This window comes from Halogeometricum sp. S3BR5-2 (assembly GCF_031624635.1).
GTDB classification, from domain to species: Archaea; Halobacteriota; Halobacteria; order Halobacteriales; family Haloferacaceae; genus Halogeometricum; species Halogeometricum luteum.
Genome location: NZ_JAMQOQ010000011.1, coordinates 1 through 49,426 on the forward strand (window position 1 = coordinate 1; position 49,426 = coordinate 49,426).

54 protein-coding genes are annotated in these 49,426 nt (G+C 56.3%); 28 read left to right on the forward strand and 26 right to left on the reverse strand.

Features of this window, described 5'->3' with window-relative positions; genetic code table 11:
- On the reverse strand, positions 1 to 659 hold a 659-nt coding region (locus NDI79_RS22980), incomplete at its 3' end, for a ParA family protein (protein WP_310930953.1).
- 195 nt (positions 660 to 854) lie between these two features.
- Here NDI79_RS22980 and NDI79_RS23735 point away from each other — a divergent pair.
- The 3 genes from NDI79_RS23735 (at position 855) to NDI79_RS22990 (ending at position 2,693) form a co-directional block, all read left to right on the forward strand.
- Complete coding sequence (locus tag NDI79_RS23735) at positions 855 to 1,079, forward strand: ribbon-helix-helix domain-containing protein (RefSeq protein WP_425499664.1); 225 nt, start codon at positions 855 to 857, stop codon at positions 1,077 to 1,079.
- Complete coding sequence (locus NDI79_RS22985; RefSeq protein WP_425499665.1) at positions 1,069 to 1,455, forward strand: PIN domain-containing protein; 387 nt, start codon at positions 1,069 to 1,071, stop codon at positions 1,453 to 1,455. Before NDI79_RS23735 ends, NDI79_RS22985 begins: the two co-directional genes overlap by 11 nt.
- 176 nt (positions 1,456 to 1,631) lie before the next feature.
- Positions 1,632 to 2,693 carry a hypothetical protein gene (locus NDI79_RS22990; RefSeq protein WP_310930955.1) on the forward strand — a complete coding sequence of 354 codons (1,062 nt, stop codon included), beginning with the start codon at positions 1,632 to 1,634 and terminating at the stop codon, positions 2,691 to 2,693.
- Between the two features lie 99 nt (positions 2,694 to 2,792).
- Here the strand turns inward: NDI79_RS22990 and NDI79_RS22995 are convergent, their stop codons facing one another.
- Entirely contained in the window at positions 2,793 to 3,905 is a 1,113-nt protein-coding gene (locus NDI79_RS22995) for a hypothetical protein (RefSeq protein WP_310930956.1), read from the reverse strand.
- A gap of 264 nt (positions 3,906 to 4,169) precedes the next feature.
- Between NDI79_RS22995 and NDI79_RS23000 the strand changes: the two genes are divergently transcribed.
- Positions 4,170 to 4,748 carry a DUF8170 family protein gene (locus NDI79_RS23000; protein ID WP_310930957.1) on the forward strand — a complete coding sequence of 193 codons (579 nt, stop codon included), beginning with the start codon at positions 4,170 to 4,172 and terminating at the stop codon, positions 4,746 to 4,748.
- 18 nt (positions 4,749 to 4,766) lie between these two features.
- Here NDI79_RS23000 and NDI79_RS23005 read toward each other — a convergent pair whose 3' ends face one another.
- The 3 genes from NDI79_RS23005 to NDI79_RS23015 all read right to left on the reverse strand — a co-directional run bounded on the left by NDI79_RS23005 (position 4,767) and on the right by NDI79_RS23015 (position 8,483).
- Positions 4,767 to 5,105 (reverse strand): DUF6788 family protein, encoded by a 339-nt coding sequence (locus NDI79_RS23005; protein ID WP_310930958.1) that lies wholly within the window; start codon positions 5,103 to 5,105, stop codon positions 4,767 to 4,769.
- A gap of 292 nt (positions 5,106 to 5,397) precedes the next feature.
- Positions 5,398 to 6,723: a Cdc6/Cdc18 family protein gene (locus tag NDI79_RS23010; RefSeq protein WP_310930959.1), complete on the reverse strand. Its 1,326-nt coding sequence runs from the start codon at positions 6,721 to 6,723 to the stop codon at positions 5,398 to 5,400.
- A gap of 929 nt (positions 6,724 to 7,652) precedes the next feature.
- A complete protein-coding gene (locus tag NDI79_RS23015; RefSeq protein WP_310930960.1) occupies positions 7,653 to 8,483 on the reverse strand; it encodes a type IV toxin-antitoxin system AbiEi family antitoxin domain-containing protein in 831 nt (276 codons plus the stop codon).
- 349 nt (positions 8,484 to 8,832) lie between these two features.
- On the opposite strand from NDI79_RS23015, the gene NDI79_RS23020 reads away from it, so the two are divergent.
- The 7 genes from NDI79_RS23020 to NDI79_RS23050 all read left to right on the forward strand — a co-directional run bounded on the left by NDI79_RS23020 (position 8,833) and on the right by NDI79_RS23050 (position 17,551).
- The gene (locus NDI79_RS23020; RefSeq protein ID WP_222609052.1) at positions 8,833 to 9,192 is read left to right on the forward strand and encodes a hypothetical protein; all 360 of its coding nucleotides are present in this window, start codon (positions 8,833 to 8,835) and stop codon (positions 9,190 to 9,192) included.
- Positions 9,193 to 9,324: 132 nt separating this feature from the next.
- Positions 9,325 to 11,064: a hypothetical protein gene (locus tag NDI79_RS23025; protein ID WP_310930962.1), complete on the forward strand. Its 1,740-nt coding sequence runs from the start codon at positions 9,325 to 9,327 to the stop codon at positions 11,062 to 11,064.
- A 208-nt stretch (positions 11,065 to 11,272) separates the two neighbouring features.
- The gene (locus NDI79_RS23030; RefSeq protein ID WP_310930963.1) at positions 11,273 to 12,460 is read left to right on the forward strand and encodes a hypothetical protein; all 1,188 of its coding nucleotides are present in this window, start codon (positions 11,273 to 11,275) and stop codon (positions 12,458 to 12,460) included.
- Positions 12,461 to 12,470: 10 nt separating this feature from the next.
- The gene (locus NDI79_RS23035; RefSeq protein WP_310930964.1) at positions 12,471 to 13,358 is read left to right on the forward strand and encodes a hypothetical protein; all 888 of its coding nucleotides are present in this window, start codon (positions 12,471 to 12,473) and stop codon (positions 13,356 to 13,358) included.
- A complete protein-coding gene (locus NDI79_RS23040; protein WP_310930965.1) occupies positions 13,355 to 14,248 on the forward strand; it encodes a hypothetical protein in 894 nt (297 codons plus the stop codon). Before NDI79_RS23035 ends, NDI79_RS23040 begins: the two co-directional genes overlap by 4 nt.
- A gap of 86 nt (positions 14,249 to 14,334) precedes the next feature.
- On the forward strand, positions 14,335 to 17,178 hold the full coding sequence (locus NDI79_RS23045) for a DEAD/DEAH box helicase (protein ID WP_310930966.1): 2,844 nt from the start codon (positions 14,335 to 14,337) through the stop codon (positions 17,176 to 17,178).
- Between the two features lie 109 nt (positions 17,179 to 17,287).
- The gene (locus NDI79_RS23050; protein WP_310930967.1) at positions 17,288 to 17,551 is read left to right on the forward strand and encodes a hypothetical protein; all 264 of its coding nucleotides are present in this window, start codon (positions 17,288 to 17,290) and stop codon (positions 17,549 to 17,551) included.
- Here NDI79_RS23050 and NDI79_RS23055 read toward each other — a convergent pair.
- The 8 genes from NDI79_RS23055 to NDI79_RS23090 form a co-directional block, all read right to left on the reverse strand.
- Positions 17,534 to 17,806 (reverse strand): hypothetical protein, encoded by a 273-nt coding sequence (locus NDI79_RS23055; protein ID WP_310930968.1) that lies wholly within the window; start codon positions 17,804 to 17,806, stop codon positions 17,534 to 17,536. The two genes, NDI79_RS23050 and NDI79_RS23055, sit on opposite strands and share 18 nt — an antisense overlap.
- A gap of 159 nt (positions 17,807 to 17,965) precedes the next feature.
- Positions 17,966 to 18,514, reverse strand: a complete 549-nt coding sequence (locus tag NDI79_RS23060) for a TATA-box-binding protein (RefSeq protein ID WP_310930969.1) — start codon at positions 18,512 to 18,514, stop codon at positions 17,966 to 17,968.
- Positions 18,511 to 21,480 carry a DEAD/DEAH box helicase gene (locus tag NDI79_RS23065; RefSeq protein WP_425499666.1) on the reverse strand — a complete coding sequence of 990 codons (2,970 nt, stop codon included), beginning with the start codon at positions 21,478 to 21,480 and terminating at the stop codon, positions 18,511 to 18,513. Before NDI79_RS23065 ends, NDI79_RS23060 begins: the two co-directional genes overlap by 4 nt.
- Entirely contained in the window at positions 21,477 to 22,010 is a 534-nt protein-coding gene (locus tag NDI79_RS23070; protein ID WP_310930971.1) for a TATA-box-binding protein C, read from the reverse strand. The genes NDI79_RS23065 and NDI79_RS23070 overlap by 4 nt, the downstream gene beginning before the upstream one ends.
- An 80-nt stretch (positions 22,011 to 22,090) precedes the next feature.
- Complete coding sequence (locus tag NDI79_RS23075; RefSeq protein ID WP_310930972.1) at positions 22,091 to 26,203, reverse strand: Eco57I restriction-modification methylase domain-containing protein; 4,113 nt, start codon at positions 26,201 to 26,203, stop codon at positions 22,091 to 22,093.
- 3 nt (positions 26,204 to 26,206) lie between these two features.
- Positions 26,207 to 26,398, reverse strand: a complete 192-nt coding sequence (locus tag NDI79_RS23080) for a hypothetical protein (RefSeq protein WP_310930973.1) — start codon at positions 26,396 to 26,398, stop codon at positions 26,207 to 26,209.
- Positions 26,399 to 26,495: 97 nt separating this feature from the next.
- Positions 26,496 to 26,909 (reverse strand): type II toxin-antitoxin system antitoxin SocA domain-containing protein, encoded by a 414-nt coding sequence (locus NDI79_RS23085; protein ID WP_310930974.1) that lies wholly within the window; start codon positions 26,907 to 26,909, stop codon positions 26,496 to 26,498.
- Positions 26,910 to 26,931: 22 nt separating this feature from the next.
- On the reverse strand, positions 26,932 to 27,693 hold the full coding sequence (locus NDI79_RS23090) for a TrmB family transcriptional regulator (RefSeq protein ID WP_310930975.1): 762 nt from the start codon (positions 27,691 to 27,693) through the stop codon (positions 26,932 to 26,934).
- 124 nt (positions 27,694 to 27,817) lie between these two features.
- On the opposite strand from NDI79_RS23090, the gene NDI79_RS23095 reads away from it, so the two are divergent.
- The 3 genes from NDI79_RS23095 to NDI79_RS23105 all read left to right on the forward strand — a co-directional run bounded on the left by NDI79_RS23095 (position 27,818) and on the right by NDI79_RS23105 (position 29,552).
- Positions 27,818 to 28,303, forward strand: coding sequence for a hypothetical protein (locus NDI79_RS23095; protein ID WP_310930976.1), 486 nt, complete (start codon positions 27,818 to 27,820; stop codon positions 28,301 to 28,303).
- A gap of 227 nt (positions 28,304 to 28,530) precedes the next feature.
- Complete coding sequence (locus tag NDI79_RS23100) at positions 28,531 to 29,136, forward strand: site-specific integrase (RefSeq protein ID WP_310930977.1); 606 nt, start codon at positions 28,531 to 28,533, stop codon at positions 29,134 to 29,136.
- Complete coding sequence (locus NDI79_RS23105; protein ID WP_310930978.1) at positions 29,133 to 29,552, forward strand: DUF8161 domain-containing protein; 420 nt, start codon at positions 29,133 to 29,135, stop codon at positions 29,550 to 29,552. Before NDI79_RS23100 ends, NDI79_RS23105 begins: the two co-directional genes overlap by 4 nt.
- 98 nt (positions 29,553 to 29,650) lie before the next feature.
- Here NDI79_RS23105 and NDI79_RS23110 read toward each other — a convergent pair whose 3' ends face one another.
- Both NDI79_RS23110 and NDI79_RS23115 read right to left on the reverse strand, forming a co-directional pair.
- A complete protein-coding gene (locus NDI79_RS23110; RefSeq protein WP_257301185.1) occupies positions 29,651 to 30,094 on the reverse strand; it encodes a hypothetical protein in 444 nt (147 codons plus the stop codon).
- Positions 30,095 to 30,115: 21 nt separating this feature from the next.
- Complete coding sequence (locus NDI79_RS23115) at positions 30,116 to 30,268, reverse strand: hypothetical protein (RefSeq protein WP_157573400.1); 153 nt, start codon at positions 30,266 to 30,268, stop codon at positions 30,116 to 30,118.
- 328 nt (positions 30,269 to 30,596) lie between these two features.
- Here NDI79_RS23115 and NDI79_RS23120 point away from each other — a divergent pair, with 328 nt between their 5' ends.
- On the forward strand, positions 30,597 to 31,472 hold the full coding sequence (locus tag NDI79_RS23120; protein WP_310930979.1) for a metallophosphoesterase family protein: 876 nt from the start codon (positions 30,597 to 30,599) through the stop codon (positions 31,470 to 31,472).
- Between the two features lie 27 nt (positions 31,473 to 31,499).
- Here the strand turns inward: NDI79_RS23120 and NDI79_RS23125 are convergent, their stop codons facing one another.
- Together NDI79_RS23125 and NDI79_RS23130 are read right to left on the reverse strand one after the other, a co-directional pair.
- Positions 31,500 to 31,928 carry a PIN domain-containing protein gene (locus NDI79_RS23125; RefSeq protein ID WP_310930980.1) on the reverse strand — a complete coding sequence of 143 codons (429 nt, stop codon included), beginning with the start codon at positions 31,926 to 31,928 and terminating at the stop codon, positions 31,500 to 31,502.
- Positions 31,925 to 32,233, reverse strand: a complete 309-nt coding sequence (locus NDI79_RS23130) for an AbrB/MazE/SpoVT family DNA-binding domain-containing protein (RefSeq protein ID WP_084509863.1) — start codon at positions 32,231 to 32,233, stop codon at positions 31,925 to 31,927. The genes NDI79_RS23125 and NDI79_RS23130 overlap by 4 nt, the downstream gene beginning before the upstream one ends.
- Positions 32,234 to 32,660: 427 nt before the next feature.
- Between NDI79_RS23130 and NDI79_RS23135 the strand changes: the two genes are divergently transcribed.
- The 3 genes from NDI79_RS23135 to NDI79_RS23145 are packed head-to-tail and all read left to right on the forward strand — an operon-like array spanning position 32,661 to position 35,544.
- Positions 32,661 to 33,260, forward strand: coding sequence for a hypothetical protein (locus NDI79_RS23135; protein ID WP_310930983.1), 600 nt, complete (start codon positions 32,661 to 32,663; stop codon positions 33,258 to 33,260).
- On the forward strand, positions 33,257 to 33,823 hold the full coding sequence (locus NDI79_RS23140) for a hypothetical protein (RefSeq protein ID WP_310930984.1): 567 nt from the start codon (positions 33,257 to 33,259) through the stop codon (positions 33,821 to 33,823). The genes NDI79_RS23135 and NDI79_RS23140 overlap by 4 nt, the downstream gene beginning before the upstream one ends.
- On the forward strand, positions 33,820 to 35,544 hold the full coding sequence (locus NDI79_RS23145) for a type IV secretory system conjugative DNA transfer family protein (RefSeq protein WP_310930985.1): 1,725 nt from the start codon (positions 33,820 to 33,822) through the stop codon (positions 35,542 to 35,544). Before NDI79_RS23140 ends, NDI79_RS23145 begins: the two co-directional genes overlap by 4 nt.
- A 27-nt stretch (positions 35,545 to 35,571) precedes the next feature.
- Here the strand turns inward: NDI79_RS23145 and NDI79_RS23150 are convergent, their stop codons facing one another.
- Complete coding sequence (locus tag NDI79_RS23150) at positions 35,572 to 35,814, reverse strand: hypothetical protein (RefSeq protein ID WP_257301190.1); 243 nt, start codon at positions 35,812 to 35,814, stop codon at positions 35,572 to 35,574.
- Between the two features lie 106 nt (positions 35,815 to 35,920).
- Between NDI79_RS23150 and NDI79_RS23155 the strand changes: the two genes are divergently transcribed.
- Positions 35,921 to 36,571, forward strand: coding sequence for a hypothetical protein (locus NDI79_RS23155; RefSeq protein WP_310930986.1), 651 nt, complete (start codon positions 35,921 to 35,923; stop codon positions 36,569 to 36,571).
- Between the two features lie 1,013 nt (positions 36,572 to 37,584).
- Here the strand turns inward: NDI79_RS23155 and NDI79_RS23160 are convergent.
- Positions 37,585 to 38,667, reverse strand: coding sequence for a transcription initiation factor IIB (locus NDI79_RS23160; protein ID WP_310930988.1), 1,083 nt, complete (start codon positions 38,665 to 38,667; stop codon positions 37,585 to 37,587).
- A 680-nt stretch (positions 38,668 to 39,347) separates the two neighbouring features.
- On the opposite strand from NDI79_RS23160, the gene NDI79_RS23165 reads away from it, so the two are divergent.
- Entirely contained in the window at positions 39,348 to 40,172 is an 825-nt protein-coding gene (locus tag NDI79_RS23165) for a CPBP family intramembrane glutamic endopeptidase (protein ID WP_310930990.1), read from the forward strand.
- Positions 40,173 to 40,329: 157 nt separating this feature from the next.
- Here the strand turns inward: NDI79_RS23165 and NDI79_RS23170 are convergent, their stop codons facing one another.
- Positions 40,330 to 40,887 carry a hypothetical protein gene (locus NDI79_RS23170; protein ID WP_310930991.1) on the reverse strand — a complete coding sequence of 186 codons (558 nt, stop codon included), beginning with the start codon at positions 40,885 to 40,887 and terminating at the stop codon, positions 40,330 to 40,332.
- A 405-nt stretch (positions 40,888 to 41,292) separates the two neighbouring features.
- On the opposite strand from NDI79_RS23170, the gene NDI79_RS23175 reads away from it, so the two are divergent.
- Positions 41,293 to 42,249: a hypothetical protein gene (locus NDI79_RS23175; protein ID WP_310930993.1), complete on the forward strand. Its 957-nt coding sequence runs from the start codon at positions 41,293 to 41,295 to the stop codon at positions 42,247 to 42,249.
- Positions 42,250 to 42,386: 137 nt separating this feature from the next.
- On the opposite strand, the gene NDI79_RS23180 is transcribed toward NDI79_RS23175, so the two are convergent.
- A complete protein-coding gene (locus NDI79_RS23180) occupies positions 42,387 to 43,073 on the reverse strand; it encodes a hypothetical protein (protein WP_310930994.1) in 687 nt (228 codons plus the stop codon).
- A 146-nt stretch (positions 43,074 to 43,219) separates the two neighbouring features.
- Between NDI79_RS23180 and NDI79_RS23185 the strand changes: the two genes are divergently transcribed.
- The 4 genes from NDI79_RS23185 (at position 43,220) to NDI79_RS23200 (ending at position 45,527) form a co-directional block, all read left to right on the forward strand.
- Positions 43,220 to 43,882, forward strand: a complete 663-nt coding sequence (locus tag NDI79_RS23185; protein ID WP_310930996.1) for a hypothetical protein — start codon at positions 43,220 to 43,222, stop codon at positions 43,880 to 43,882.
- Between the two features lie 197 nt (positions 43,883 to 44,079).
- On the forward strand, positions 44,080 to 44,742 hold the full coding sequence (locus NDI79_RS23190) for a tyrosine-type recombinase/integrase (protein WP_310930997.1): 663 nt from the start codon (positions 44,080 to 44,082) through the stop codon (positions 44,740 to 44,742).
- A gap of 90 nt (positions 44,743 to 44,832) precedes the next feature.
- A complete protein-coding gene (locus tag NDI79_RS23195; RefSeq protein ID WP_310930999.1) occupies positions 44,833 to 45,279 on the forward strand; it encodes a DeoR family transcriptional regulator in 447 nt (148 codons plus the stop codon).
- 2 nt (positions 45,280 to 45,281) lie between these two features.
- Positions 45,282 to 45,527 (forward strand): hypothetical protein, encoded by a 246-nt coding sequence (locus NDI79_RS23200; protein WP_310931000.1) that lies wholly within the window; start codon positions 45,282 to 45,284, stop codon positions 45,525 to 45,527.
- A 49-nt stretch (positions 45,528 to 45,576) separates the two neighbouring features.
- Here NDI79_RS23200 and NDI79_RS23205 read toward each other — a convergent pair whose 3' ends face one another.
- The 3 genes from NDI79_RS23205 to NDI79_RS23215 form a co-directional block, all read right to left on the reverse strand.
- The gene (locus NDI79_RS23205) at positions 45,577 to 46,077 is read right to left on the reverse strand and encodes a hypothetical protein (RefSeq protein ID WP_310931002.1); all 501 of its coding nucleotides are present in this window, start codon (positions 46,075 to 46,077) and stop codon (positions 45,577 to 45,579) included.
- A 355-nt stretch (positions 46,078 to 46,432) separates the two neighbouring features.
- Positions 46,433 to 46,747: a hypothetical protein gene (locus NDI79_RS23210; protein WP_310931003.1), complete on the reverse strand. Its 315-nt coding sequence runs from the start codon at positions 46,745 to 46,747 to the stop codon at positions 46,433 to 46,435.
- Entirely contained in the window at positions 46,744 to 47,091 is a 348-nt protein-coding gene (locus NDI79_RS23215; RefSeq protein WP_310931005.1) for a winged helix-turn-helix domain-containing protein, read from the reverse strand. The genes NDI79_RS23210 and NDI79_RS23215 overlap by 4 nt, the downstream gene beginning before the upstream one ends.
- 105 nt (positions 47,092 to 47,196) lie before the next feature.
- Here NDI79_RS23215 and NDI79_RS23220 point away from each other — a divergent pair, with 105 nt between their 5' ends.
- From NDI79_RS23220 to NDI79_RS23230, 3 genes are all read left to right on the forward strand, one after another.
- A complete protein-coding gene (locus tag NDI79_RS23220; protein WP_310931006.1) occupies positions 47,197 to 47,508 on the forward strand; it encodes a hypothetical protein in 312 nt (103 codons plus the stop codon).
- Positions 47,492 to 48,094, forward strand: a complete 603-nt coding sequence (locus NDI79_RS23225; protein WP_310931007.1) for a hypothetical protein — start codon at positions 47,492 to 47,494, stop codon at positions 48,092 to 48,094. The genes NDI79_RS23220 and NDI79_RS23225 overlap by 17 nt, the downstream gene beginning before the upstream one ends.
- Before the next feature lie 150 nt (positions 48,095 to 48,244).
- Positions 48,245 to 48,514, forward strand: a complete 270-nt coding sequence (locus NDI79_RS23230) for a hypothetical protein (protein WP_310931008.1) — start codon at positions 48,245 to 48,247, stop codon at positions 48,512 to 48,514.
- A gap of 195 nt (positions 48,515 to 48,709) precedes the next feature.
- On the opposite strand, the gene NDI79_RS23235 is transcribed toward NDI79_RS23230, so the two are convergent.
- Both NDI79_RS23235 and NDI79_RS23240 read right to left on the reverse strand, forming a co-directional pair.
- Positions 48,710 to 49,099, reverse strand: coding sequence for a DUF8115 family protein (locus tag NDI79_RS23235; RefSeq protein WP_310931009.1), 390 nt, complete (start codon positions 49,097 to 49,099; stop codon positions 48,710 to 48,712).
- Positions 49,092 to 49,426: ParA family protein (locus tag NDI79_RS23240; RefSeq protein ID WP_425499667.1), on the reverse strand; the 335-nt coding region annotated here is incomplete at its 5' end. The genes NDI79_RS23240 and NDI79_RS23235, both read right to left, overlap by 8 nt.

The window sequence follows — 49,426 nt, forward strand, 5'->3', positions numbered from 1 at the left end:
TCCTCGGCGAGATTCGTTCGGGTATCGACCTTGTTCGGGAGCACGAGCGCGAGCTCGATGTCGACGGCGAAATTGTCGGCAATCTTCCCGAGGTCGCGGCGTAGCGCATCAGCCTGCTCAGCCTCGAACGGCCCCATCTCGACGGGCGTGATGACGTGACGGGCGGCCCACAGTCCGTTGTAGGCGACGTTATTCGTCATTCCCGGGAGGTCAACCAAGACGACGTCATAGCCGAGCGGGTCGACGTACTCGTCGAGGAACTGTTCGAGACGACTGTAGCGCTCGCGGGCATCGTCGATATTCCCGAGTTCGGCGTCGAGGGTGTCGAGGCCGGGATGGGCCGGGATGAGGTCCGGTCCCTCAGCAGTCGGAACGACGAGATCAGCAAGAGTGTCATCGCCCAGCTTCTCGGCGATCGTGCCCCAGGCGTCGTCGAAGACCGTGCTGATATTCGGCCATGCCTCGTCGGCCTCGATCCGCGCCTGGTAGTCCCCCCAGACGCCGAAGTGCTTCGCGAGATCGCCCTGCTTCCCGGCGAGATCAACGAGCAGGACCTCGTGGCCCAGCTCCTCGAGGGCGACGCCGAGGTGGGCGACGGTCGTCGTCTTCCCGGTACCGCCTTTGTCGAGAAACGCGGCGGCGCGCAGTGTATCGCTCATCGTGGTGTCCTATAGTATCTCCTATAGTGAAGCCTGTAGGCTTAAAACTACGTCAGACACTGGTGCTCTATCCACTATAGCTAATCCTATAGAATATTGGAGTCCTCCTTTTAGTACCGTTCAAGACGTGAGGTGGGAGCAAGGCGTTTCGATCGCCGAGAAAAATTTATACAATCGTATAGACTACGTGGAGGTATGAGCAGTGACCGACAGTCTGTTCCGGTCTCCCTCCCACCGGAACTCGTCGAACGTCTCGACAGACTCGTTGAGGACGGCGTCTTCGGGTCACGATCGGAGGCGCTCCGATACGGCGCTCGGCTCGTCGTTCGTGAAGAGCACCTGGAACGCCTCCACGAACAGGCGGACAGCGAAGCGCGGAAAGACGTCGAAGAGCGGCTGGATCGAAAGCGTGTATCTTGACCTCGACGTCATTCTCGCGGAGCTGAAGGCCGATGACTGGCTGGCGAGTGACGTCGATATCGACTCGATCGAGGAACCGAAGACGTCGGTCGCGACGGGAATCGAACTACAGTACGTGATGGAAGGCGAGTGGGAGCGTGACCGCGTCGTCCGAGCACACCAAGAGATCGCTAGTCAAAATATCGAGCTGGTTCCGCTGACGAGTGACGCCCTGGACGCCGCTGCCGACCTCCGAGCACAGCACGACGCACTGAATGTCTTCGATGGAGTGCATCTTGGCAGTGCGGCTATCCTCGACGAGCCAATCGTCTCGACGGATACGCTGTTCCCCGAGATCCCAGAAATCGAGCATATCGACCCGCGCGATCTCGAATAGGGGACCAGACCGGGACGAAACCGGTCACACTCGTAGGCAGCGCGAAACGAGTGCGAACGCTAGTTTGTGGTGTTATAATTTCCTATAGGAATTGCTATAGCCGGTCAGAGAAACGAGATAGTCGCAGACGAGATTCGGAGCCCAGTTATTTTGTGCCGGTCAGGAGGATTGGGGATATGGATTACCTCGATGCAGTCGTTGAAGCGACAGGTGAACACGATAGCGCACTACGGGAGGTTCTCCAAGAGGACCACGACGAAGAAGAAGTTCGAGAATTTCTCTCTGATGCGATCCGCTCGAAAATCCGTCGCGATTTCGTCGCCTCCCGACTCAAGCAAACCGTGGAGGACACTGCTACAGTCCCGGATTTAGACGATCCACCGGAGCTGCCCGAGAGATCCGATGAGGAGCCTATTCTGGTTCGTAAATACCTCGATCTCTCGAAGTTCGTTTCGTTGCTACAGGACGGGATTTGGTTCAGCCGACTCGACAATTTCGACGATGATTATGAAGGAAGGGTCTCCGATAAGACGGTCCGACATCGATTTGATAAGTGGGAGTACCTCGAATTCGAAGACGACCCACCGCCGTACGATCTGCGACAGATGTACGCGGCAGAAGACGAAATCCTCCGAAAGCAATCCTTTGTGTCCTGTTGGCGGTACGGCGGGGAGGAATCAGCTGTCTTCTGGAACGCCTACATTAATGATGGAAATGGGGTCGCCGTCGAGACAACTCTGAATACCCTTTCCTCAGCAATGGAACGGGCCGACCGGGAGGTCCTGATCGGGAAAGTCAACTACAGAGAATACAAGGGGAGTGACGAGCGGTTCGCAGCAAATGGCGTCGACCGAGTATTCCACAAGCGTATCGCCTTCGGGGATGAGAAAGAGTTGCGCCTCTTAGCGAGACAGGAGCTCAACGATCTGGATCTGGAGGTGAGTGAAACCGGGGATATCGATATGGAACTCGAGGCGGATCCGGGTTTCAATCTAAAAGTCGATCCAGAAGACCTGATCGAGCGCATCATCCTCCCGCCCGATATCAACGATCGTCAGCTGACGCAGGTCGTCCAACTGATGGAGTATCACGACATCACGGCAGAAATCTGGCGGTCGATGTTAGATGTGAGCCCCGGTACGACAGCTCCAATACAGGTGACGGGCGACGATGCTGGGAAGATTGCTCGAGATGATATGAGACACGCTCGACTCGTGGACAAATCCGAGTACTGGTAAATCGAGGAAACCACATACCTGACTGGCAGATAGTGGTCCAGTCTCGACCTCAGAGGCCACTATTGGAAACGCTATAGGAAATTCTATAGGTGGAGATTACTATCCTTCCACACTCAGACCGTCTTCAGCTAAAGACACTCCAAACTCGGAGAGCCGATAGCGGTGGGCAGGGCTTCGGAAGATAACTCGTCCATAGTCATCGCCCTTGTCGATGTCTTCACTCTCTTCAATCGCGTCAACAGCCTGGTTCAGTTTCGCCAGTCGATCCCCCTCACGGAGATGAGGCTCGACATCTTCCGGTGGGATTTCAAATTCTTCTGCCAAGATTGACCGGATCGTTCGACCGGCGCCATCCGCGATAACGACCCTGTCCCCGGGCTGTCCATCATCCATCGGCACAATCCGATCGTCCATGTGGGCCACCATATGGTCGATGAGACGCTCGATTTCCTCGTCAACCGTCTCCTCAACCTCGCCGTTGATGATCTGATCCCGTCGTTCGCTGATGACGTACGTCGACGGACCAGGCGGCTGGAACTCCTCGAGGATATCGAGGTCCACAAGATGGTTCAGCACCGTTCGCGACGAATACTCGAATGCCAGCTGTTCCGCGATTTCGTTTCGAGTCAGCCCCTCGTGATCAGGCCCGATCCCGTCCTCATACAGAGCGGTAGCTACGGAAACCTGGTCACCAACGCTGTGAGTGTTCGCCTTCTGGTCTCGAATGTAGGCAGCAAGCGCATCGCTGCCGGTCAGTTCCTCATCCTCACTCTCATCCCCTGGGCGTGGAGCTTGCGCGTATTTGTCAATTTCATCCGTCGTTTCCAGCCTCTCGTACATATCCTGCAACGTGCCCTCAGCCCCAAGCAACCCCATCTCATCCAATAGGTTGCGACCGACGTCGGTGAGCCCGTAGAAGCGCCATGGCAGATCACGCTTGCGCTGATCCTTCGGAAGCGTTCGCTCCGCCACGATCCCGTGCTCGATCAGCACCTCGAGATGTTCGCGGATGGTACTCTTGCTCTTGCTCGGGTTCACGTAGTCGAGCTCTTTGAGCGTGGGGAGCTGCTGCGGATGAGAGAGAATATTCTGAATCAGGACAAACCGCGTCTCTTGCGTAACGACGTTCAGGCGCTGTCGCTGGTTCTCAACCGTACTGTCGATTGCATCGGTCGTGTCGGGCTGATCCCGATGCGTCGTGTTGTGGGCCATAGTTTTGAGGGACAGCTACAGTCGATTGGGCACCTGCTGTAGCTATCGCTGTGGTGTCGTACTCCCGTCCGTGACAGAGGATGGGAGCAACGAAATACCGGTCTGGGGCAGGGTAGCCGACCAGTATCGATCGGTGCTGGTTGTGTTGCTTGTGTTCACGCTAGCGTATAGTCGCCGGCGCTATAAATGCTTCGGCGGAAACCATATTGGTCTAAACCGTTGTGGTCGAAAGGGTTTTAATTCGGGCGCGCGAACGCGTTGGTAATGCCGGACAGCTCCTCGGAGAGCGACCTCGAGGCCCGAGCTCAACGGCATCACTACCGGTCGTTAACGCCGGAGGAGTACGAGGGCCTCAATCACTTTCGAGCCGACTGGGCAGATATCGCTGCAGAGGCCGATAACCGATTTTTCATATTGGGGAGTTTCGCCGAGGACAACGTCGACCGCGTGAACCAGCTCAAGGACCACATTAACCAAGAGACGGGCGACGACGCCGTCGCCTACCGAATGGACGACTTTCTCCCCGATACCGATCTCGTTCTCCACCCGATTCTCAAATTCAAGCTCATCGCTGACGACTCACACCACATCCTCGGCGTCTGTGAACACGACCAGGGCGGCGCACTCATCGAACACGGACTCCTGATCGAATCGCGGTCGTATATCGACAAAACACATATCCTGAAGCGAACTTACCCACCCGAGCGCGAGAAAGAGCAGTACAGCTGGATGCAGACCTTCGGCGTCTTCGAGATCTTCGAGTACTACGACCAGCTCTACGAGTGGGAAACAGTGCCAGAATACGAACAGCAGATCGAAGACCTCGTTGAGGACCTTCTGTGAGAAAGTCTCGCGGAGTAGCTACTCAGAGACCGGCCCTTTGTACTCCCAGTCGAGACTGTCTCCCTGTCGACGGACAATGTACTTGTAGGGGCCATGCAGTGCGCCAGACTGGCACTTACAGTTGTCTTTGCCACAGCTGACCTTCTTGATCACCACGGTCCCCCCGCTCGATTCCTCGACGGCTTCGATTGACTCACCCTCGCCGGCGTCAATATCTTCGACAGCGACGTCCTGGCGGTACTCAAGGAGATCGTCAATCCAGTCCTGGAGGGCGCGTAAGTCTGCGTCGTCTTGCTTCGGGACGCCCTCGGCGAGATACTGGGGGAGCGAATCGGGAGCCGGCGGTCGAGGGGCCATTGTCTTACCAAACAATAAGAGCTATTGAAGAATAAATGTTTGGTAAGATTTAGGAACTACCTCCCACCGTTTTCGAAGCTATTGATCGAGATGGCGATACGCTCAGCACTTTTGGAGATGTCACGCGAGGCAGACAGCCCCACGCCACGAGTGTTATCAGACGAAATTTATGAAATGGTGGGGGGTAGTCCCCAGAAGAGCAGAGGAGTTCGCCAGGTATCGCCGAAATTGCTGAAACGGTGGGGGGTGTTGGGTAGGCGAACAGGGAGTCGAAAGTCACCCAGCAACAGGACTACGCATTCGGTCGATCAGCACTGATATGCTCGAAATCGATATCCGCGAATCGAGCTGTATCCTTGAGAACTTCGACAGCTATCTCGGTGTCGACCTGGAGCTGGTACTCCCATGCCGGACCACCAATCGAGCCTGCAGTCACCTTTTCACCGTCGGCGATACCCTGCATATCGAGTTCACGGAGATGGTCTTTGAACCGTCGCTGACCGAGTTTGTCGGCATCGATTCGTGAGGCGACACTCTTGTACACGCCGTAGATCGGTTTGGCTCGGACGGGAGCATCCCCCGAAAGTTCCAGGGCAGTGAGCGCGGCAAGGGCAAGATGGGCTTGTGTCGTCATTTCACGCATAGCCTCGACGACGGCTTCTCGCTCAACGAGCGCCTGGGCTTCACGGGCGTGCTCCGCACCAACTTGGTCGTCACCGTGTTTATCCGCCAATTCGCCGGCTTTGCGGAGGTATTTGATCGCTTGACGGGCGTCGCCCGTATCTTGTGCCGAAAGTGCAGCGACGAGTGGTATCACGTCATCGGTCAGTACGCCACTCCGAAACAGATACTCCTGCCCGGATTGGTCGATTTCGACGACAGTTCCCTCCGGATCTCCATCGGCGTCGACTTCGTCGATCGGAGTCAGTTCGGTATCGCGAAACGCCTTCGCTGCCCGCCGGCGGAGGATCTGCTGGAGCTGCGTCGCATCATATGGTGAGAAGAGGACGGAATCGTCGTAGAGCGAACTCTTCACTTTCGGACTGAGATTATCCCGCCACTGGAGGTCGTTACTGATGCCGATGATGCTGGGGAAGACGTGGTCCTCAACGTAATCCTGCGCTCGAGCTCGGGGAAGACTGTAGAGAATCCGGTCGTCGTCTCCGAGCGTATCGATTTCGTCGAGGACGATGATGATCGTGCCACCGATCTCGTTCATCGCCTCGAACATCATGTCCATCACGACGTCGGTCGCGTAACCAGTCGGCCGGCTGTTGCCGGTGAGTTCCTGGTAGATGCGGGAAGCGGCCTTATATGACGTTGAGAGATCATGCGACTCACAGGAGACGTATGCCGTCGTGAGGTCCAGATGATCGGATTCTTCCTTGGCGTGGGCCTGCAGTTCCGAGAGTTTGGCTTTCGCAGCAGCAGTTTTCCCTTGACCGGCCTTCCCGTGGAGAAACACGTTGTTTGCACCGACTCCGCGGGCCGCGGGAGCCAGCGACATATGGAGGTCCTCCATCTCGTCAGTTCGTTCGGGGAGATCGTCGGGATGATATTCCTCACGAAGAACCTCTTCTCGTTGGAAAATAGGCGAGGTATTCGAGAACTGGGTCATATGCGGAACCCTCTGGGCAAGACGTAATAAAACCCCGGTTGCAGGAATGTCCTGAATGTCTTCAACGAGAGGTTCGAAACGAAATAGACGGACCACACCCACACCACCGTTTCAGCAATTCCCGTGGGAAAGGGTGGGGGCGGTTAGTTATGAGGTAAAGACACGATACCGTACGAAAACACGTTGTTCAGCCACTGAAACCTTCATTTCGTCCCGAATGAGGTCTCAGCAGCTACTATTATATATTATAACGTTTTCGTCTAGTAGTAGTAAGTGTAGTAGTAGAAGAGCCACTAGAACGGATTAGACGATAATACCTAACTCGTTTTGAGGCATTTATTACTATAACGCCTTCGCGAGACCTTCTTTGATATTTGGCCCTCTCCCTAATCTAGGTGAATTGCTGAAACGGTGGTGGGGGTCCCGAGATCATTCGTTACTATATTCGAGCTGTCCGGCTATCTAGCTCTCTGAGATCTCTTCGAGGATTATGGCTACCTCCCTGAGACGACCTCTTGATGACGTGCTGGTCTCTAGTCTTCCGAAATAACCATCCTCAGCCCTCCAAATCGAGTGTTGACCACTGTCTTGTCTTAAGTTACACACTCGCTCTAATCCTGGGGGAGATGTTCTTCGGGTTAGAATAATTCCTGAAACACTGGTGGGTGTCCTGTGGATTTGTTGGAGCTCGCTTCCCTCTGGCTCGGAACAGAATTCGTGAACCGATGGTGTCCCCGTGCTTGAGGTTCGTCATTCTGATCGACACTCACGCCAAATTGGTGAAACAGTGGTGGGTGTGTCTCCCATCTCAATTACTCAGCCTCTTACCAAATATAATGAACAGAATAGACGCGGATTGTTAGGTAAGATAACGAGGCTGAGATTGGATTGGACATCTCATGATCAATCTTTAGCAGATCGACCCGGCATCAGGATTCCATCGACCCGAGTCTCTCCCGGTCGACGTTGATTCGGAGACGATACTCACTGTCATAGCGTCCCTGCTCGCCTCGGGTTGGGTCGAGCAGCGAGTACCCACTCGTGAATGACTTGAGGAGCGTCTCACGCGTCGGGAGGTCGATACCCAGCTCGTCTGCTAGGTAGACGATCCGCTTGGTCGCAGCGCCGTTGTCGAGTCGCTGGAGGTACTCACCGACCGTCGCCCACGAACAGTCCCGATCGTCCGCGGCGACCATCGCCTGTGCGAGTTCGCGGATGCCACCACAGAATTCGGGATGGTCGGCACAGTCAACCAGCGTCTTTTCCACGTCTGCGACGTTCACGGTGGTGCCCTCGATGGACGTCGGCTCGTTACCGAAGAATTTGCGCTCGGTGACCGTCACGACGCGATAGGGGACGCCGTGGATCTCCCGACTCTGGGCTCGTGTCGGGGTGACGACGTACACCGTCCGAGGGACTTGTTCGGTCAACCCGTGATGGCTGAGAGCACTGTAGTAGCCGACGTACATCGGATCGGCGACGTGCGAGGCGATGAGATACTCGTGCGTCGTATACAGACCCTCTTCACCGGCCGCGAGCGGGATGATGAGGTATCGACCGGGGAACAGTCGGTCCAGCCATCCTTTCTCAGTGAGCCGGGAGGCGATCTCTCGGGCGGTGTTCGGGGCGACCTCTAGGGTCGTCTCGATGTCGTCGACGGAGATGATCTGGTTGCCCGCGCCGGCGAGTCGTGAGAGAAGTCGGCTCTCACGGGTGGACAGTCCTTGTCGTATATTTTGCGTGTCTTGTGAGTCGTTCATCCCTGCACTTTAGACATAGACTATGAAAACGAGCGGGGCTTCAACATTGCTCATCCGCAATTTGGCTGGATAGAAGGCTTTCGCAGAAGAAGAATCTGAGACAGTCAGTACTGCTCGACGTCGATAACTTGTTTCGTCTCCCCATAAGCGAGATCCCCATTCCCGGAGACGACTGGCGCGTCTTACTTTGGTGTCTGGCTCAACGGGCAGAAGCCGGACTGAGATGACCTGTAGGCCGATGGGGCTTCAGTCAGAACGTCATTCTATTCGTTCGAGCATGGATCTCGTCTTCACGGCGCTTCTACAGAGGATGATTTAATTACGCACAGCGAACCATTACACAAGCAAAATGTCAAATTCAACTGACCCTGCTGCCGTGGCTCGCGATATTGAAACCGGTGACAAGGTACGATTCCATTTTGACGGGAGCTTCAGTACGCACCAGTATCAACCAAGCTCTCCGTTTGAAACTGAAGTCTCGCTATCGTTGTCTCTCCCTGACAGCGAAACAGAGAACCCGACGACTCGAATTGATGTTCAACCACCAGCTGGCGACCAGAAAGCTGACACCTACTTTTTTGAGCTTATCACACCCGCTACCAAGGATTCATTCGTCACTCCGCTCCGAGCGGAAAAGAAGGAAGACGGGCACAAATCTGAGTGGGGAATCAACGGCATCGAGCGGCTTGAGAACCTCTCCCAGCCATAATCCTGTTGCTCAATCCTTGGGCTGACGAGGTTCTCTCGATATCTTACCAAATCTTGGGGACAAAATAGCACAAATTGTTTGGTAAGAGCAGGAAGCGTTGGTTTATCGGATTACCATCTCAATCAGTCGATAATGGACGTGAATGAGGACCCTCCCTTTGTGAATTCTCCTGAACATCTCGACCCCTCTGAAGTCCATCGCCAAGATGAGAAACTCCAACGCGGGAATCACTCCCTCGCCCACTCCGACCACGATGAGATTCTCTCTTCTCTCCTTCAGACGATTCGCACGAATGGGACTCGCCGGACGCTAACACAGTTCTATGTCCACAATCTCCTTCGGATGAGTCTATTGCGGCACGGAGATCAAAGTCGCGCAACATCGAACCCGACTGGCCTAGAGCTCTCACCGGAGCAAGATCCTGGTCTCCCACCACGACTCGTCCAGTTCGGCGTCGGAATTACCCTCGAGACGGATACTGAAACGACCGATCCACAGTCGTTCGAGCAGATTGCGACATATCTCCTCGAACTCAAGAACTGGTACGCTCGGCAGGGTAGCTCACACCTTCCGCTCGACTCACCGATGGCGGATCCGTACTTCGGGATGGTGTGGCGTGAACTCACGACCCTGCGTCACGCAGATGGTTTTCAGATGCTCGAAAAAGCGTACCGGGCATACAAACCCTGGGAGCAGGAGATGGAGGAACTTCTCGGCTTTTCCATTGAGGATGCCGTCTACTATACCCGTGAACTCACGGACTGGATTACACCGAGATTAGAGGGACAGGATACGGAGGTCGCGAGGTGGTCGCCGTCACTGCTAGATTTCTCTCAGAAAGCGATTGAACTCACGGACGAGGCAGTTTGGGTGTCCGAAGAGACTCTTGTGGACTGGTGCGACGACAGCCCACGTTTCCAGAACTTCCTCGAACGGCTGGTCGTCGAACCGGGCACTGCTTCCGGATTTCGCACGCCGGTAGATGTGAATCCACTAGAGCGAGCGCCGTTCATTCGAACTGGTGATGAGTTCCTGCTTCCGCTTCCCCGTACCGTTCTCTATGCTCTCGCCAACACCTTCTACTACGATTTGATCGATTCGGAGTACCAGGGCGAATTTCAGCTACGGTTCGGTGATTGGCTCGAGGAGTGGACTGGGGACTGTCTCTCGAAGGTCTTCTCGAAAGACGATATCATCCGGAACTACACCTATGAGTACGACGGTGAGGAAGTAGAGGGTGATATACTGATCCTCCACGACGATGAACCCATCATAATCGAATGTAAGGGGAAGAAGCTCCGCGCTGAGACTCGGAAAGGAAACTTCGGGGGCATCGACGCGATCAAGGAAGACATCGAACGAGGGATCGGAGACGCGTACCACCAGGCTGATCGGCTGGTGACGGGCGTTCAATCCGGCCAGATTACTGAGATCGAAACGTCGGATGGGACGACGATCTGCTTGGAACCCTCCACTCTTGAGGATGCACATCGGTGGCTTGTACTTGGAGAATCGTATGGGTCAATCGCGACTCGTGACTTCGCGAAAATACTCGATATTACGCCTGTTCCGTACGTCTGCGATATCTATGACCTGCAGGTACTTGCCGAGGTCCTTGAGTCCCCGGAGCGACTTCTCCACTACGTCCGGCAACGAACTCGTCAAACGACGGTTCAACTCCGGCGTCCGGGTACTCAGTACGTGAACTCGAAAACGTTCAGTTCTGATGAGATCGACTACCTAGCCGTCTACAAGCGCAACGGCTGGGAGTTCCCGCCGGGGGCTCAACGCATCACTGGGGCTGGAGATAACCTTCGAGAAGATGCCATCGATTCGATAATGGATAGCGGGGAGTTTCAATTCACATTCTAATTGCTTGGCCTCGACGATCTGGTGTTGGGTGTGTCTTACCAAACTACTGTTCAGTACTCGCCGCTAATGTTTGGTAAGAAACGGGTGGATTTCCAGGAGAAGCCTTGGAAATGGTGGAGGTAGCAAAGCATCTGGAACACCGGAATGGTCGTATCAAGGGCTCTCTTACGTACTCACACAAACCCATACAAACCCACGAAAAATATAAATGCTCATAGAGCATGGTGATGGGTACGAGGGGATACAAAGGGTGAATATCGTAATAGACGTGCCCGATTCACTCGTCGGCCGGATGAAACGCGCTGTCGCTGCGGGCAACTACGATGACCCACAGGAGTTCGTTCGGACGGCGATCGAGAATCAAATCCAGCTCGAAGAGGAGGAGACTTCCCAGGAGGTCAAATCACTCGACGAAGCCCTCAATTCTGTAGAGCCAGAGTCCGAAATAGAAGCATCGCCTGAGGAGACCCAGCCCGACGATTCGGCTCACGAACAGGCGCAAGAGCGCCAGTCCGACGATGCTGCGCCGGCTGATCGGACGAACGAGACAACGCTGTCGCTGGCTCGACGCCAGTACGACGACATTCCGACAGTCGCACCGCCCGACGAGTCGCGGTTGGACAAAGGTCCTCTCTGGGGACAGTACAATCGTATTTTCCCCGTCAAGCTGGTCGTTCGGGGATTAGCGAATGCTTTGCTGGACTCGTCCGAGGAGGGGCCCCCCGACGGTCCGTGGCTTGATCTCCAGCCGTTTCAGCGACGCGCCGCGAGGACGGCTCGGAAGATCGGGACTGAAATCGCAACTCACGATGAGCGAGCAGGGCGCAAACGAGGTGAGAAGCTTGCTGCCGCGTTGCCCACGGGCGATGATCCCGACAAATCGATGGATCGATTCGAGACGCATTTCATCGGACGCGTCGAGCACGACGATGAATTAACTGGGGCACTACCGCACCTGTCCTTCGTCGACATCGTTCGAGAAAGCCCCCAGCAGATCGGGCTCACGGACGCTGGCCAGGAATTTGCAAGCCTCTCGAACCCACTTCTCGACGACGGCGTCGACGCCGACACGTCCCTCTCACAGAAGGAGCGACAGTTCTACATCTCGCATGTACGGGATGTGCGAGAAGAAGAATACACGGCGATGCAAAAGGTCGCTCAAGCAATCGAAGAGGGCGATAACCGGCCAACGTCGCTGACCGAGCGGGTAGCTTATCTGAATCCGGAGTGGTCGAATTCGCAGGCTGAGACGATTCGCTCTGGCCTCACGAGTCGAATGTACGAGCTGGGGCTGGTCGACCGGAGCCAAGTCGGTCAGCGGGGTATTGCTTATGAACTAACAGCTGCTGGCGAGACGTTCCGATCCAACGACACAGAATCCACACAACCTCATTAGACTAACACCAATGGCCGATAACGAGACATCCACCCCCGAATCGACGATCGACGCGCTGAGTCCTGGTGATGAGTGGCCGTTCCACTATCGTGGCTACGGGCTGAGCATAAACCAGGACGGCGACATCTGGTGGCAGGCGTATAACGGAACCGACCGTTTCGACCTGGAGCCGGTACCATCCGGCCTCGTCACTGAGTTGCTTGAGCTGAAACGGAGCGGTGGCGCTCTCCGTGTTACCGAAGGCGGAGCCGTTATCACGCGAATCGAGACCGGAGACGGCAGTTCAGACGCGTACAAGACCGTGTACGTCGGTCAAATGGACCTCGACGGCCGGCTCGTCCCCCGTGATGAGCCGGGGCACGCCGTCCCGATCAGTCCGAACGGACTCGATCCCGGTGACCTCTGGAAGAGCGTCTATGATGGAGCGACGTACTCGTTCAGTGGCGAGCGGTTCTGGTGGCAGGACGGCGAAACGAAGCTTCGGCACTCATTTGCCGATACGTTGCCCAGAGAGATCACCGACGAGCTGAAACGGCTTCGGATGAACGGCGGTCGGTTCGTGATCACGCCCTGTGGTGACGTCGTCACGCAGATCCCCAACGAGAAAACGCCTCCCGATATCCGAGCGCAATTCCGGGACCTGTCTCGCCCGGTGAAACGGTTCCTCCAGCTTCGGCGCGACCGCGGCAACGTCGATATGGTCCCCGTCTACGTTGGCCATCTCTCCGCTGACGAGCGGCCGATCGAAGTCGAGGAGCCGACCCGGCTGACCGATCCGCTCTCTGAGCAAGAGGAAGCCTCGTTAGAGGCCTGGGTCGCCGCGATGGGGTCCTACGAAGAGAGCGATCTCTCAGAAGACGACCACCGCCGCGATGATCGAGGAGAGGGGTCACGATGAGTGCCGACGGAAATGGGGTTCTCCGGGAGGAACCGACCCAGGTTCCAACCATCAATCGTCGGCAGCTGACGGTTGAACCCGGGCATCCGTGGCCCTCCGCATACCGCGGTTCGAAATACAGTATCGTTTCGTCCCGGAAGTTCGGTGATGTGGCCCAGTGGAGCCATATGGGTGATATCCAGGCGATGACTGAACTTCCTCGAGGTCTCCAGTCTGCGATAGCCTCTCTCGGGAAAACGAACGGGTACGGCAGTTTCCGGCTAACTGCATCCGGAGAAGTACTCACAAAAGTTCCCGCAACCCAGTACCAACGAGTCGACCAAGCCCGGGCCAACCGAGGGCACATTCCAGTTTATGTCGGCCAACTCAATGGGGACTTCGACTTCAAAGAGTTCTCCAATAATCCCTCGCCGCCAAGTACTGCTGGAGACGTGAGCGTTTGGACTGGTATTCCGTTTCGTACTCACGGAGAAGTGTGGTCGGTCTGTACTGATGATGTGCTTCGGTGGAGATGGCAGGACTACGAATTTGAATCCGCTTTCGACCACCCTGAACTCGTTACGACGTATAAATCACTTCGTCCTGAGGGCGGTATCATTTATATTAACGAACATGGTCACGTTTGGGGGAATATCGATCGAGACACCGTTCCGTCGGGTGAACAGAGCCGCATCCGCGACGCGTTCAATGAGTGGAAACGAACAGCATCGAACGCTCAACAGCGCCTGGTGACACGCCGGCTAAATCGTACAGAGAGTGAAGCAGCCCCTAATGGTCTCCTCCCCGTGTATCTCGGTCATATCTCACAGTTCGACGGAGGGGTCGTTCCGAAACCAGTGGTCACTGACAACAGCTACTTCGGAGACAGTGCGATGGACCCAGATCAGTAGCGCACCTCAAATAATGACTGCCGACTAATATCATGGGACGGCGTTTTCCAACACCGATCTTCGGGATTGAACGCGGACCGGAATGGGTGCCGACACTGGTAGAGATCGCTATCGAGAACGACGACGAACTCACTCGAGATCAGTTCGAGGAGCGCTGTCGTGAGCGCTTGCGCAAACCCGACGGCAGCCGGTATTCGCCGAGTTACATCGAACGAACGCTTTCGACGTTCATCCAGATGGGAGTCCTCAGAGAACGCGACGATAAGATCACTGTCTGGGAGTTCGCGCGCCGGTTCCACGACAGCGACATCGAGTATACGGAGCTCCTCTGGCGTGGCATCAAACAGAGCTGGGTTCTCCAAGGCAATTATCCAGAAGGAATTGAGGGGCTCCGGGATGCGCATTACGTCGTTCGACACGCTGATCGGCCATTACAAGCGGGCGAGATTCGTGAACGGCTGACCGACAACTTCGGATACGAGTACAACGATGCTGGGATTCGCGGCTATCCGGAACTGTTGACCCAGCTCGGTGCGCTCCGAGAAACCGACGACGGCTACGTTCCTGGCCCCAGATCGAGCACTTACGAGAGTCGGTGGCGGGATGTCGACATCTTCCACAACCTCGAACGGTGGATCCATCATCGTGGTCCGACATTCGATGTCCCTGCTGCAGACATCAAACAGGCGCTCGTAAAGTACTACATGTACCGGGAATCCGGGGGGTGGGGACGACACCGCAGCCTGTACAACCGCTTCCTCGACGATTATGTTCGTGAGACCTCGCGAGAGAGCGACGTGGCTCATCCCCAGATTCATCTGTCCGAAGCATACCAGGAGGATGAACGGGATCGGAAGAGTATAAGAAAGCAGATCAAAGCGAAATTCGATGATATCGACGGCCGCGATCTCGCCGGACTCTATGCCGAGACACTCGAGGACATCCTCGCTGCCGAGACCGAGGCGGAAGCCAAGGACCTCCTCTCAGCGGCGAGCCCTGGGATCTCCCGCCGGGACGTCAGAAATGCGTTTGACGAGGAGAGAGAACCGTACACGTTCCCTGCTGGATTTTCGCTCTACGACTGGCAGTCTGAGGCGATTCACGCGTGGTTCGACAACGAGGCCAGCCCATCTGAACGCGGTATCGCGCAGGTGGTGACGGGGGCCGGTAAAACGGTGATGGCGCTTGGTGCCATCGACGAGTGGCTGGACAAGCATCCCGACGGCGTCGTCACGGTTGTTGTGCCGACGAAGGTGTTGATGCACCAGTGGCTCCGCGAGTTCCTCGAGAAATTGAACGTCCCTCCGTCGGAGATCGGCTGGGCGGGAGGAGGCCACAAAGACGATCATAGTGACCGTCGCATCATCGTGAGCATCGTCAACTCCGCTGTCAAGGACGATTTCTTGGCCCAGTCGCTCGACGCTGCCGATACTGATGAGCACCTCTTGGTCGCCGATGAGTGCCACCGGTATACGGGAGACGTCCACTCGAAAGTCCTCGAATATTCCAACACTGCGACGATGGGGCTGTCTGCGACACCGCTGTCGACGATCGATCCGGAGAACGACGAACTCACCGACGACGACGAGTTCCTCCTCGAGAACTTGGGCTCGCTTTTCTACAGGCTGAGTTACGACGAGGGGGTTGACCGCGGCCTCATCTCCGAGTTCACCATCAACTACGTCGGCTTCGAGCTAACGCCGGCCGAACGTCACACCTACGAACAGTTCTCGAAGAAGGTGTCATCCGCTGTTCGGGATATCGAAGCGCGCCACGGCCACCGACTCGCCGAATTGCGGGGAAACTATTCACAGAATCTGCAGACGATTCGCGAGTCGACGGACTCGGCGACGCCGGCGATTGCCGACTTCTTCGAGTACACGAAACGGCGGCGTGAGCTGATCGCCGAGGCGGTCTCCCGACAAGCGATCACGCACCGCCTCCTCGAAGACGCAATCGAAGAGGACAAGAAGACGATCGTATTCCAGGAACGAATCAAACACTTGGAGCAGATGGTTGCCCCATACGATCAGCGGGATGAGAAGACCCAAACGGGCAAGTATGGCTCGAAGGAGAGCGAACGGGCGAGTCTCTACCAGCAGTACGAGGACGAACTCGACGATATCAATCGCGACCTCGAAAACCTGTTTTTCCGTCGCGATTACGCACCCGTGATGTACCACTCCGGGCACCGCAATTCGGAGTGGAACGAGTGGGGAATCGAATGGTTCCGGGACGAAGGGTTTGCGAACGTGATGCTGAGCGTCCAGGCTCTCAAGGAAGGGGTTGACGTCCCCTCGGCAGACGTCGGGATCATTCGCGTCTCGTCTGGAAACGTCCGTGATCGCATCCAGACCCTCGGGCGCATCCTGCGAACCGGACACGATCCGGACAAGCCCTCGACGCTGTACGTGCTCTATGCCCAGGATACAGTTGACGAACGAATCTTCGAGGAAGTCGACTGGGAAGCCGAAATCGGCGGTACCCATCACTACTACAAGTGGGAGACCAGCGACGAAATCATCAAAGGCGAACTGGAGGGGCCTTCGAAAGAACACGAACCGGACGTCTCTGTGTATCAGCAACCGGAGATCCCCGATCCGTCCGACCTCGAACGTGGGGATCCATATGAGGGGCCTCGCCGTGGACGGACTGTTAGCGTCGATACGCAGGGGCGCCCGTTTCGTGACACAACCGATGGCCGTCAGTATATCACGACACCGGAAGTCGAAGAAGTGGCTGAGTACGTCCACCGCCTCCGCGGTGGCGGTCGCATCATCATCAATGATGCCGACCACATGATCACCGTCACCGATGAGGGGCCGGTCTTTCTGGGAATTCTCGAAGCCGACTCGCTTGACTACGAAGAACAGACGGAGGACGAGGAGGTCCCCGAAACCTTCGAGGAATTCATGAATGAGGGGGATTGATTCGTTTCAGTCTCGGCGTCTCACTCGGGTTTCTCAATCGTACCGGTGAATTCGTTCGTACGAGCGTCATCAGTCGGACTTTTCCCCTGGTGCGGTCTACGACGAGGTAGTGACGGAACTTGAGGTCGCCAACGTCGTCGGGATGATCACCTACCAGCAGGAACTCGACCTCGCGGCGCTTGCTGAGACGTTCGACGAGCGGGACGAAATCACGGATGTCACCTACGAACCGGCCGACAACCACTGGTTACAGACGCGCTTTGCCCCCGACGACACATACGTCGCCTTTTATCGGACCGGACTTTGGTGTGGCTTACCGAGAGCGGGTCAGAAAAAATTGGAGAGGATTGAGAACTCAGCCGACAGTCGCTAGCACCCTGACATCTGTGTCCGAGTGTTGTTCTCGCTGAGTTCGAGCTCCCCGTTCTTGCAGGAAGTCCTCGATCTTATCGGCCAGCGTATCGGCATCCTCTCTATCGACGTGTACGATCAGCGTTGGCCGGTCTGGATCGTTGTTGTCGATGACAAGCGATACGTCTTTGAATTCGTCCGGCTGTCTGTACGCCTCGAATTCCTCGGCGACCTGGTCGGCCAGGTCATCGAGAATATCCACTGGGTCTGAGGTCATATTTGGGTGAGGGGCGCTTTGAAGACGATCACACCTGACGGGCTTGGAGAGAATTCTATCGACTACTACCACCTCCGACAACCAGTTCGACAAGCAGGTGTTCAGAAGCGTCGTTCTACGAACTGCGAGAGACGTGTTTTCGCATAGAATGCAGAGACATCACTTTTCGAGGTAGGCCGTCACCTGTTCCTGAAGATGCTTGAACGCATCTTCGGCAGCGTCCACGTCAGAAGCCCCTGTGATGACTATTTTCCCGTTGGCAAAAACCAAGAGAACGGCCGGGTGGTCAGCGGGCCGATAGATGAGACCGGGGAACTGTTCTGGCTCATATTCCACGGATTCCAAGCCCAACGCGATAGAGAGTGTATTCAGATCGACCGGATCATCCAGCTGTGCCGTACAGACGACGTTCTGTACCGTGAATCCGGTTTCAGTCTCCGCGTCTACGATGTTCAGCTCGGATAGTGTCGTGAGGAACGCGTCGTTCGTCTCGTACAGCTGTTCGAACGTAGAGCACCCACTGATGATGTATTTTCCACTCCGATAAACCGTGATGAGCGGACCACCCTCAACAAGCCGAAGGTAGAGACCATGGTAGTTCGAAGGGTCGTATTCGGTGTACGGCAGATCCAAGTCGGACTCGACCTCGGCGACATCGAGTTCCACACCCAAATCTCCCGACCCGACAGCGTTCGCAATAGAGATCATTCGTCCTTTGCCTCTGTTGGAGAGACGACGTACGCCGCTGTTACTAATTCCGGTTCTTGGGGAGTAACGTGCTTCTCTTCCTCAAGCCTGGATAGCTCCTCTTCACGTTCTCGTCGTAGACTCTCGACCTTCTGCTTCGCGTTCCCAATCGGCGCGGACATATCCGCACCCTGCTCAGCACGGTGTTGGTACTGCTCTAACCGCTCTTCCCATTCTTCGATTTGCTCTTCGAAGTATCGCTCAGCGTGCTCACGTTTGATTTCGATCTCCCGTTCTCGTTCGGTTCGGGCCTCCTCGGCGAACGACTCAACGTGCGTCCATGCCTCCATCTCTGCAGCCTCGTAGAGATCCTCCGCCATACTCGAGAGCCGATCAACCTCGTGCGACGATGAGATCTCGCTAGGAGCCGTCGTCCTCGAGAGTTCAGGAATATCAGTCGTTACACTACCATCCGGGCGAACAAAGAGACGAACCAACTTCTCGGTCACCACATCCCCGGCACCGGAGACGTAGCCAAGGCGGTAATTGAACAGGATTCCAGGGGTTCGAGACGCCGTCGCAGCGACCTTCGTCGCAATTTCACCCTGGATCCGGTCGCTGTCCAAGCAGAATTCGATGAGCGACTCAACGAGAGGATGGTCAAGCGAGATGAACTCGACGTCATCCGCCTCCATCGCGATCTCCTTGGTGAACGTGGCGCGTGGGTACTGTCGTGCCACCTGATTTCCACTAAGGACCTCAGGGACATCCAACTGGAACACGTCCCCTTCCATCCGGGCCGGTCCGGGTCGAACACCCTTGATAGAGCCGCCGAATTCGTCGAAGAACACTCGCACGAGCGTCTCGATATCGTCCACAGACACCTCGCCGTGTTGACTGCGTTCGATCACGTCGAGAATCTCGTCGTCCTCGCCAGAGAGGTCGAAGCGGTCGCGAATCAGAAACTCGTTTTCGACGGTCTGAATCGCTTCGCGTTTCTCCTCGATGGTCGCCTCGATATCGGCGACGACACGTTCAGTCGGCTCCCCTTCAGCGATGGCCGCCATAATCGTCTCGTCCAAGTCGACGTCTTCGAGGACGCGACCGAGGACATCCGAGCGCATCCCGAGGTCCGACTCGATCTGGTTCGTCTTCTCGATGAGCAGGTTGAGGATCTCGCTCTCGCGGGTATCGGCAAAGAAGAGATTACGGATTTCGACCGTGTGCTCCTGGCCGTAGCGGTGGAGCCGCCCCATCCGCTGGTCGATCCGGATGGGATTCCACGGGAGGTCGTAGTTCACCATGATGTGGGCGAACTGGAGGTTGAGTCCCTCCTGGGCGGCGTCAGTCGCAAGCATCAGGTTGGCCTCCTCCTCGAATTTGCTCATCTCTTCCCGTCGACGGGACTGCTCGAGGTCGCCGTACACCTGTGCGACGTCGTGGTCAGCGAAGACCTCGTCGCGTAGATACTCCAGCGTGTCCGTGTATTCGGTGAAGATCAAGATTTTCTCGTCGGGGTCCTCTGAGAGTATGCGGTCGACGAACTGCCGGAGCAATCGGGCCTTCGAGTCCGTCTCGATGTTCTTGGCCTGCTGCCAGAGCTGTTTCACGCGGTCCAGTTCCTGCTGGACTTGCGACTGATTGAGCGTAATCGTGACCGTCTCAAGCGCCTCCTCAACCCGAGCGCGTTCTGCGTCGGTCAGCGTCTCGGGTTCGGTACTATACCGCGGAATGAGGTCCTGAACCTCGTCGGGGAGGTCTTCAGCAACGGCGTCGTTCTGAATCGCCCGCATCCGGTTTTCGAGGGACTTCCGGATCGCGTAGATACTCGAGACCAGCCGCTTCTGGTAGATGACCATCGTGAACCCCGCCGCTTGGTTCTCCTCCTGCTGGGCGAGGTTGTAGTACTCGCGGATGTACTCGGTGACGTCGTCGTACAGCTTCCGCTCCTCGCGAGTCATCTCGACCGGGAGTGCCTCGATGTTCTTCTCGGGGAACATTCGGGTCCCGTCAGTTTCGTACATATCATCCTTCAGCCGGCGGATCATCAAGTCCTCAAGCGTCTCGGGACCGATCTGCGACTCGTGGCTGAAGCGATACGGGTCGAGCAGGCTCACGAGGAAGTAGAACTGGTCTGATTTCCCCTTGTGCGGGGTCCCGGTGAGCAGCAGCAACGCATCGGAGTTATCGGCGACGGCCTCACCGACTTGGTATCGCTGTGTCCGCTCGATTGAGTCGTCGCTCGACCGTCTGGCCGTAAGGTGATGGGCCTCGTCGAAGACCGCAACGTCCCACTCCTCGTCGAGATTCTGGAGGGCATCGAGGACGGAGACGCGGTCCGACTCGGGGTCGTCTGTGGTCTGCTTCGCGAAGTCGATGGAGGTGATGATGAGGTCCTCCTGTTTCCAGACGTTCTGGTTGGGGTGGGACTTCCGGTGTGTACGAACCGTCTCGCGGTCGTAGATGACGAAGTTGCGGTCGAACTTCTCGCGCATTTCCTCCTGCCACTGGACGGTCAGCGGCGCCGGCGCGACGATGAGCACCCGGTCGGCGCGGTCGCGGGCGATGAGCTCTTCGATGACGATGCCGGCTTCGATGGTCTTCCCGAGGCCGACCTCGTCGCCGATGAGGTAGCGGTGGTCGTAGGAGTTGAGGATCTCGTAGGCGGCCTGCACCTGGTACGGTTCGATCTCGATTCGGTTGCTGGTCAGCGAGAGAAAGCGGTCGTATTTATAGGCGAGATCCAGCCGGATCGCCCGCTCTCGAAGGTCATAGTGGAGCGGGGCGTCGGACTGGCCCGCTGTGAGGCGGTCGACGAGCGAATCGAGTTTCTCGATGTGAGGGAGGCCACTAGGGAGTTTGCGGAGCTGGCCCTCCGATGTGTAGACGTGGAGGAGGTGGCCGTCGTTGGGCCGTTCCTCGATTTTCGTGATCTCTCCCCGCCCACCGGCGAACTTGATGTGATCGCCCACCTCTAAATCCATCATTCTTCAGCCAATAACGATCTAATCTTGTCCTTTAGCTCCTGAAAGGCTTGCTCAGATCTCTCTCTGCTACTTTCTCCTACGATATTCACCTTTCCCGACCTAAATATCATAACTGTACAATTGGCTTGCTCAGGAGTATACAAAACTGCTGAAATTGTATCTGGGTTATACTCAGTCCTTTCTAACCCCAATCCGACCGTGATGGTACTCAAATCCAACTCTGTGTCTAAATCACCAGATAGCACATAATTACACAGTTCAAACTGCTTCAGGTCGAGGGGATGAGAAGTGACCTCAGATAATATTCTGGTACCTTCATCCCTTGTATTATAGACTTCATCTTCCGACTTAGCGCCTGTAACAATGAATTTGCCTGTACCATAGATTATCATCAAAGGTCTGTGGTCTTCAATGCGTAGATACAGACCAGGGTGCATTTCAGGCTCATACCGCACGTTTTCAGGTAGTGAAGTTGCTAATGAATTCAAATCAAATTCTTCGTCCAATAGACCCACTCCGACTACGTTCACTATTTTTATATTATCCATACAATATTTTGAATTAAATGATCTGGATGCCGTAGGTAGTTTTGATGATGGTGACTTGTCGGCTAAATTCCCTCCTTCACCGTCTTGATCTTCTCTTTTGGGATACTATACAGTTCGTACACCCGCTTATCGATATCTTGTTCTAGTTGTTCGACTTCGTTTTTCAGATTATCATAGCGGCTCTTATTCCTCTGGTAATTATTGAAGGAATTCTCAATATCAGAATACTGAGGGAGTGAAATTTTTTCTAGGCGATTGATGAGGGAATTTGTCTTGGTTGCTTTTTCTCGGAATCCCGCAAATCCGTTCCCCTTCTCAACAGCAAACGGAATAAACTGCTTAAGAAGATTTTCACGCTCTTGACTGAGTCCAATAAATTCTAGTGCAGCAAATTTTTGGGTCTCAGTGTATCCCCACTGATCGGTATCATACTCCTCAGGATCTTCCGGTTTATACCGCGCTGACGCGTATATCGTCGTTTTCGTGTCTGTTGTCTCAACGTGTACATCTCCAACACGTAGGCCGTCATGTTCCTCGCTCGTTTTACTTAATATTGTATCTGAGACACCTGCTGGTGGTTGGTATCCTGGAATTTCTTGAAGAGAGTCACCCCATGAATATCCCCCCAAATAATCTGAGAGGTCGATATTAATCTCACTCATTTGGTTCTTGTTATCTAGGATATCGTCGACAGCACGAACTATTTCTTGATCAACGCTTGTCGGCACTTGGAGTTCATGTAGAAAGCCGGTTTTGTAGGCCCGGAAGCCCCCGCGTTTCTGCGGCGAAATACCTCTGTATATGAATTCTAAGAGCTCTGAATTAAGTAGGCCCAGCAGGAATTTGAGGTTATAATCTTCGGTAACACGTATACTCTTCACTTTGGTGTTGAAGTAGTAATTTTTGTCACCCGTGTCTGCTGTGAAATTGCTTTGATCGGATATTTCGGGCGTCAAAATCTTCGGATTTTGGTATATCTCGGAATCCCGTTCGCACCAAAGCTCGTACCAATTCCTGTTTGAATTCATCACATGTGTTCGACTACGGACTTTATCTTCATTTTCTTTCAAGTAATCCCAGGTGTTCGGGAATTCACTTTTCATTTGATCTTCGGGAATGACTCGATCGTTCTTATAAGGGTAGATAGATTTCAAATCTGTCTTTGGAGGCTCATATCTTTTGACATCTTGCCCTTTCAAAACAGGTTTCAGAATTTCTTCTTCAAGTTGATATTCACTCACAGTTTCTGGATCCACGAAATAAACCTCGTCCTTGGATGTATCAATTCCCTGTGATATAGACTTAGTCACTTTATCTAAAGTGACCAGATCGTCGCTAAATGAGCCAAGGACATTCGCTACTGGTGCAGGTATGACATCCCAAGGCTTTTTTGATAAGTCCGAATTATTAAGATTATAGTTCTTCATTCTTTCTCTGTCAAGAGTCTCGTAATCATTTGGATCAGGAGTATAAACAACGAATTCGTCTTCACTGGTATTATTTGACAGAGAAAGGATACATACGTAGTTCGTAGCCTCACCGAATACCTGAACGTCGGATAGCTCCACGATTTCAGTTACGTGGGAACGTTCGCTAATCACCTTTCTGAGACCCTCTCCATAGGGTCTCCTCAGGAACATAGATGGCTGTATGTATGATATCGAACCAGTGCAAATTTCTATTCCCTTCTCAGTGAACAGACAATAGATGTCCCAGCGTCCAGTCGTTGAATCATATTTTGATTTGAAATACGATTTCTGGAACTCGTCGAGCGACCGAGAGCGTATGTAGGGGGGATTCCCAATTACTGCGTCAAACCCTGGCTTGTCTTTCTCAACACCATCAGAACCATAGAACACTTCGGGATACTCGAGTCTCCAGTGGAAATAGCGGTCCCGAGATGCCCATTTCTGAGCAGTACGGAACCACTCTAACTCTTCGATTGCTTTCCATTCTTCATCCTCATCTAAAGCAGCAGCCATCCTCTCGTAAGCACCACTAGGAATCCCGTCCAAGCCAAAGTCGTCTGCCGTAGACACATTTGCCATCGCCTCAAGTCGTTGACGGAGCTTGTTCCGTTCGAACTCATCATACTTGGCCTCCATCTCCTTGACATCAGCGAGATCCTGATTCTCGATGGCGATGAAGTCCTGATAGATCCGCATTAGCTGTTCGATGGTCCCCTTCCGGGCCACACCGAAGTCAGCGAGTGAGGCGTTCTCCCCGTCTCCACCAGCATCGGATTCCAGCTCCTCGATTTCCTCAATATCGCTCCCAACCAACGAATTCCCCGTCTTCAGGTGGTGGTCCAGGAACGCGAGCGGCTGTTCGGCCGCGAGCGTCCTAAGCCAGAGCGACACTTTCGCGAGCTCGACGGCCAGCGGGTTCAGGTCGACGCCGTAGATACAGCGCTGAGCAACCTGCCGACGGGCCCAATTGATGTCGTGCTCTTCGTCGACGGTCTCGATGCCCTGCTGGGCGGCTTGGCGCTCCTGAGCGTCGATGATTTCACGCGCGAGATAGTCGATCGCACTCGTCAGGAAGTGGCCACTCCCCATCGCAGGATCGAGGATTTTGAGATCGAACACTCCCTCAGCGAACTCCTCAGCGAAGCCACCCTCGTCGAACGCACTCTGGCCCACAAGACTGCCTCGAATGTCGTCGACGAGCGGGCCGAGCGTCTCATCAACGATGTACTCAACGACATACTCCGGCGTGTAGTAGGACCCCGTCGCCTTCCGCTCGCCAGAGCCAGTCGAAAGGTGGACTTCACCCTCCTCGACGATCACCTCGTCACCCTCGCCGGCGGGGACGTACTCACCGTCCTCCAGCGCGAGCGGTTCGTCAGCGACATCGAGCTGATACTCGAGAAGCCCCTCGTAGATGCTCCCCAGGTGGCGGACGTCCAGCGACGAGTAGTCGACGAAGATCTTCCCGCCGCCGTTGCCGTTCTGACTCCGCGTGAGGAGTTCGATGACCTCCGCGAGGTAGGCGTCCCCGACCTGATGGTTCGCGAGGAACCGGGCTTCGACGCTATCGTCCTCATCGGGATTCGTCCGGAACAGGCCGCCGTTGTACGCGGGGATGTAGAGGTCCTCCTCCGGGATACCGCGCGACTTGCTCCCCTGGTCGATGAGTTTGAACAGCTCGTCCAGCCGGTCCCAGAGATTGTCCTGCCAGTCGCGATACTTCGGATTCTGACTGTCCAGTTCCTCGGCGATGTCCTGCTTGAGAGAGTTGAGACTGTACGACTCCTCGTAGATTTCGTTATTCGTATCGAGCAGGTCACGACCCTCACTCTCTGCGTAGAGGACGAAGATGAGCCGATAGAGGTAGATGAGCGAACTGTCGTGAATGAGGCCGAGATCCTCTTCGGAGAGGTCGTTGTCCGGGTACTGCATGAACCCCTCCGAGAGGATCTTGATCGCCTCGTAGATGTTGTCTTGGAGGTCCTCTCCCAACTCCTGAGCGAATACGTTGGACTCGTCGTAGACTTCGTCCAGGAAGCACTCGCCGCTAGAGTCCTCGAGGAATGCGCCGTGCCTGAAAAAGAGGTAGAAGTATTTGAAGTCCTCAAGATCGCCCTTTTCGAGAACGGTCGGCAGGTCGATCTCGTAGTAGGAGTCGAGGCGATGGCTCGTCGGGCCGTAGTAGAGCCGCCACTTCTTCCCGTCAGTGAGGACGGCCCACCGCGCCGGCGTCTCCTGCAGGTAGACGTGAATCTGGTAGCTCGGGTTCTCGAAGTCCCGCTCGTGTTCCCCACTCCCACGGGTGTCGAGTGGCCGACCCCAGCGCTTGGCGTCCGCGACGGCGACGGCGTCCTTGTAGAAATCGCCTCCTTCCTCGCGGCGCTCGAACGCGCCACGTGCGGCGTCCTCGGACTCGAAGAAGCCATAGTCGGGACGGCGCTGGGTCCGGCTGGTGCTCTCCTCAACCTCGAAGGGGATACCCAGTTTCCGGAACATCGGCCGGATGAACTTCTCCTCGAGCTGGGACTCGTTGCGCTTGGGAGCCGTCCCCTTCTCGCGCTCCCACAGGTCCATGATGTCCGCTTTCGCCTCGCGGAGTTCGTCGTCGCTAAGCTCGTCCCACGCCTCGGTCTCGGGGAGGTGCTCGTCTAGGTAGTAATTCGAGAACAGGTCGCGATTCGTCCGGTAGGTGAGTGCTGTCTGCATGCGTTAGATCGGGGTGACGATGAGGAATTTCTCAGAGTCTTTGCTGTCGATGAGAGCATGTGCGACGTCTTTCGTGTCGGCGACATCGAGTTCAATCGTGTCGCCGATATCAGCGCCGACCGTATCAAGCTCAGATCCGGAGATATTGACTCGTCCGGAGTGGCCGGTGTTTCGACCGATTTTCTTACGCGTCATTCGAGGATATCAGCGACTGTATCAACGAAGTAATATAGTCTTTACTTAGACTGTCGCCTGAAGCGGTTCAATTTTTCAGACGGATATCGAGTTAGCGTCACCGAAGAACGCTGTTTTCGGTATACTCTGGGTATTCCGAGTAAACGAAATCGAGAACCTCAGAAAGATTTTTTTGATTGAATTCATCTTTGAGCTCCTCAGAAAGGTTAAGCACCTGATTAGTTTCTTTCAGGTCTTCGAATCGCTTGGCGAGATCGCGTCCTTTCTCAGTAAGTTCGTACTCGTATAGCGCCTTGTCCTCGTCAAATTCCTCACGGGTTTCTTCTACAAGCCCTCGGTCGATTAGATCATCCAAATCATCGTAGAGTCCCTTCGAGAAAGGGCCGTAGTCGTAGGCTTCAAAGTCATAGGTGCTAATGCTAGAATCAGTTTCCAGTTGTTGTTGCAGTAAGAAGACCATTTTCTGGAAGCGCGTTCTCCCCTGCACCGCTTCTCGATCCTCGGAATACATGAGGGCTAGTGGAATCACCTCTCTACGGTGCAAGTGGACTCACCTCTGTTGCCTCACTAGCTAAATCTTCGAAGTCTCTAATAAAGATGGTTGCCATGGCGGAATCAGAGAAGGCAACCCCTGATCCACCCCGCCCGATACGGGCGATCACCCGACTGTTATCGATTACGTAGAAGCTGCGCTCAATACTGTTAGATTGGAATGTTGTCACACCCTCGTCAGCCAGCCTGTCGACAGTCTTGTCATCATCTGCTCCGATGATTTTGGCGCTCACACCATCATCAACAAGGTCGGACATCAGCTCACGATCTTCCCGTGAAACCCAACGAAGGTTGGCATCCACCGCGTAGATTGCTTCTTCAGCGTCTGTAATGGCTGTCCGAACTTGATTAACAAGTCCTCGCGTACTGTCTAATGCCCACGTATCATCGTCGTCGTTGAATAAGGACCGTTCGGCTTCCCATGCTTCTTCAAGGCGACTCTTTGCCTGTTCTGATTTGCGTCGGAATTGTTCAACCTCATCGCTGATGACATCACGTGGATGAATTGCGTCGTATGTTTTCGGCCTGAACCCTTTCTGCTTGACACAACCTCGCTCTTCCAGTTTAGATAGCACACCGTAAACGCGCGAGTTTGGGATATCGGCCTCCAACTCAATGTCTTTGACCTGCAGCTCACCGTTCATCACTAGAGCGCAGTAAGCGGCAGCCTGGTACTGGGGCCAATCCAAATCACCAGTCAAAACACCCCGTAGTTGGCTAATTGTGTACTCACTACCGGCCATATACCCATACTCATTGTAGTGAGTGATAAATACTTATCTCATAGAGTGACGTCTTACTACTTACAATCGAGAGTAGTTTAGAGAATGTTTATTTCCTCTCCCCCGTTCATATCAATTACAGCGGATGACTGAGGAAGTGACTGAGTGGACTGAATTAAGTCCTCGCCGGCAGGAACTGCTTGAGATCATCGAAGAGGAATACACGCTGGACGACAAGTTCGGAAGGTCTGACGTGGACGACCTTCTGGAAGACGATGAAAATACAACGACGAAGACGCTCAATAATCTGGCCCACGAGGAAGACTATTACCTGAATCGAGTTTCTGTTGGCGGAGGCCCGTTTCTGGTGGCGAACAAGACCCACGAAGAGGACGAAACAGCAGCATCGCCTTCCCAACAAGAAAGCTTAGCAAGAAAGATGGTCAACGAAGAAGGACTTGAGTTGACCCCTGAAGATTACCAGTGGGCAGTCGATGCCTCCAGAAACGCATTCGCATCGAAGTTCAACGCGCGAGCTAGCCGCGTTAATCTGAATCCAACCTGGACGAGAAACCTCTACCAGATCACTGTGGAAGGGCAAACGCGTATTCGAGCGAACGGTGACATCTGAGGAAACGCGGGATTGAATCGTGGAGTGATTCTGTACAAGGCGTCCTCCTCAGCGAGGCAATGTCTTTCAGAGATCAGAGATTGAGTTATACTATATCTGCCGACTTATCATAGAAGTCGTCACTGGAATTCCGCTATTCTCCGCTCTAGCGGCCTAATCAGGGGGTGACACACCACCGTTTCTGATGCTCGACAGATATTTAGTGTAAGCTTGTTTTAGAAACTCCTATGCGACTGGAAGCGACCGCAAAGCAGGACGAATACAAGGTCTGGATGACCGACGCCGAACTCGAGGAGCTGCGGCGGGCCGCTGCGAATCATCGCGACGATCTCATTATCCAGCTCGGCGGCTACGTCGGCCTCCGAGCCTTCGAAATTCCGCAGATTTGCCCGGAACACGTGAAACGCACACCGGACGGGGATCACTACCGACTCCGGGTTCCAGAGGGAAAGGACACGACCGGGAACGGCGGGAAGCCCCGTGATGCCTACCTCCCCGCGGACGTCGAGGGGGACGTTCACCGCTACCAGACTGCCGAAGATATAGCGCCGGACGATTTATTGATCGATCTCACCGAGCGCGGCGTCCGCGACGTCGTGAAGCGCACGGCCGAGCGTGCGGCCGCCGAAACCGGCGACGATGACTACCAGTACGTGAGTTCTCACGATCTCCGCCGCCGCTTCGCGCAACGCCTCCTCGTCGACCGCCAGATGAATCCTCGCGTCGTGATGGCCGTCGGCGGTTGGGATAGCTTCCAGGCTATTGAACCATATCTCAATGCCCCGACGGCCGACGTCGTCAACGACGCCTTCGAGGAGGCCGGGCTCGCATGACCGAAGACGACGTCGACCCCGAGAACCCGCGACCAAACGGGCACTATCCCCGGTTTAGAGGTAACGAGTGGCACTACGTTCCGGACGAACTCGCACAGACGATCTCGCTGGGGCCGGGCGGCGACGGCGAAGAGGGCCAAGACTGGGTACTCACGTACACTCCCGAGCGGCGAAACGAGGACGACCGCGAAAAAGTCCTCGTTCGGCTGACACCACGTGCGCTCCACGAACTCTACATCGAGACGAAAGACCTGTCGAACGACGCCCGGATGTACGGCCACAGTGCCGAGTGTGACCTGTGCGGCGAGCAGGTCGATCTCGAACGAGCGATTCCGAACCCTCGTGGAGAGCCGTGCCACAAGCACTGCTGGGCAGAGTACACGGGCGCGCCTGAGTGGTTCACCGACCACGCGTAGCGAAAATCGGTGAAAACGAAGGATAGGGAGGCGAGGGGAGCCGTTTCTGGAACGCGAGAGTAGGGGTCGATCCGGGGAGAACCGGGTTCCATAGCGTGCTACGGGAGCAAATCCCGGAGATCGTCCTCGTCGAGCGCGTCGTGATCCGCGAAGTATTGCTCAACATCGGGCACCTTCTCCAGCGCAGTGACCTCCTCAGCTTTCGTCTCTGCACTCGGACTGTACTCTGCCAGCGCCTTGTGAGGGTAGTCGTGGTACGGGTCGATGAAGAAGAGATAGATGACATGATACTCTGTGTTTCCGCGTGGGATTTCGTCAACGACCTTGGTGTACAATCGACCCTGATCACCGACGGTGATGATATCAAGGTTGGCGATGCGCTCGTAGATGAACGAGCTGGGTGGTGCCTCGCTCGTAACGATGTTCAGGAGCCGGGTGATGACCTCCTCCTGTTCCGAGGCATCGAGTGCAGCAAAATCTGCAGCGGCTTCCCCAGCAAAGATGACCCTCGTCTCTTCGTCCGACAGTGATACATAGCTCACATCTGCCTCACGAAAAGTCGGTTAGTACTTCAGTAGAGACTCGAGGTCCTCTTTGCTCGCTGTATTCCCTTCGGCGATGTCCTCAATGCCGCGAAGAACGCCCTCAGGAACCTCAGGACGATCTCCGTCCTCGGCGTCGCCCTCGCGGTCGTCGCCAGCGGGGTGGAGACTCATTGATGAAATATCGGCGCTCCTCTGTAATAAGCTTGTGGACGGCTACGCGGACGCCGACGGCTCTGCGGTACTCGCTCAAGATTGCAGGTCGTCGTGGGCCTGGAGGGCGTCCTGGTCGAGGCGGTCAGCAAAGGCGCGGATGCTCTCGGCTGGCGTCTATCGCACCCCCTCTCCATCTGCTGAATGTATATTGCAGAACAACCAGGGAGGGGCTTCGCACTAAGGAGAGAAGGACCAACAAGAATAGCAGTGAGTGACTGTTATGAGATACCTCCATGACGGTCAACGTGGCCTTCTATACACCTGAGTGAGTACGGGGAGTCAACCAATGACGACTAACGACGATGAGACGCTCCGGCTACTCTGTATGGGAGACAACCACGGAGATGTCGACTCTTTGGAGCGGGTCGTCGACGGTACTGAAGGCGAGGAATTCGACTTTGTAATTCACGTCGGCGATATCACGAATGCATGGTTTGATGGCGTCGACGAGGGCCGGGAACAGCTCGATGCGGTCACGCCGTATTTCAAGACGCTCCACGAGCGGGGAGAGCTCCTCTACATCTGGGGGAATCGGGACGGGGCAATCGGTCCAGAACAGCCGTTCCAAGACTACGACCTTCCAGGGACGTTCATCCCCGAAGATGACAGTATCACCGTCGCTGGAGAGACATTCACGCAAAATCCCGAGCTAGTCGAAGACGAGACAATCCTCGTGAATCACTACTGGCACCCCGAACTGCTGGAACACTTCGCGGGGAAGGCATACTTCTCTGGTCATATACACACCGGTCGCTACAAGAACAAGGCTCTCAATACCGCATTCCTCTACCGAACGGCAGACCATGGTGCAGACGCGCTTCTCGGCGCGTACTTCGTCGTTGAGATCGCCCCTGACGGAACGTGGGAGGTCGATTTCCGAAACATCGGGCAGGTTCGCAAAGGAATCTGTCCCAAACACCAGGCGCTCGGTGTGCAGTTCGTCCCCGACTACTGGCGAAACGACTGTCAATTCTGCTACGACGAAGAGGAATTCTACAGTGAGGTCGTCCGCACAGTGCTCTACGGACTGGGAACGATACAAGAGGAAGCTGAGACTGATGAAGTGGTCGAATCTGCAGCGTCAACGTTCGGGGCTACTCCACCGTCTTTCGAATCGAAACTGCGAGAGTTTCTCGAAGAGCGGACAGAGGAGCACTCATAGCGGCCACTATGGGACGAGAACCAGGATCTATGCCGGTTCGGTCCGGAACCGAGTGATTGGGACGTCGGTGACGTCGTCGTAGTCGTCGTCCGCACCGACCAGGAGCATCCCGTCGACGTGCGCTGCGGTCCCGAGCGCAAAAGCATCGCCAAGCGCCGGAGCGTAGCGGAATTTGAAGTCGGCTGCTGACGCCCAGGTCTGTTCGGTGTCGACCCGGCGGATACCGCTCTCCTCGAGGACGTCGACGACAGCATCAGCGCGCTCCTCGCCGTCAATCGCACGGACGACGTAGTGGACCTCTGCGAGATTGATCGCCGAGATATAGCCATTGGCCGCGCCTTCAACGGCGTCGACGTACGTTTCGACGGTGTCACTCCCTGGTTCGTTGCAGAAATAGGCGATGAGTGGTTCGGCGTCGAAGACGATTGTTTCGGGAATCTCAGCCTCATCCGTCATGCGTCAGCCTCGTCGTCACCGGCGTAACGCTGCCGCAACTCCTCTTCGCTGGCTTTGTCCGCTGCACGTTCCTTCCGTAGGCGCTCGGTTGCCGAGCGCCCCTGCTCGTCGGTTTTCCCTTCCAGAACCCCACGCAGGTCTGTAACCGAGTGGATGGGGCGAACAACGATCTCACCCTCTTCGGTCCGAATGAACTTCACACGGCCGGGCGTGTCGATACCCAACTCCTCACGGAACTCCTTCGGGATGGTGGCTTGCCCGCGCGACGATACAGACACCACTTTTTCAGACTCTGTCTTGCTCATACTATTCTCTATCATTACTTTAGTCCAGTCATACAAAAGACTAGCGCTGGGTTGGGTAGTTAGCGAATCAACTCAGTCATTGCTTTCAACGCCAGGTGAAGCACCGCCTTAACCAACAAGTCCGATTATGTCGGCCGTTTGTTGGTTAATAGGTCACGCTCCGGTTGCATTCGAAGCACTCAATCTACAGTATCCGTGTTACTCGCAGATCGACTGTGGACGTAATAATTAAGGTGGAACCCAATGTGGGAGTAGACACAGCCAATGTGGTCCCCACAAACTGCCGTCCAGCGATTTTTCACAGACCAATGTGCAGCTTTGGCTTGCCCTCTACCGCCACACACCCGCCTTCCGCGAACAACGACTGCCGATTTCTCCACCGGATCGCTCATACCAACCACGACGAGTATCGCTCGGAGCGTCTGAGATGGGTGGGCGCGACACGCAGATTACGGTGTACGTCACGGACGAACGCAAGGCCGAACTCAAACAGCGCGCCGAGGAGGAAGACACCTCCATGTCCGGGATCATCAACGACATGATCGACCGCCAGCTCCAGCAGGACGCCCAAGACGCAATTGCCTCAGAAGCGCGCGCTGAAGAGCGCATCCAGGAACTCATCTCAGTCGGCACCGAGCAAATGGTCGAGACCGCCAAGGAGATCCGCGATATGAACGCGAAGTTCGGTGCCTACACAATCGCCAACTTTGAACTGATGAAACAGGATCGGTCAGCGCACGTCCGGAAGGATGCGCTCGATACGGGCGCTCGTCGGATCCGCCAAGATCTCGAGACAGGTATCCAGGAGGTGGGTGAGGACACGTCGGCCACGGAGGCGAGTGCTGAGACCACGACTGATTCGACCACGACACAGCGGCCCACGTCCGACGCTCCCGACTCGCCTGACACGGCCACCGACGACACGCCAGACGACGTCGACGAGACGACAGACGGCTCCGACGATGCAGAGAGCGATGCGGACGATGGCAGCGACCTCTTCACCAAACTTCGGAGTGATCGCGAATGAAGGTCTTCACGGACACCAACTACCGCGAGCACGGTGCGCGGAACCTCGTCGAGTATCTGGATAAGGAGAAGGGGCTTGAGAACCGCGCCGGCGAGGAGATGTCCGACGAGGACATCGAGGCGTTCATCGAGAAGTCCGAAGAATACGAGTTCGAGCGGGAGGTCATCATCTCACCGCAGAACGGCACCGACCTCTCTGACGACCAATTCAGTCTGTACACTCGGCAGGTGATGAGCGAGTTTTGCAAGGACCGCAATACAGCGACGTACTGTTATGCAATCCATCGTGATACTGATCATCCACACGCCCAAGTTGCACTGACTGGAACGAAACGCGACCTCTGGATGGACAAAGAGGACTGCGAACAACTCCGCGAGCGCGCCCACGAGCAGTTCCACGACCAGCATCGTGAACTCACCAAGGAGCTCTCGCACCAGTTCGAACAGACGTTGCAGCACGAGACCACACACGAACTGGAGACTGAATCCGATCGGGACCTGGACCACGAACAAGACTCCGGACCAGAGCCCGAGCAGGCACAAGCACAGGGGCCTGACTCGTGAGCGCCCGTACTGATTCCGAGTCTCAGAGCAAGGACTACCGGCAAGAAGATGAGGTCGAGATTTTCTTCCAAATCGCGGCAGTGATGACGGCTGCGCTGCTGTTGCCCTGGGTGTATGCCATCCTCGAGCGCGCGAATTTCTACGACTTCAAATTCGATGGGTTACATCGGAGTCGCGCGCTCTGGCTCGTCCCCCTGTTCTATCTGGTGGGTGCAGTCGGTACTGTCCTGCTGTTTCCAGCGCACCTCCAGCTGTTTTGGGCGTTCCACGTCCTGCTGCTTGCACAGATCGCCGAAGCCCTCCTGCATCAGGCCGGCTATCTGACCGGCTTGTCGCTGCCGCTCAGCGAGCAGTTCACGCCGCTCCGTGTGGGTGGCTTCGTCGTCGTACTCGGGAGCGCAGTGTATGCAGCCCAGCGACTGCGGAGTTGGGATACGGAACGGGAACTCCGTCGAATCATCGACGACGGAAACTACGTCCTCCCGTTTCAGGGCCTCTCTGCAGCAAGTGATCGTATGAGTCTCTCGCGGTTTGTCCCGCTCCGCAAGGACCGGTCGATTCTCGTCCTCGGGGAGACGGGCGCCGGGAAGACCGAGACGATCACGCTCTTCACCTACCAGATGCAGGCCGGAACTGACGATCCGTTCGTTGTCTTCGACTACAAAGGCGAATATCAGGAGAACTTCGAACAGGACCACGATCACGAGAACCTGATCTACCTCTCGTCGACGGACGCAACCGAATACTGGAATCTCTTCGCCGAAATCGAACGCGAAGCCGATATCGACGAAATCGGCCGGGCGCTGTTTCCCCACACAGATGGCTCGGAATTCTTCAGCCAAGCTGGCCGCCAGCTGTTCGTTGCCGTCGTGACATACCTTCATCGAGAAGCCCAGGCAAGCGATACGACACCGACGAACGCCGATCTCGTCGCCTTCGTCCAGTCGACGGATAAGCAAGAGATGCACGAGCGGCTCACGGACTATTCGGACCTCACTGCAGCAGCGTCGGCAATCGACCCGGATTCGGAACGACAGGCGGCCGGCGTCTACGCGAACTTCCAGCAAGTCATCGCTGACCTCTTCCGCGGTGATTTCGCAGAGGCAGGCGAGTTCTCGATTCGCGAATATATGGACGATCCACAGGGACGGACGTTGCTGTTGGATTTCCCGATCACAGAGGGCGACGCAGTCCAACCCGCGTTTCGGTTCTTCATCGACTGGGCGGCACGGTTTGCACTCGCGAACGAGCAGGACACGTACTTTGTCCTCGACGAGTTTGCACGGCTCCCTGGCCTCCGCAAGATCGGTGACCTGATCAACGCAGGCCGGGGCCGAAACACCCAGCTCTTGCTCGGTGTGCAGTCGGTCGCACAACTCCACGACACCTACGGGAAAGACCGGGCGAACGCGCTGTTGAGTGGCCTCGTCCAATCAGTCATCATGCGCGTGGGCGATGCAGCGAGTGTTGAGTACGCGCAATCACAGATCGGCCGTGAGAAACAGCGCCGTTCCGTCCCTGTCCACGACCGCGACGGCCGCTCGGTTGGCCGGCAGGAGCTTCAAGATGAAACCCATCCAATCGTCGAAAGCGATCTCGAACGCCTCAACGATGGCGAGGCGATCGTCGTCGTCCCCGACGGCTGGCTGCGCGGCATTATCACCCGTTTCACAGCCATTCGGACGCAGCTCGAGCGGGCGCTTGAGCGCACACCGGAGTAGTGACTAGAGAGCGATCAGGGATCTCGGCTAGCGCTCCGGATCAGTGATCCGAAGTTCGCCATCGACCTCGTAGAGCCACCCGGAGTTAAGCAGCCGTTCGATGGCATACTCCGTGTCAGCTGGTTCATCCGGAAAGTCCTCATGAGTGAGCAAGAGGTCTTGAGCCTGGTCGTGAGAAAGTTCAGTCTGCTGATCCGGTGTCCCCGACACAAGGATCTGATAGGCGTCCTCGATCCAATCGGGCAGCGACCGGGGCTCGTTTGACCACATCGACGGCTCTCAGATAGCTAGTACTTCGTGTCGCAGCCAATTAATAGGCGCTGTCTTAGCGTGTCATAAAACAGTTCACAAGGTGTTGGTTTCAGAACCGTCGGAGATGCATCCCCTGCTCAGTGAATCTGCTTATTCAGAGAGCTATTTAGTGGGGATCACTGATGGTCAGGAAATTCATTCAAACACCTCTTTCACATTCGGGGAGCTTTATGTCCAAAGCAGAACAGAACTAGTTATGAATAGACGGCAGCTTCTCTCTGCGTCGGCACCACTTTTCGTCTTGGGGGCGGGGTGTCTCGACCAACCGGATGACTCGACTGATGGTGGCTCCGGACAGAGTGGCTCGGGAGCGGGGGTCAACGACGCGAAGCTCAAGCTGGAGAAATACAAGGACCACGAGAAGGCAATAGACGATGGGTATCAAAATATCGACACCTGTATCGGGGGATTGGGTACCCCATTCGTAAAAGAGAATGTTCCCCAGGTTTCCTACGATATGCCAAATGCACTCTTCTATGAACGAACAGACACTAAGCAGTACGAACTGAGAGGAGCTGAATGGTTCGTCCCTACGAGTGACGTCGAGGATCCGCCTGCACTCTTTGCTGGTGACGACCGACGAACCTTTCGTGGACCGATGAAGGGCCATTATTCAGACCAGCCCAGACACTATGGACTCCATGTCTGGCTATTTACCGAGAATCCGAATGGCCAGTTCGCCAACTCCAATCCAAATCTGACTTGTTCGGACTGATTGCGAAAGCATTCTGTACATTGGGCGATTGGGGAAGTCAGAAGATTGGTGTGGCAATCATTCTATGACACCTTGGCTGTCTGGGAACTACGTGGTACGAGCTGTTCCACGACCCCGAAGTCGATTGTAGCGATACAGCTGGATTACGAAGAATCGTGAACTGGCTCGGGGATGCCAACCGCGCTGAACCGGACGTCAACGGCGCCACAGCCAGCGCAGTCGTCGACGAACGCACAGACCTGCAACGAGGTCTCTAACTCTCGGAGGGCCCCACACACCGAACACTCGTACGAGGTCCGATATCGAACGGGTATTCGGCTATCTTTTTCTTGTGTGTGAGGCGCTGTTGTCGACGATGGCTCTCGGTTGTTTCCGGGTGCCGTGTCCGATTGGCTTGGATCGGACTGGTCGGGCGAACCGTGCCACACGTCGTCGGGGAGACTGTCGTAGAGTCGATCGGGGTCGCCGTCGGTATCATCTACGGGGACAGCGTCAGCTGGTCGTGTTGGTTCCGCTGATTCCTGGTGTGTTGCTGAACCAGCATCGTCGGCGCCAGTAGAGTGGTCAGTCGGTGGGAAGGCTGTCGTCGACGCGCTGATCGCGACGTACTCCGTACTGTCGTGGAGTTCGCCATCGATTGCAGCGGCGAGTTCAGCGAGGGAGTTCGCGATCTGTGGCTCGGCATGGTTCTCGACACCCGTCTCGAATAACCAGTCGCGAAAGGCGGTTGCTGTTTCAACGTCGAGCGTAAACGATGGGGTTGGTGACATCAGTGACTCGCTCCATCCCCCTTGGGAACGACAAACCAGCGCTCGCCTGCCAGCGTTCAACGGCCGAGTGACCGTACACTGTACTGAACGGTGTAGGCACGGAGATAAAGCAGTAGTAGATCCCCTGTATAACGCTATCAGGTTGTGGCTGCCGGCCGACCGGAGGGAGGCCGGGAGCGGAGGGTGGGGGGGTGGGGCGTCCACTGGGCGGTGGTCGCAAGAAAAAACGAGGGAGGAGTTCGCTCAGTGCAGGGTGTCCGGCTCCTGGTCGAGGATGACACCCGGGTCTTTCGTTCCGTGTCGGGCCTCATAGGCGTCGACGAGCTCGCAGTTGTACCGACTGATCCGGCTCATCGATGTCTCTAGGACCGTACTGGTCGCCTCCGCGACCTGCCCCTGGGTGAGATGCTTCTGGGGCGTCAACCGATCCGCACCATAGAGTGCCGCCGCCGCGATGGTGAGCCGCGACGTCCCCGGCCCGACCGGCTCTTGATCGCCCAGCTTCATGAGGTGGTGTGCCAGCCGCCACGTCCGCACGGCTGCACTCCCCGGGATGGCGTCGTCATCAAGTGCGTCCACGACCGTCATCACCGCGTTCGGTCGGGTAACGGGGACAGTGTCGACCCCAAGTTCACACCGAATCTTCCGCGCCGCGGCACACACCCGCTCGTGAGGTGCCTTCGTGTAGGTCGCCACGTCGACGTCGATTGCCTCGCGCTCAATCCGCGACTCGCGCGCTGCGAGGAGCATGGCACCGCCCGCGAGTGCCTCCCAGGCCATCCGCCCGCCGGCCAACCGCGCCTCTGAGGCGCGTCGGAGGTATCGTGCCGCCGTCTTGACGACGTGCCCCGGCAGCCCCAGGTTGCCGCCGATCATCTCGATATCGCGCAGCCCCTCGTTGAGCCGCTTCGTCCGCTTGCGACCCTCACCGAACTGGTAGCGCTTGTGCCACTTCCGGAGGCGCTGGAACTTCTTCCACTGCTTGTTACTGAGCGGATTTCCGTGTCCGTCAGTACTCTTCGTTATCTTCGTGTGGAGGCCCTTGTCCGTCCGCAGCGGGTCCACCGTCTCGATGCTCTGCTCAGCGTTCCCGACCATCCCCAGATCGCCCAGCGTCGGGCTCCGATCGACCCACTCGGCCGCGACGACCAGGCCACAGTCCGCACAGAACGACTCCTCATCGTGGGTCACAACCCGACCTTCACACTCCGGGCACGCCGACCGGGCCGCTGGCTCTCGCTCGACGACCGACTTCTCGGACGCCTCATTGTTCTCGGATGCCTGTTCGACCGAAGATTCATACCGTACAAAGCTCGTACTTGACATTGGTTCTTGCACCGAACCTGAAGGCGCTCACGCGCCCGACACCGCGATGCTGCTACATCGCGGATTTCCTCGACGACAACCCGACAGACTCGTCTGCGCGCTCTCGCTCGCGCCTTCGCGAGCGCCCTGTGGGCGCGAGCGAGAGCGCGCCCGAGGCGGACGACCATCCAGCACCGCGCGCCGACCCGCCCGGAGCGAGCGGCCAGCGCATTCCCCGTTCGCCGCGACGCAACCACGTCCGTCGCGGTCGGCTCTGCCGAGGTCATAGGACCCGAACGGGTGAAGCGCTGGCGTCGAGGGCACATTCATTTTAGCCCGGAACGGGCGCGGGCGGTGCGGAGAGCGCCCGCACGCCCGGAATGGTCGGTCGCGAGCGACGCGGAGGGCGGCAGCGGCGAGCGGGGCGGGCCGCGACGACCCACCTAGCTAACCGATTCCGACACTCGAGGAACCAGCCGATCTCCTGGTGGACTCAGAAAGGGCGAGGACGACTCGGTCGTCCCCCGACCCCGCAAGCACCGAGCGACGAAGGAGCGAGACGCGCAGCGGCGTTCTCGTGAGCGCAGCGAACGAGGGCCAGCGAGACGCAGTCTCGCGCGGTCGCGGGATGCCGAGCGGCCGAGGGCTTTCGAGGGCGTCCACTCACTGTATTTATCAGGTCCGGTGGCGCTATGTTGGATATGGGATTCGGACCGAGCATTTCGGTTCCGACCATAACGGGAACACAGGTCGTCTACCCAGCACGGCTCCTTGCAGCGTGGGCCGTACTCACTGTCACGGGGCTTGTCCTTGAACGCGTCATCCGCCGGATCCAATACTGGATTGTCAAGATTACTGGAACGCATACGTTCGGCTGGTACTCGTTCCTTCACAGCGATCACCAAGACGACTTGAGAGAGACGGAGACGTACACGGTTGCGGATCTCAAGGACCGACTCGACTGGGAACGCAAGTGGTGGCGTCGAACAACACGACGAGGCGTCCGCGCCGTCGTGATCGCGCCGGTGGTCGAGGAACTCACGTTTCGCGGCGGCCCATACCTGCTGGCGGTAACCTTGGGCGTCGCTCAACTCCCACTGTTGGTCGCTGGGTCAGTCCTGTGGGCGTACCTCCATACCCGGAATCCACGCCGCTACCGCCGGGGAACCCTCCCAGTGTTCGTCAGCGGATTGCTGAGCCTGTATCTGTGGCTGATAGGGCTCTGGTGGCTGGCGATCCTGGTGCATGCAGGCAACAATCTGGTGGCAATAGCGCTGGAAGCTAGCGAGAAGTGGTGGCGGCGCTGGCAGCATTCGTTCTCACCAGGCGAAGAATACACCGTGACAGTCGACGACCGGAGCCCACAACCGGATCGTCATGGCCTGTATCGAGCGTACACACCGGCTGAGGAGACACTCCACGTCGCCGACGTCGAACCAGGTGAGACGACGCGGGTGCGAGTGGCAACGACGGTTGGATTCCACGGCTACGCGTATCCCATCACCGAATCGGGCCAAGCCGACTAAACTGCCTTAACCAACAGTAGAGTGGAATGGCTGCCAGTGTTGGTTAATAGAACGATGGTCTGGCGATAGCATCAACCACACCACCGCTTCCTGAGCTTCGGTAGATACCACAGGGCATACCCCATGAAGGATCGCCGATCGCCGCGGAACGGGTCCGTTACGCGGGGACAAGTTGCTCGGACAGCGCCTTGATGTGGCGCCCAATGGTGTCCGCACTGGCGTTGACATCGATGTAGACGTCTTCGGCGACCTCCTCCTCCCGGGTCATCTCCGAACCGTCCTGATGGTAGGGAGCATTGTTGACGATGTACCGGTTGGTCGCAGACGGGAGTGCAATGGGCAGATCCTCGGTGGTGAGGTAGTCACGCTCGGCGAGGAAACGGACAAAGTCGCGGTAGTTCTGTGCGGCACTCTTCTCATCGTTCAGGCGGACGTTGCCATGTCGGTACTCAATGCCGAGGGTGGCGGCGACCTCATCCCAGAAGTCCGCGCGTGGGCTGGCGAGGTCGGTGATCGCGTCGGCCTCCAGTTCCAGGTGGATCTTACCGTCCTCGGACTCTGAGATCGAGCGCGTCACGAAGTCGGTCTCAAGGGGGCTGCCGTTCAGCTGGTAGGTGTTGATCGTCACCTCGCGCTCCTCCCCGGTGATGGGGTCGGGGCGGCGTTCGGTGAGGGTCAATGTGCGGGCGTCGGGGTCGATGGTTGCGTGGTACATCTTGAATCTCCTCAGACACGAGCGTTATGTGGATTCCGTGTCCATATGTGTACACACCATACACATATATAAATATGCTGATTGTCGTGGGGGTACGGCACGACTGCGAACGTGTCGCAGCTGGCCGAAGCACGGGGCGGAGTATCGTGGTAACTCAGCGCAAGAGGTAGAACGCGCCAGCGCGTCTCGAAACCCCCTGGAGAGCAACGATCCGACCATTTCTCCGTGGCACGAATCGCAACGGATAATTGTTCGAGACAGTCTATATGAATCACTATAGGAATTTCTAAACCAAACGACTGCGAGTCGACAGAGCCCCGGCAGCCCCCTCCACCGTTTCCGGAGCTTTGGCTGTCTTCGGCTTGGCGACACAATGCTTTTCGATCCTCTCCGAGAGAAGAGAATATGCGCCGTCGTACCCTCCTCGCGACCGCCGCCACGTCCCTCCCCGCAGTAGTCGCTGGCTGCACCAGTCCCGGTGGGTTGGGTGGAAGCAACGCCGCTGCAGAAGCCCCTACAGCACGCCTCGAACTGACGACGATTGCCGACGCGAAACTCCCGACGAAGGTCCTCTATACAGTCCGCCCTGCTGAAGGCAACGACGAAACGGCACAACTGTTCGATCGGATTCTCGACGGTGGCACGACAACGAAGGCGACACGGCCGCCACTGCCCGAACAACAACATATCGCCTACCAGGACGGCGTCTACGAGCTGACGTACGAGGTGATCGAGGAAACGCCGGCCACCAGGTACTCTGTGAAGGTGGATATCGTCACAGACTCAGTGATCGAGGCCGAAGCCATCCAGTTCGCTGCTCTCCCCGAGGTCGATCAAGAGGAATTTGCCGCCCACGGACTCGCGGATGGTGACCCGGTTGGAATCGGGACGACGTTCCTCTATACGGATGCCGAACGCGAGCAATCCGTCCTTGTCCCCGAGTCGGAGTACTCGTATATCATCTGGGACGACGGGACCGAAGCCGAATGGGTCGTCGACGACGCCTACGACACGACGCTGAATACTTATCGCTACACGGCCGACCAGGTGGCAACAGCCGCCGAGTACGGCCAACAGATGCGCGAGCGGTTTACATTCGAACTTGCGGACCTTCCAGACGCCCAGCAAGACATCGTCGAGACGGCGATCACAGACGGCCCGTACGTCGTCGGCCCCGACGAAACGCCGTCTGATGCGCTTGTGGCGCTCGCCAATCGATTTCGCGGCCACGAACAGGCCCACGGACTCGACGAAGACGGCGAAGGCGATCTGAGCGGCACGTATCTGGTTCGGTACCAGGGCGACGTGTACTGGACGACGCTCGTCGTGCAAAGTGACGCCCTCACAACGACGGAGAGGTGAACGAGAGGGGTGAACGAATCACTGGCGGGATAATCGTGGGTCTGAAGTCGCAGAAATCCATTGGACAACGTCGGAAGTCGACTAGAAGACCGCCCTGTGCGAAGGCCCTGAGTAAAATAAGCGGCGTACGCGAGTCGCTACGACACATCGGGGGTTGCGAACGGGATGACGGCCTCCCGAACGAACCGAGAGTATTCCTCGACATCCATCTCAGAGGGCTCGTAGATGGCGAGATACCCACTCTTGGTGATGAAACCCCGGAGCTCGCGTTGCTCCCACTCAAGATCTTCAAATCCTAAGAGTATATTCGGATGGTCACGAACATCATCCGGAAGATCAGTTGCATGCTGAATGTCCCCGACAGCGGTGATGTGATCAACATTCGATCCCTGATCAGTACCTGCCATATTCATCTCCGCAGAGGGATTCGCTTTGGCAAATTCGACGACATCGATGAGAGCCTGTTGAACTGAACCATCCATCGCAAAACTCAGGAGTTCGCGAGCGGTATCATCTCGGGTACTCTCAGTAATGACGAATTCAGTACTGACCTCGAAGAACTCGGTGTCTTCAACTTGCTTTTCAGTCACCTCACGATCGATCTCAAGTTCCCCATCAGCGTTGATGTGGCGAGTTTTGATCTCCGCCAGATCCTCTCTCATCGTGCGACCCTGACGAATAGTCAGCCCGCTAAACGTCTCTTGACCACCACGCACGCGCAAAGCTGAGCGGAGCGTTTCGCCATTCTTCTGTCGCTCAAGCGGGAACGGTTCGGTGTCGATTTGACTCCCTTCAACTACCAAATTGATGGCACCTGATTTCATGCTATCACGCTACCTCTTTCTTAAGAGGGGGTGGATAATATAGATTATTTTATTGTCAAGTAAGATTTGGATACGGTTGAGTGTAGGGTAGGAAGTGGCAATTTACACACAAAGATAATACCCTACGGTTGAGTATAATCAAGGAAATGACCGTCAACCCGCCGGCTCAAGCGGTCTCCGACGATGAGCTCATAGAGGCGGTGAGGCAGGTCTGTGAGAAGCGCGGACTACCCGTTGCTCCAACCCGATTGATCGAGGAGGTGGACGGAATCGATATCCAGCAGCAGACTATCAAGCGACGACTGGACAAGATTGATCACCGTGTGAATTCACTCAAGGTTGGTCGGGGGAAGGTGTGGTGGGTTCCTGACGACGAGGAAGTGGAAGGCGAAGTTGATGTCTCCGCCATCAATTGGGCGCAAATAGAGCCTGAAGAAATACCACCGCAGAAGATCGAAGACCATCCGGAATTCAATATTCCAGATTACTGGGAGTCGTGGACGGAGCGAGCTAATACAGTGGTGACGATTGCCTTCCCGCCAACCTTTGTCGGTTTCATCGTGTTCGCTCTCCAAGATGCAAATATACCCGTCGTCGGAGGAATTGGCAGGGATGCTGCCACACTAGGGGCGCTCGTAACTCTGGCAGGACTATTCTTCATCGTGATCGGTATCTTGATCGGCATTGCTGCAAAAGCCGGAGCATTCTTAGCCGCCCATGGTGTTGACGAACAGGTCCAAACTGCGAGATCTAAGATTGTGGGTACAATCAAAGACCGAATCCCTCTGTCCGTTTCTTGGAAAAGCTAGCATCTTCGCCGGATACGAATACTGCTCAGTTTATCTTACCAAACACTTGCCCAGATCTGAGAGTCCATATTTGGTAAGACCCGACGCGACATCCAGCTGTTCAAAATAGGACAGAAATTGACTTTCCGACTTTGTTAATGGAGTCGGAAACTCAAAGTGGCTGGCGAGGGTTCTCGTGGGTAACTGTATATAAACCGATGTCCACCAACACGAATTCGGAAACTCAGCCGAACGAACAGGCCGATGTCTGGCTCACGCCCGACCAGGTCGACGCGATGCGCGATGTAGCGATCGACACCGGGGCCAAGTACCTCCGACAGCGTAACGAGGCCATCATCACGTTGCTCGCGGATACCGGGCTCCGCAACGAGGAGCTCACGCAGCTGACGGTCGAGATGTACCTGCGTGACCAGGGAGAACTCTACCTCCCGAAAGAGATCCAGAAATCGAGTCACAACGGCCGCTCTGATTGGCCACGATCCCACCATCTCGAGCTCGACGTCGACGGAACGCTAGGTACCCAGCGCTCCCTAAACAGTTACCTCGACAATCGATGGAAGGAGAGTCCCTATCTATTCCCGAGTCGCCAGAAAGAGCAGATCACGACCCGGTCAGTCCGGAATCTCGTTAAACGCGCTGCGGTCGAAGCTGATGTGCGTCCCTACAAATACGAGAATGGGGACTTCGGACGCGGTGACCCCCAGGACGTCCATCCTCATGTCCTCCGCCACAGTCTCGCCTACCGGCTCCTGCACGAGCGCGACGACGATAAGTTCGATATCTACTTTGTCCGGAATCGGTTGCGGCACGCCTCCCTCCAGACGACGCTCCGAGAGTACGACCACTTCCGCACAATCTGATAATTTGTGGGACAAATACTATATTTGGCTGAGACGCCACATAGAGGTAATCAACAAATTTATAGTGGGTTAGGCCAAATAAAGAGTTAGATGCCACAGAAGAACTACTACGAGGCGGCGCTGGCCATCGCAGCCATAGAGATGCAGCAGATCACGCCCGCGCTGCAGCTCGAGGAAACGGCTTCCCGCGAACCGAAGCGAGAACAAGAAACCAGCGTCGAGGCGTGTACTACCCGGCGGTTCGTAGATGAACAAATCGCGAGGAAGGGATCATACCACGGTCGCCACCCCGACGACATCTACATCACCGCCCCAGCCCTCGCAGAAATCCTCGATGTTTCAGACGAAACAGCCCGCCGACGTCTGAAGTACTTCGAAGACCAGGGAGTGCTTCGCGTCGCTGCCGATGCGGGAGAGAAGCGGCTGTACTACGAGATGGTCGACGACATCACCGGCGTCACTGAGGAGAACGTGCGCTCGGAAAGCACGATCGTTGACACCGCTAAGCGACTGCTCGCGGCCGCGGAGGAGCGATAACAATGAGTCACGAGACAGCACTTGAACAGGATGCCCGAGAGAAGCTGACCGCCGGCCAGAGGGTGACCGCAGTCATCCTCGAAACCGATGTTGATGACGACGGGAAGGCACTGACGAAGATTGAGAACATCAAGACGTTCGTCAGACCTGGAGAGTATGAACTAGAGTGGGGCGACACGGTCTGGATCAAGATCGTCGACGTCGGTCGGTCACATGCTGAGGCCCTCGTGCTTTCGCGGGCTACGTAGCCATCTCTCTATATGGTGCCATAGACGAGTCAAAAACAGGGATCGGAGTTCAGTCCCAGCTCGATCGATACCGTTCCCGAACCTCATCGGCCTTCGCTCGCCACCGGCGGATCGACCCGCGCGGCCGTCCCTCGAACAGTTCGGGGGCCTCCTCGACAGAAATCTCCGTGACGTAGTGCATCCTGTGAGTCTTGATGTGGATCTTCTCGCCGTCGACGTGGTCTGCACTTTCGCCTGCGCTATACGGATGAGACTCGATATCTGAGTGGGGTGGCACGATGCCGATCCGAACGATGTTGTCAGTCACCTGCTCGTAGGCCGCACAAACGATCCCCCCGTTCTTTTCAATCCGCTTCATCGCGTTGATGTCCTTGACAGCTCCCTCACCGTGGGGTTCGTAGACCGACTTGTGGGTGATCGGACCCACACCCCAGTCGATACCGAACCGATTGTCGCCGAGCAAGTTCGCGATCCCGTCCGAGTCGAGCGCGAGTTTGTGGCGCACGAAGTAGACGGGCAGTTCCTCAAGGTCGAACTCGTCTTCGACCACGATCCGCAGTTCTCGGTCAGCAAACCGTGAGCCGAGCGTCGCGCGACCCCGACCATCCGTCGTGGCTTCCATCGAAATTGGGATTCGTACCATCTCATACGCCACTACTACACCCTATTATAAAAAATTATTGCCCACAAATTCTACCGTATACCTGAAACTCCCTAATAACTGTTTTCAAGGCATTCTATAGTGGTGTAGAATAGAGAAACGTTACACAGAGTGTGTCAGAAGCGTCGCGATCTGTGGGTTCAGCGTAGAATCAACGGCACACAATACCGGGGAATGTTACATAAGGCAGTCGGCTACGAGCCAGTGGACGACAATCTCGGCAAAAAAAGGAGGTTGTCCGTGGCTACTCCCAAGGGGCCAGAAGGCTCCAGACCCAACGGAGTCCGGCTGCAGTTTCCTCAGCAGCCCATCGGAGCAACCTGAAGATACTTTCTACGAGCCAGTTGAGGAACGGCTGGATGACAGTGGCCCAGAGATTCTGGCACCCCGCAAGCAACGAGGCGACGGCAGCAATCGCGATCTCCTTGAGGTAGAAGAGGAGCGGTGTCAATACGTGGACGACGAGCCACTTCCCACCCCGCTTCACGTAGGGCGACGACTTCTCGACGGCACGTCCCGCGGTGTCCTTCCAGTTACGTAGTCCAGTCGCCGTACTCATTTCTCAAGTTCAAGCAACCGCTCAAGCGCCAAGTCCCGAACTTCACTGATGTGGTCGACCATTTCGTTTTCGGTGTTGATCTGGTACATCGGGCCGCCTCCGACCTCACGCGTCTTGACGACGACACCCATCTCACACAGGTCGTCGATGTTCTCGTAGACGGTACTCCGGGCAACGTCGCCAATATCAGCGATATCACTCACGTTCAGGTCACGGTCGCGCTCGCTCAGGAGAGCCCAGATAATCTTCACCTTGCCAGACGCCCCGAACACATGGACGAGTGGTTCATTTCCTGAGTACTGTTCGTCGTTGTCTCGTCCATCACGCTTGATTTCGGTCGACATCACACTACGGTGTTGTAATGGCACGCTATAAAGTAGTTGGGTCATACTACGACCCTGTTGGATTTCACAACAAACATTAAGTGAGGGGGCGTTCTATATGCCCTTGTGACCGCCCGGGAAATACACACCAAGGTCATCCAAAAGCTTCTCTACCAACGCCGCTTCGCGGCAAATCCCGTTACTCCTGCCGCCGTTACTAACTGGTTTCCAGCAGGTGAAAGGGAGCGGGTCGAGCGAGAGATCGAACGGATGACCGCCGACCCAGACGCTCCACTCCAACCAGTACAGGACGGCCCGCAGGTCTGCTTGCCGAGCATCGACGAGGTGCTGCGCTACCTCGACAAGCAGGGCGCCGACATCCCCTCCGGGCTCGAAGTCTTCGTGCAGTCTCTTCCCCTCCATGAGTCACGAGTTTAGCATCATTCGCGAGGAGAACGGCGACCAGCCCAGCGTCGACGACCAAGTGACCGTCGCGCAAGCCCTCTACGACGAGGGCGTCCTCTCCGAGGAAGAGGCGCTGAAAGAGGACGAGATCGCGGAACTTCTCGAGGAACGAGGGGACGAACTGGAGTATAAGCTCCGGACGTCCCTCGACAACCTCCGCGACATACCGGTAATCGTGGGCTACTTCCCGCCCGGGTCGAGATACGTCCCGATCAGCGAGCGACGGGACGAGATCGTCTTTGGAGAAGTCGAGGAAACCGTACGCATCGACCGAGAGGCCCTCCTTGACCACGTTCACGATGACGATCCGGACGACGAAGAGGAACTGCCGCTGACCGCCGATGGCCGCGGGATCACGGTGCGAGAAGTGATCGCCGACGATGCGGACATCGATCCCGAGAAGGTCAAGCACTATCTCCGCAACGGCAGCCGGGACACCCAGCGCGAGCGGCTCAACGACGCCATCGACGCGATCGTCGACTCTGACGAAGTGACGAAACGCGACGATTACGGGAAGGTCGTGTTCCGCCACAAGGCCTACCGCTACCACCTGATCTGACAGGGTACTCTCTATGTTCCATACGACCCCAAAGCCGACAGGCGATCGATTGAAATTGAGTGAGTGTACGTGAGTCTCGTGAGTCTATTCCGGAAAGCGATTGGAGATTTTCGTTATAACAAAGCCGCTGCTTTTGCCCACGGACTGCGAGTGCTGACGACAGGTATCGGTGGAGCCGTCGCTGGGCTCAGCATTCTCGCCTACTTCGATATCATTCGGCCTGTCCAAGTGCTACAGGCAGCTGGATACGCAACCCTCCTATTCGTGATGGACTACGCGCTCATCAGAGACCTCGCCTTCGGGCTCCGGTTCATCGCGCCCGATCTCTTTGGCTTTCTCAGCCTCTCAACCATCGTATCCGGAGTAACCGCAATCGGGGCACTGTCCATCGCCTGGCGCTGGCATCGATCTCAACGATAGGCGTTTGATACTCCACTTGAGTGGAACTGCTGGGACGGACGACAGCTATACTAATTCCTATAGGAATTATATTAGGGATAGCTATAGGTCTATGCCGGGCCGCTCACGGTGATTACAATCAGCCCGATATATCATATGTCGCTATACGGAATAGCGAGGGGGTGCTACAGGTTTCTCTATAGGGAAAGCTATAGCTTAGAGGCCCTTGGTTGCCTGTTCGCGGGCCGCCTCCCGAACTGCCTCGAACTCTTTGGGAGCTGCCTCCTGGAACCCGAGACGGAGTGCAAGGCGAAGGATCTCACTCCGATCGACGGCCCCCTCCTCGAGATCGAGCTGACGCTGAAGCGCGTGGCCGACTTCCTCCAAGCGGTCAGGATTCTCTTCAAGTGCGCGAATAAATGCCGCAAGAGGCCCATCCCACACGCTGATAGTCTTCTGTTTGTCGCCGGCGTCGATAGCCCCCAACTCATCGAGGATGTCCTCGACGAGATCGCGCTTCGCGTCTTCGGCAGCCGCCTCTTCGATTCGGTCACCATGGGACGTCTGTTCGCGAAGGGCCGCGAGATCGTCGTCGTCTTCAGCCATGGTGTTCACCTCCGAGCCGTTCGACAAGCGTTTCAGCGGCAGCGAGATACGCCTCACGGGCCCGGCGTGCTGTCGTCGACGGCTCTTCGAGCGCAAACGCAGTCTGGCCGCGGTCCGCAGCGTTCCGAATGTCTTGCGAATACGGGACGTAGTCGGGCGCGATAGCGTCCGGATACTCCGACTCAAACGCGTCCAAATATTCCTCGGCGAGATTCGTTCGGGTATCGACCTTGTTCGGGAGCACGAGCGCGAGCTCGATGTCGACGGCGAAATTGTCGGCAATCTTCCCGAGGTCGCGGCGTAGCGCATCAGCCTGCTCAGCCTCGA

What these genes read in the sequence shown, in the direction of transcription:
- NDI79_RS23735 (WP_425499664.1), top strand. Translation starts at nt 855, where the DNA reads ATGAGCAGTGACCGACAGTCTGTTCCGGTCTCCCTCCCACCGGAACTC.
- NDI79_RS22990 (WP_310930955.1), top strand. Translation starts at nt 1,632, where the DNA reads ATGGATTACCTCGATGCAGTCGTTGAAGCGACAGGTGAACACGATAGC.
- NDI79_RS22995 (WP_310930956.1), bottom strand. Translation starts at nt 3,905, where the DNA reads ATGGCCCACAACACGACGCATCGGGATCAGCCCGACACGACCGATGCA.
- NDI79_RS23000 (WP_310930957.1), top strand. Translation starts at nt 4,170, where the DNA reads ATGCCGGACAGCTCCTCGGAGAGCGACCTCGAGGCCCGAGCTCAACGG.
- NDI79_RS23005 (WP_310930958.1), bottom strand. Translation starts at nt 5,105, where the DNA reads ATGGCCCCTCGACCGCCGGCTCCCGATTCGCTCCCCCAGTATCTCGCC.
- NDI79_RS23010 (WP_310930959.1), bottom strand. Translation starts at nt 6,723, where the DNA reads ATGACCCAGTTCTCGAATACCTCGCCTATTTTCCAACGAGAAGAGGTT.
- NDI79_RS23015 (WP_310930960.1), bottom strand. Translation starts at nt 8,483, where the DNA reads ATGAACGACTCACAAGACACGCAAAATATACGACAAGGACTGTCCACC.
- NDI79_RS23020 (WP_222609052.1), top strand. Translation starts at nt 8,833, where the DNA reads ATGTCAAATTCAACTGACCCTGCTGCCGTGGCTCGCGATATTGAAACC.
- NDI79_RS23025 (WP_310930962.1), top strand. Translation starts at nt 9,325, where the DNA reads ATGGACGTGAATGAGGACCCTCCCTTTGTGAATTCTCCTGAACATCTC.
- NDI79_RS23030 (WP_310930963.1), top strand. Translation starts at nt 11,273, where the DNA reads ATGCTCATAGAGCATGGTGATGGGTACGAGGGGATACAAAGGGTGAAT.
- NDI79_RS23035 (WP_310930964.1), top strand. Translation starts at nt 12,471, where the DNA reads ATGGCCGATAACGAGACATCCACCCCCGAATCGACGATCGACGCGCTG.
- NDI79_RS23040 (WP_310930965.1), top strand. Translation starts at nt 13,355, where the DNA reads ATGAGTGCCGACGGAAATGGGGTTCTCCGGGAGGAACCGACCCAGGTT.
- NDI79_RS23055 (WP_310930968.1), bottom strand. Translation starts at nt 17,806, where the DNA reads ATGACCTCAGACCCAGTGGATATTCTCGATGACCTGGCCGACCAGGTC.
- NDI79_RS23060 (WP_310930969.1), bottom strand. Translation starts at nt 18,514, where the DNA reads ATGATCTCTATTGCGAACGCTGTCGGGTCGGGAGATTTGGGTGTGGAA.
- NDI79_RS23065 (WP_425499666.1), bottom strand. Translation starts at nt 21,480, where the DNA reads ATGATGGATTTAGAGGTGGGCGATCACATCAAGTTCGCCGGTGGGCGG.
- NDI79_RS23075 (WP_310930972.1), bottom strand. Translation starts at nt 26,203, where the DNA reads ATGCAGACAGCACTCACCTACCGGACGAATCGCGACCTGTTCTCGAAT.
- NDI79_RS23080 (WP_310930973.1), bottom strand. Translation starts at nt 26,398, where the DNA reads ATGACGCGTAAGAAAATCGGTCGAAACACCGGCCACTCCGGACGAGTC.
- NDI79_RS23085 (WP_310930974.1), bottom strand. Translation starts at nt 26,909, where the DNA reads ATGTATTCCGAGGATCGAGAAGCGGTGCAGGGGAGAACGCGCTTCCAG.
- NDI79_RS23090 (WP_310930975.1), bottom strand. Translation starts at nt 27,693, where the DNA reads ATGGCCGGTAGTGAGTACACAATTAGCCAACTACGGGGTGTTTTGACT.
- NDI79_RS23095 (WP_310930976.1), top strand. Translation starts at nt 27,818, where the DNA reads ATGACTGAGGAAGTGACTGAGTGGACTGAATTAAGTCCTCGCCGGCAG.
- NDI79_RS23100 (WP_310930977.1), top strand. Translation starts at nt 28,531, where the DNA reads ATGCGACTGGAAGCGACCGCAAAGCAGGACGAATACAAGGTCTGGATG.
- NDI79_RS23105 (WP_310930978.1), top strand. Translation starts at nt 29,133, where the DNA reads ATGACCGAAGACGACGTCGACCCCGAGAACCCGCGACCAAACGGGCAC.
- NDI79_RS23115 (WP_157573400.1), bottom strand. Translation starts at nt 30,268, where the DNA reads ATGAGTCTCCACCCCGCTGGCGACGACCGCGAGGGCGACGCCGAGGAC.
- NDI79_RS23120 (WP_310930979.1), top strand. Translation starts at nt 30,597, where the DNA reads ATGACGACTAACGACGATGAGACGCTCCGGCTACTCTGTATGGGAGAC.
- NDI79_RS23125 (WP_310930980.1), bottom strand. Translation starts at nt 31,928, where the DNA reads ATGACGGATGAGGCTGAGATTCCCGAAACAATCGTCTTCGACGCCGAA.
- NDI79_RS23130 (WP_084509863.1), bottom strand. Translation starts at nt 32,233, where the DNA reads ATGAGCAAGACAGAGTCTGAAAAAGTGGTGTCTGTATCGTCGCGCGGG.
- NDI79_RS23135 (WP_310930983.1), top strand. Translation starts at nt 32,661, where the DNA reads ATGGGTGGGCGCGACACGCAGATTACGGTGTACGTCACGGACGAACGC.
- NDI79_RS23140 (WP_310930984.1), top strand. Translation starts at nt 33,257, where the DNA reads ATGAAGGTCTTCACGGACACCAACTACCGCGAGCACGGTGCGCGGAAC.
- NDI79_RS23150 (WP_257301190.1), bottom strand. Translation starts at nt 35,814, where the DNA reads ATGTGGTCAAACGAGCCCCGGTCGCTGCCCGATTGGATCGAGGACGCC.
- NDI79_RS23155 (WP_310930986.1), top strand. Translation starts at nt 35,921, where the DNA reads ATGCATCCCCTGCTCAGTGAATCTGCTTATTCAGAGAGCTATTTAGTG.
- NDI79_RS23160 (WP_310930988.1), bottom strand. Translation starts at nt 38,667, where the DNA reads ATGTCAAGTACGAGCTTTGTACGGTATGAATCTTCGGTCGAACAGGCA.
- NDI79_RS23165 (WP_310930990.1), top strand. Translation starts at nt 39,348, where the DNA reads ATGGGATTCGGACCGAGCATTTCGGTTCCGACCATAACGGGAACACAG.
- NDI79_RS23170 (WP_310930991.1), bottom strand. Translation starts at nt 40,887, where the DNA reads ATGTACCACGCAACCATCGACCCCGACGCCCGCACATTGACCCTCACC.
- NDI79_RS23175 (WP_310930993.1), top strand. Translation starts at nt 41,293, where the DNA reads ATGCGCCGTCGTACCCTCCTCGCGACCGCCGCCACGTCCCTCCCCGCA.
- NDI79_RS23180 (WP_310930994.1), bottom strand. Translation starts at nt 43,073, where the DNA reads ATGAAATCAGGTGCCATCAATTTGGTAGTTGAAGGGAGTCAAATCGAC.
- NDI79_RS23185 (WP_310930996.1), top strand. Translation starts at nt 43,220, where the DNA reads ATGACCGTCAACCCGCCGGCTCAAGCGGTCTCCGACGATGAGCTCATA.
- NDI79_RS23190 (WP_310930997.1), top strand. Translation starts at nt 44,080, where the DNA reads ATGTCCACCAACACGAATTCGGAAACTCAGCCGAACGAACAGGCCGAT.
- NDI79_RS23195 (WP_310930999.1), top strand. Translation starts at nt 44,833, where the DNA reads ATGCCACAGAAGAACTACTACGAGGCGGCGCTGGCCATCGCAGCCATA.
- NDI79_RS23200 (WP_310931000.1), top strand. Translation starts at nt 45,282, where the DNA reads ATGAGTCACGAGACAGCACTTGAACAGGATGCCCGAGAGAAGCTGACC.
- NDI79_RS23210 (WP_310931003.1), bottom strand. Translation starts at nt 46,747, where the DNA reads ATGAGTACGGCGACTGGACTACGTAACTGGAAGGACACCGCGGGACGT.
- NDI79_RS23215 (WP_310931005.1), bottom strand. Translation starts at nt 47,091, where the DNA reads ATGTCGACCGAAATCAAGCGTGATGGACGAGACAACGACGAACAGTAC.
- NDI79_RS23225 (WP_310931007.1), top strand. Translation starts at nt 47,492, where the DNA reads ATGAGTCACGAGTTTAGCATCATTCGCGAGGAGAACGGCGACCAGCCC.
- NDI79_RS23235 (WP_310931009.1), bottom strand. Translation starts at nt 49,099, where the DNA reads ATGGCTGAAGACGACGACGATCTCGCGGCCCTTCGCGAACAGACGTCC.